Here is a 41,194-nt window from a genome sequence, read left to right on the forward strand (position 1 = left end):
CGTTAAAACGCACCAGTGGGCGAATATCCGCCGCTAGTGTGCCGTCACTGGCGCGTACTAAAACCACCTCATAGGTGCCCGACAGTGAAGCGCTTACCTGGCTAATGCTCGGGTCGGCCGCTCTAGCCACGCGGTCCGCCTCTTTTAGCATGGCCACTTTGTCTTCTGCCGAAAGACCCGCCAGTGGGTCGATACCTGCATAGTAGGACGCCGCGCTGACTGGCATTACTTTCTGCCCTGGCAACTGTTTGCCGCTGCGCACGATGCCAGAGGCGGTACGGCCTGTATCCATTAGTGCATCAGCGGTAATTTGGTTGGAGTACGCAAACCCGGTTTTCTCACCTGCCAACGAGCGCACGCCAACGCCGCCATCAATGTTATAGCTGGCCTCTTTAACTTCGCCATCTTCCAGCACCCAACCCTCTTGCCAGGTGCGCTGAAAATAGAGGTCGGCATAATCAATGCCCGCTCCCATCGCGTAGCCAAGGCCAGCATCCAGAGCGTTCAAATCGAGGCCACCTGGCGTTAGCAAAATGGAAACAGCGGACTCTATATCGCTTTTATGTGCGGTCATTGGGGGCCTTCTAAAGTCACTTGCGGCGAGGTCCAAGGGCCTCGCACGCGATAATAAATAGTGGTTGCTTGATCCAGCGCATCGCCAAAAATTTGGTCGGCAAGAAACAGTGCACCGCCCACAATGGGCGCTCCAACAGCAATGGCGGCGATGGGTAAACTTTGGCTAACCGGCAGTGTGACGCCTAGACGCTGGTCAAGTTCACGCTGTAAGAGGTTAACACTTCCCGTTAGCGTCAGCGTGGTGGCGGGTGCATCAATTTGCAGGGGGCCACGAAGCAACAGCTGCCCTTCAGCTACATCGGCAGTGCCATGCACACGGTCAAAGGCCGTTCCCTGACCGGTTAGGTCAGAAAAGTCGAACCGTAGACGGCGCAGAATGTTATCAAAGTTGAGCAACCCCACTAAGCGGGCAGGCGTCGATTCAAGCGTCACAAAACGGCCGTCGCGTATATCAGCACTCATTTCACCACCGGCCCGGCTTAAATCAAGCTGCCAGGGGGCTCCCGGCCAAGTAAGCTCAGCAGCAAGGTCGGTGGTGCGGCTACGCATGGCTACCGGTTGGTTAAGTCGCTCCAACGCCGTCCCCACATCGCCACCCTGTATGGAGATATCCGCTCGTGTACGGCTATTCACCGCATTGCCTTCCCAAACCAACTCGCCGCGTGCAGAAAGCTGTCCGAGGGTTAAACCAACTGGTGAGAGCGAAAAACGACGATCATCGGTTTGCCAGTAGGCGGTTAATGGGCCAAAGCGAGTGCCACCAACGCTAATATCCGCTAGCCGTAGCCTGCCGTTGGGCAGTTCAGCTAGCCAGTCGGGAATAGCAACGGGGGCTACATGCTGTGTTTCAATTGCGTCAACCCAAGAGTCGGGGGCTGCGACAGTGGCATCATGCTCTTTGGCGGGCAGGTCCAGTAAACGATCTAGGACTAGCATGCTAATTGCAACATCAAGCGGCCGCTCGCTGGTGGGTTGGTAATCTAGGCGCCCAGACAACATATCGCCGCTGAGCTGAAGTGCTGCGCGCTGGCCGGTGAGTGTCCCTGAGGCGTTAAAAGCGCCAAAGCACTTGTCACGAAAGCGTAAACAGCCAGCACGCAGCAGTACTTCAAGCGGCGTGCTTTCGCCACTAGAAGCAGATGCCAAGGCGCCTCCCGACAATATCGGCGACAGCACAGCGTGCCATGCCATGGGGTCTAACGTATCGAGCCCTGCTTCAAGGCGCCAGCCAGGCTGGCTGGGCCAATTCGGTCGCTGCACTGCATTGCCGAGCACCACTTCGGCCGCTAGTGCACCACTATTCAGCGTTTGGAATCTCGCGGCTGCCTTATCGGCCAGTTGCGTCGATACTCGCCCGCTTTCAAACTCCGCGCGTAGCTGCCATGGCCACGGTTGATCGCTAGTCTTGGCAAACGGCTCGGGTAGCGCGCTGGTGATGCCAAGCAGGCGGCTCTCTAAGGTTAACACTGGACGAGCCGCAAGAGAGACCTCACCCTGCCACTGGGTGCGGCCACTAATCATTTGGCGAGCCTGCTCGGCAGGCAGCCCTGCCAGCGACCACAGCGCAGACGACTCCACGCTGCCCTGCAAGGCAACACGCTGATCAGCCATCAGCTCTGCGCGAATATCACCGCCCTGCCACTGGCTGCTTAGCTCTCCTAACAGCGCATGCGCCTCACCCACCTGCTGCCAGCTGAGCCCACCATCCAGATCACGCAGGGTTATTGGTAGTGACGCGTAGTGCACAGCCGATAGCGCTGGCCGCGCATTAATCTCTAGCTGGAGCGCCTCCTCGTTATCCAGCGGCAGTACAAGGGCGATATCCCCTTCGATGGTACCATCAACGGTAATATCGCTAAGTGGTAGCGTGTCCATATCCGGCATGGCCTGAACAAAGTTCAGCAAGGATGCACCATCACTCTGAAGACTGCCTGATAGCTGAAGCAGCTGCTCTTTCTCCATACGTATCGTGCCTTGGGATACTTCAACGCCGTGGCTTTGGGCGTGCTCTACCTGGGCTTGAAGCACTCCTCCTTGCCACAGCAAGCGCCCCTCGACATCTTCCAAACGCGGCCACTCCGGCGCAATCGGCAAGTGGCCTTGAGTGACCTCCAGCGCGAGCGTTGCCGAGAGTTGATCTGATGAAGCCGCAGGTCCCAGGGGCTGACTAAGCTTCAGCGAACCTTGCGGCACTAAGCCACCAATATCGTTCTCCAACCACTCCCTCAGCTTCGGCTCAAATGCTTTCATGGGCAGCCACTGGGAGAGCGGGCGGGAGATCGCATCTACATCGACAAACGCAATATCCAACCCAAATTGACCGCTTTGCTGCCCCGCGATCAAGCCGAACCCACCACTTACCTGGGCGCCATCCCAGTCCACATTGAGGTCACGGCCGCTAATCATGGTGTTAGGACCATCATACACCCACTCCACCACCCCTTCGGCGTGACTTAGCTGCATAGGTACATCGAAGAGTTCTGGAAAATAGAGCGTACTATCGCCTGCGCTATTAAAGGTCACGCGGCCACGCAGGTCGCGAGCCTGCACCCAAGCGTCCAGCGGACCGCCTCCTGGCGCTTGCTGCCAGGGGAGTACAGCCACATTAGTAAGTGCAGCATCCACGCCCCATCGCCCCTCACGCTGCCCCAGGCGCAGCCCCTGCACCTGCCCTCGGGGCGAGAGCGTTTGCAATACCCGGGTGAGTGACTCAGGCAACAGCGCATACTCCCGCCAAGCCGCTAGCGAGGCGAGCTCAAACGCACTGGTTCGCAACTCCCACTGCCCCGGCTGGTGTGACAGATACCAGTGGCGTGGCAGCGCGGGGCCATCACTAACGCCTTCAGGCTGGGCCCACTCTACGGTTTCTGCATTGCCACTTAGCCACGCCTCACCGCCTTCGCTGTCGCGCAGCCACTGCCCACTGGCCTGAATGTTTCGCAGCACAGCGTACTCCACATCTTTACGCAGCGTCAGCTCGGGCACATCTAGTGCAAGCCGCGCATCAGCTAGCGCTCCTTCTTGCCAACGCCCCCACAGCTGCACATGACCGCCCACCTGTTCGAGAAAAGGCATGCGATCTGGCCGAAACAGTGCCGCCAGCACCACCAGATGATCCAACTGCATGTCGAGCTGAAGCGCAGCAGAAAAGTCCCTAAAGCCTTGCTGACCGGGCTGCATTTCGGCACGCATGGTAATGGCGGGCAGCTCTGATGCCAGCACATCAGGTGCCTCGACAATATTCAGGGAGCCCTCTAATCGTGTGCGGCGATGATCGCCATTCAGAAGCAGCGAAGGTGCATGAAGCATCACGGTCTGCTGCTGGCCATGCAGCATGATGCGGCTGTTATCCACCCAGAGGCGCTGGCGCAGCAGCAGTCCAGCCCAGGCATCCAAGGATTCAAGGTCCACCTCTGGTTGTGGTGCTACCCCCAGCGGCAGTTTGGCCGGTGAAGGCCAGCCCCAGGCGGTGTCAGGCTGCTGGTAGAGATGGAATTCGAGCCCAAACATACGCGCATCGCTGAAGATAGGCGCTAAGTGGCGCAGCGTGGCCCAGACATCCAAACGCAGCGACAAGCGATCAAGCCCTATCAGGGCCTGACCATCCGGCGTTTGCGCATGAAGGTCTTCAAGCTCCAGGTGCAGGACGTTGCGCTCCAGAGAGAGCGCTAGATGGTCGATGCTCACCGGCACGCCAATACGCGCCTCTAAAAGCGCCTCCAAGCGGGGGGACAATGCATCCACTTGGCTAGCAAAGAGACGCAGCGCTAGCAGCAGTACCGCCAGCGTACCCAGCACAACGGCCACCCCTACTAGACAGCCGCGAAAAAAAGAGCGTGGTGCCATCATTACATCAGTACGATGTCGTACTGCTCTTGGGAGTAGTGCTGCTCAACCTGAAAACGGATCGTTTTATTAATAAACGTTTCCAGGTCAGCGACCGCGGCAGACTCCTCATCAAGCAGCCTGTCCACTACTGGCTGGGATGCCAGCACCATATACGTTTCCGCACTATAAGCCCGCTCTTCACGCAGGATCTCACGGAAGATTTCGTAGCAGACCGTTTCAGGGGTTTTCAACGTGCCGCGACCACCACAGGTAGGACACGCTTCGCATAGTGTTTGTTCAAGGCTTTCCCGCGTGCGTTTACGGGTAAGCTGCACCAAACCAAGTTCGGTGACCCCGGTACATTTGGTTTTAGCATGGTCCCGCTCAAGCGCTTTTTCCAGCACGCGCAGCACTTGCCGCTGGTGCTCTACATCCACCATATCGATAAAGTCGATAATGATGATGCCACCTAAATTACGCAGCCTGAGCTGGCGGGCAATGGCAGTGGCGGCTTCCAGATTCGTCTTGAAAATAGTCTCTTCAAGGTTACGATGCCCCACATACCCACCGGTATTCACATCGATGGTAGTCATGGCCTCGGTGGGGTCAATTACCAAGTACCCTCCGGACTTGAGCTGCACCTTGCGACCTAGCGCTTTTTGAATCTCGTCTTCGACACTATAAAGGTCGAAGATGGGGCGCTCGCCGGGGTAGTACTCGATGCGATCAACAGCATCGGGCATAAACTCTTCAGCAAACTCGACCAGCTTGACGAAGTTCTCCCGGGAGTCAATGCGTACTTTCTCGATATCATCCCGCATCACATCCCGCAGGGTGCGCATAAACAGCGGCAAGTCATCGTAGATGACGTTGGGAGGGGCGGCGGTGATTTTGCGCTCGCTGACCTTGCGCCAAATACGTAGCAAGAAGTACATGTCGCTGGCCAGCTCTTCATCGCCTACGCCTTCGGCCGCCGTACGCACGATAAAGCCACCCGTGACCTCAATGGTTTGCTCTTCGATACTTTTATCCAGCAGCGCTTTCAAGCGCTCCCGCTCGCGCTCATCTTCAATGCGCTGCGATACCCCGTGATGAGGCGAGTCAGGCATATAGACCAGATAGCGAGAGGGAATCGAAAGATGGGTAGTCAGCCGCGCCCCTTTGGTACCGATAGGATCTTTGGTGACTTGCACCACCAGCGCCTGGCCTTCGTGCAGAAGCTGCCCGATGGTTTGCTGCTCGTCATTGGGCGTGCCGGGTGGCATGACCTCATGGGCATGAATAAACGCCGCGCGCTCTAAGCCAATATCAACAAAGGCAGCCTGCATGCCAGGCAGTACGCGCACCACTTTGCCTTTGTAGATATTGCCTACGATACCGCGCCTGCGAGAGCGCTCTATTAGCGCCTCTTGCAATACGCCGTTTTCCACCAGCGCAACGCGGGTCTCCATTGGCGTTAAATTTATGAGGACTTCACCGCTCATGCAAAATTCCTTATTGGATGTCCTATTCCTTGCCAGCGCAGCGGGCGATGAGTCGGTGGTTACGAGGGATAACGGCCCGCCCAAACGGGAACCCCTTGCTGGCGTAGCAAGCGCGTTGTTTCAAATAGTGGCAGCCCCACCACAGCAGAGTGACTGCCCTGAATTTGTTCAATAAAAATGGCGGCTAAGCCTTGAATAGCATACCCACCCGCTTTATCGGCGGGTTCGCCCGTCAACCAGTAGCAGGCGATCTCTTTTGCTGTTAACTCGCGCATGGTGACGTCCGTGACCACACAGCAGGAGAGTATACCTAGCGGCCCGCTTACCGCTACTGCCGTGAGTACCTGATGCGTGCGCCCAGAGAGCATTCTCAACATCTCAGCCGCGTGCTGTTGATCATTAGGCTTACCTAAAATGGCGCCATCAATAACCACCGCGGTATCCGACCCCAGCACGGGCAGCGCGGTTTTACCCACCGCCGCCTGCGCTTTTGCCACCGCCAGCCGTTCTACATAGGCCGCGGGAGACTCTGCCTCAAGCGGCGTTTCATCAATATCGCTTGGCATGACACTGACCGGCACACCGATAGAGGCCAACAGCGCCTGGCGGCGTGGTGATGCCGAGGCCAAACAGAGCACGGGGGTGTGGTTATCGTCACGCATTGGCCATTCGCCGCTCAATCGCTTTAAACATTGTGGAGAGCCACGGCCAGAGGAATGCGCTGACCAGCGATGGGATCAAGAAAGAGAGATGTATGGAAAAAACACCCGTCAGCGTTCTTAGCCACTGTTCTATCAGCTGAGCCAACCCTAACAGCACCAGCACCAATACCGACTGTTGTACCAGCGAATAAGCACGAAAACGGGGATACACTAGCGCGGCTAAAAACGTAAGAATCGAAAAAATCAGTGCATGCTGTCCAAGCGCTGTCCCCTCAATAAGATCCATCAAGAGGCCAAATACAAAGCCGTGAAAAACCCCAACTCGATCCGGCGCTTGCATACACCAATAAATCAACATTAGCCCAATCCACTCCGGGCGAAAAACCTGCCAACCATCGGCCAGGGGCATTACCTGCAAGCAGAGCGCAAAAATAAGGCTCAGCCAGACCACCACCAGCGGCACTACCGGCGCACGCGCCATTAGCGTTCCTCCTGCATGGCCGGGGAAGCTGGCTGCCCAAGCCGCTGGGCGGCATGGAGCGCATCGGCTGAAATATCCATGGACTCATCCCAAATAGAAGCATCCAACTCTTCGCGGGGTGGTGGAAAGAGCAGCAGGAAGTGGCGTGAACGCTGAAGCTGAGCCGAAGGTTCAGCAATAACCCGGGCAAATGGCTGGCCAGGGTCGTGATACACCTCGGTCACTCGCGCAACGGGGTAGCCCGGCGGAAAACGCCCTGCCAAACCAGAGGTGGTCAGTAAGTCACCTTCGCGAATATCCGCCGTATCCGGCACATGGAGAACGTTCACACTGCCGTAACGGCCAGTACCCTGAACAATAAAACGCAGCCCATTGCGGTTAATCTGCACTGGTAGCGCATGGCTTGCATCGGCTAACAGCAACACACGGCTAGAGTAGGCTGAAACAGCAGTCACCTGACCAACCAAACCCGATGCATCAATCACCGGTTGACCGACATAGGCACCGTTGCGGTGCCCACGATCCACCACCATTTGGTGGCTAAACGGGTCATTATCCAGCGAGAGTAGCTCCGCCGTGATATAGGGAATATCGCGCCGCTCGGCAGCGCCAAGCAAGTTGCGTAGCTCGGCGTTCTCAGCCGTCAGGTTAGCCAAGCGCTGTCCGCGGTGAGAGAGCGTCAAGATTTGCTCACGCAAGCGGCGGTTTTCATCCACCAGTGCCTGCTGGTCGGCGAGCGCTAGCGCGCCCCAATTCAGCAGATCACTAGGCACACTGACTACCCACTGGATGGGAGCGACAATAGTGGTCATTTGGGCGCGCACATCTTCCATGCGAGTAAAACGATGGTCGACAAACATCAACGCGCTTGCCGCCAGCACACAGAAGAATAGCCGGTAACCGGGTAGCGGCCCGTGTGAGAACAGCGGTTTAATAGGCAATCCCCCGCGTTAAACCGCTGCGATCAGTCGCTCGACAGCAACTCAAAGGTGTGCTGGTCGATCATTTCCAGCGCCTTGCCGCCGCCACGCGCAACGCAGGTCAGCGGATCTTCTGCCACGATAACCGGCAGGCCAGTTTCTTCGGCGATCAGCTTATCCAAGTCACGCAGCAGCGCACCGCCACCTGTGAGCACCAGGCCGCGCTCGGCGATGTCGGACGCAAGCTCAGGCGGAGACTGCTCAAGCGCACTCTTCACGGCAGCCACGATGGAGCCCAGCGTCTCTTGCAGCGCTTCGAGAATCTCGTGAGAGTTCAGCGTAAAGCTGCGCGGAATGCCTTCTGCCAAGTTGCGACCGCGCACGTCAATTTCGCGCAGCTCGCCACCGGGGTAGGCGCAGCCAATCTCTTCTTTGATGCGCTCGGCAGTGGCTTCACCAATCAAGCTGCCGTAGTGGCGGCGCACGTACGCGGTGATCGCCTCATCAAAACGGTCACCGCCTACGCGGATCGATTCTGAGTACACCACGCCATTCAGCGAAATAATCGCAATTTCAGTGGTACCACCACCGATATCCACGACCATCGAGCCCTGCGCTTCTTCTACCGGTAGCCCAGCACCTATCGCGGCTGCCATCGGCTCTTCGATCAGGAATACTTCTCGGGCACCCGCGCCTTCTGCTGACTCGCGAATTGCCCGACGCTCGACCTGAGTCGACATACAGGGCACGCACACCAGAACCCTAGGGCTTGGCGTGAGGAAAGTGCTCTGGTGCACTTTACGAATAAAGTGCTGAAGCATCTGCTCGGTAACGGTGAAATCGGCGATAACGCCGTCTTTCATCGGGCGAATAGCCGTAATATTGCCAGGCGTACGGCCGAGCATGCGTTTAGCGTCAGCACCTACCGAGGCCACGCTGCGCATATTGCCAGACTGGCGGATGGCGACTACGGACGGTTCATCAAGAACGATGCCACGACCGCGTACATAAATCAGTGTGTTGGCCGTACCCAAGTCGATCGATAGATCGCTGGAAAACAGCCCCCTCAAACGTTTGAACATGGATGTTGTTACCTAGTGCAGACCGGGAACCCTGTGCGGATGCAAACGGTATCACCGCAACCCCTTGGCAGCAAGCACGAGTCGTGCCGAACACTGCCCGTCAGGGCCATTATGTGGTACCTTTTGCGGCTATTTTCCACGTCTGCTCCGTCAGACGAATTTAAGATGACCGTATGTATACCGCTTAAAGCGAAATATGTTCCATCACGATTGCGAGGAAACCTCGATCATGGCGCTTGAAGAATCTCATGTGCGCCGGGCCGCACACTTGGCCCGACTCGCCGTTAGCGATGACCAAGCCAGTGGCTTTGTCGACGATCTCAGCCGCATTCTGGACATGGTCGACCAGCTCCAGAGCCTGGATACCGAAGGCGTCGCGCCGCTGTCGCATCCGCTAGACGCTACCCAGCGCCTGCGCGCCGATGAAGTCACGGAAACGAACCAGCGCGACACGTTCCAGCGCTGTGCCCCGGCAGTGGAAAACGGTCTTTATCTGGTGCCGCGTGTGGTCGAGTAACCCACGCCCACCGCTCGTTTCCGCTTATTCTATTCGCCCCTAAACGGAGCTTCCGGGTCATGCATGATAAAACCGTAACGCAGCTCGCCGCCGCCCTAGCCAGCGGTGAACTCTCCAGCCGAGAGCTGACTTCCCACTTTTTGCAGCGCATTGAGAAAGCCGACGGTCAGCTCAATAGCTTTATTACCGTGACCGCCGAACAGGCGCTAAGCCAGGCCGAAGCCGCCGATAAAGCGCGTGCTGACGGCAAAGCAGGCAAACTCACTGGCATTCCGCTAGCGCTAAAAGATATTTTTTGTACGCAAGGCGTCAAAACCAGCTGCGGCTCCAAAATGCTCGATAACTTTATCGCGCCTTACGACGCCACCGTGGTAGAGAAACTCAGCGCTGCGGGCACCATTAGCCTGGGTAAAACCAATATGGACGAGTTCGCCATGGGCTCCTCCAACGAAAACAGCCACTACGGCGCGGTCAAAAACCCGTGGGACCTCGCTGCCGTTCCCGGCGGTAGCTCCGGCGGCAGCGCAGCGGCAGTGGCAGCGGGGCTTGTGCCTGCGGCGATGGGCACCGACACCGGTGGTTCCATTCGCCAGCCAGCGGCGTTCTGCGGCATTACCGGCCTGAAGCCCACCTACGGGCGGGTTTCCCGTTACGGCATGATCGCCTACGCCTCCAGCCTCGACCAGGCAGGCCCCATGGCGCGCACCGCTGAAGACTGCGCGCACCTACTGAACGTGATTGCCGGTCATGATGTTCGTGATTCCACCAGCGTGGCCCGCGGCGTGCCGGACTACACCGAGACACTGAATGCTCCGCTCTCTGGCCTCAAAATCGGCCTACCTAAAGAGTATTTTGGCGACGGCTTAGACCCTGAAGTTGAAAAAGCCGTTCGTGACGCGGTGAAAGTGTATGAGTCGCTGGGCGCCACGGTGCGCGAAGTCAGCCTGCCGCATACCCACTACGCGATTCCGGCTTACTACGTCATCGCCCCTGCCGAGGCTTCTTCGAACCTATCGCGCTTCGACGGCGTACGTTTTGGCCATCGCTGCGATGCTCCTACGGACCTGATCGATCTCTACACCCGCTCGCGGGCGGAAGGGTTCGGTGAAGAGGTGAAGCGCCGCATTCTGATCGGCACCCACACGCTATCGGAGGGCTTCTTTGACGCCTACTACACCAAAGCGCAGAAGGTTCGCCGCCTGATTCGCCAGGATTTCCTCGACGCCTTTGAAGATGTCGATGTACTGATGGGCCCAGCCTCCCCCACGCCTGCCTTCGACCTGGGCGCGAATAAAGACCCGGTCTCCATGTACCTGCAAGATATCTACACCATCGCCGTTAACCTGGCGGGTATTCCTGGCATCAGCGTTCCCGCAGGCTTTGCGGGCGGTCGCCCGGTAGGCTTACAGATATTGGGCACCCACTTTGCCGAAGCGCAGTTGCTTAACGTTGCGCACCAGTTCCAGCAAGCCACTGACTGGCATCTTCAACTGCCTGCCTTTGCCGAGGAGAACGCCTAATGCAATGGGAAACCGTGATTGGGCTGGAAGTTCACGTTCAGCTCGCAACGCGCTCTAAGATTTTTTCCGGTGCCTCCACCGCGTTTGGTGCCGAGCCGAACACCCAGGCCTGCGCCGTTGATTTGGGCCTGCCGGGCGTCCTGCCAGTACTGAATGAGCAGGCCGTGGCCATGGCCGTGCAGTTTGGCCTCGCCGTCCACGCTGAGATTCCTGAAGTCTCGGTGTTTGACCGCAAAAACTACTTCTACCCGGATCTTCCCAAGGGTTACCAAACCAGCCAGATGTACCACCCCATTGTGGGTGCTGGTGACGTTGAGATTACCCTGGATGATGACACCACCAAACGGATTCGCATCCACCACGCCCACCTGGAAGAGGACGCAGGCAAGTCGCTGCACGAAGACTTCCACGGTATGACCGGCATCGACTTGAACCGGGCAGGCACGCCGCTGTTAGAGATCGTTTCAGAGCCAGATATGCGCAGTGCGAAAGAAGCGGCCGCCTATCTCAAAGCGATTCACTCCATCGTCACCTATCTGGGCATTTCCGACGGCAACATGGCCGAAGGCTCGATGCGTTGCGACGTCAACGTGTCGGTGCGCCCTAAAGGGCAAGAAGCGTTTGGGACTCGTGCAGAAATTAAAAACGTCAACTCGTTCCGCTTTGTGGAGCGCGCCATTGCGTTTGAAGTCGAACGTCAGATTGAACTGATTGAAGACGGCGGCAAAGTGGTGCAAGAGACCCGCCTGTTTGATCCAGAGCGCGACGAAACCCGCAGCATGCGCACCAAGGAAGAGGCGAACGACTACCGCTACTTCCCCTGCCCCGACCTGCTGCCGGTGGTGCTGGATCAAGCCTACCTGGATCACCTGCGCAGCCAACTGCCGGAGCTGCCCGCCGATAAGCGTGCCCGCTTCCAGAATGAGCTGGGCCTGTCGGCTTACGACGCTAACGTGCTATCAGCCAGTCGTGAAATGGCGGAGTTTTTCGAAGAAGTACACCGGGTATGCGGCGACGCCAAGCAGGCGGCCAACTGGGTACAGGGCGAGCTTTCCGGCGCGCTGAACCGCGAGAATCTGAGCATTCAAAACAGCCCAGTGTCAGCCCAACAGCTTGGCGAACTCATCAGCCGTGTGCTGGATGACACCATTAACGGTAAAGCCGCTAAGCAAGTGTTCCAAGCGCTATGGAATGGCCAGGGCGAGAGCGCGGATGCCGTCATCGAAGCCAAAGGCTTAAAGCAGGTGACCGACACCGGCGCGATTGAAGCGATGATCGATCAAGTCATTGCCGAAAGCCCGGCACAGGTGGCTCAGTACCGTGATTCCGAGCCGGAGAAGCGTGGCAAGATGATTGGCTACTTTGTGGGTCAGGTGATGAAGGCATCACGCGGTACCGCCAACCCGCAGCAGGTCAACGGCTTGCTGAAAGAGAAGCTGGATGCGCTGTTATAGAAAACGCGCATAGGTGCGGTGATAGACCACAAGCGGCTGCTTCGGCAGCCGCTTTTTTATGGCTGATTTTTATGACTCAGTTTTATGATTAGGACAGCTGGCTAGGCTGGGTAAAGCGCTTAAGCTGCGCGCAGCCCGCCGCCCAGACGTCGGCCTCTAGCTCTGCGATGGCAGCGGTGGGAAAGCCCACGCCCTGACTTGGCGTGCCTTCGACCAACAAGCCAGCCAAGTCGCCCACCAAGGGCATGTGGCTGACCAGCATAATCGGCGCGTCATCACGATGAGTGAGCAACCACTCGCTCACATCGCTCGGCGGGTCTTCCGGGGTAATAAACGACAGCGTGTTAAGCGGCGCGCCCAAGGCATCGCTAATCCGCTGGGCGGTTTGCTGAGCGCGCACATAGGGGCTTGCGTAGAGCATTGGCAGCGCCAGCTCGCCCTGCTCAACGCGCGATGCCAGCCAGCGGGCCATGGTATCTGCCTCGCGCTCGCCGCGGGGCGTGAGTGGTCGGGCGTGGTCAGGAAAGCCGGGGGCGGCTTCGCCATGGCGCATAATCAATACGCTATTCATACCGCTATTCATGGCAACCTCCGCTGTTGTGTTGGTCCTGGTGGGCCTGCTCGCGATGCGCCTGCTGAACCGCTTCCCGGGGCAGGATAAATTCCACATCGCTGCTCTGCTCTCCCATCATGAGCGTACTCGCCATTTCTTGTGCCGGCACCCCATCGAAGAGCACACGGTTTAAACCTTCGGCCAACGGCATATAAACGCCCATCTCGCGGGCTTTGGCACAAACGAGCTTCACCGTATTAACCCCTTCAGCCACTTGCCCAAGGGCTTCCACCGCTTCTTCTAAATTCCGCCCCTCCCCAAGTGCGTAGCCGACTCGGTAATTGCGCGACAGGTTAGAAGAGCAGGTAACAATCAAATCACCCACTCCCGCCAACCCCAAAAACGTCATCGGGTTCGCCCCTTGGGCAACGGCAAAACGACTCATCTCGGCCAGCGCCCGAGTCATCAGCATGCTACGGGTGTTCTCACCCATTCCTAACGCCGCTGCCATACCTGCGGCAATGGCATAAATATTTTTCAGCGCTCCGCCCAGCTCAACGCCATGGCGGTCGTTACTGGCATATACGCGAAAGTAGCGGCAGCCTAGCGCCTGCTGAACCCGTGTTCGAGTGAGCGCATCAGCACTGGCAATGACTGTGGCGGTCAGCTGCTTGTCGGCAATTTCCGAGGCTAAGTTGGGCCCGGCAATCACGCCAATATGCGGAAAGCCGGTCTCCTGCTCCAGCACCTGGCTCATTAGCATAAAGCTATCTTGCTCAATGCCTTTGGTAGTGCTGACCAAGATTTGCTCAGGCGTGAGCCAAGGCTTAGCCGCCTGCACCACGCTGCGAAAGGCTTTCGACGGGATGGCAATCAGCACCAGCTCAGCGCCGGTTAGCACCGTCTTTAAGTCAGTGGACGCTGTGACTGCCGGATTGATCGCATAGTCGGGTAGATAGCGCCCGTTGCGGTGCTCTTGGTTGATCTGCGCGACGAGCGCTTCATCACGCATCCACTGGCGCACATTGGCGCCGTTATCAGCAGCGATACTGGCCAGCGCGGTGCCAAAACTACCGCCTCCCAGCACCGCAACGTTACTTTGCTGCTCTGCCATAACCATGTCCTGAAGTTCTTATGCGTAACGGTGGACCTGCATACCACCCATTTTTATAAGCACTACCTTAGCAAAACAAGCGGCCCGCTTGGTAAACCAAGCGGGCCGCCATTAACGAGCTTAATCCATTACGCCGTTAACACATTATTGAGACGCTTCACATAAGCAGCGGGATCATCCAGATGACCGCCTTCTGCAATAATCGCCTGATCCAATAGAATGTGGGCTAGCTGGCCGAACAGGTCGCCCTCAGCACTTTCCAAACGCGCTACCAGCGCATGGTTGGGGTTAAGCTCCAGAATGGGCTTCACCTCCGGCAGCTTCTGGCCTGCGGCTTCCATAATGCGGCGCATTTGGTAGCCCATCTCGTGCTCGGGCAGTACCACACAGGCGGGTGAATCGGTCAGGCGGTGGGTGATTTTCACCTCTTGAACACCGTCGCTCAGCGCCTCTTTGACGCGCTTCACGAGATCCTCTTTCGCCTTGGCAGTCTCTTCCTGGGCTTTTTTCTCGGCTTCGTCCTCGACATCGCCCAGGTCCAGCTCGCCTTTCGCCACGTCGGCAAACGACTTATCGTCAAACTCCGTCAGATGGCTCATCAGCCACTCATCGATACGGTCAGAGAGCAGCAGCACCTCGATGCCTTTCTTACGGAAGATTTCCAGGTGCGGGCTGTTTTTCGCTGCGTTGAAGCTATCCGCTACCACGTAGTAGATCTTTTTCTGACCCTCTTTCATGCGCTCGACATAATCCGCCAGGGAGTGCTCCTGGGCGGCCGTGTCGGTATGCGTGGAGGCAAAGCGCAGTAGTCCGGCAACTTTCTCGCGGTTGGCGAAGTCTTCACCCGGCCCCTCTTTCAGCACGCTGCCGAAGGTGTTCCAGAAGGTTTGATACTGCTCGCTGTCTTTAGAGAGCTTCTTGAGCATGTCCAGCGCGCGCTTGGTCAGCGCCCCTTTGATCTTATCGACCTTGGGATCCTGCTGTAGCAGCTCACGGGAGACGTTCAGCGACAGGTCACGGGTATCCAGTACGCCTTTGATAAAGCGCAGGTAGAGCGGTAGGAACTGTTCGGCGTCGTCCATGATGAAGACGCGCTGAACATAAAGCTTCACACCACGAGAGCCGTCACGGTCAAACATATCGAACGGCGCGCGGCCAGGCACATACAGCAGGCTGGTGTACTCTAACTTTCCTTCAACCTTGTTGTGGCTCCAGGTGAGCGGGTCGCTAAAGTCATGGGCAACGTGCTTGTAGAACGCCTTGTACTCATCGTCAGACACCTCACTCTTCGGGCGTGCCCATAGCGCGGTGGCTTCGTTAACGGTTTCCCAGGTAGTCACTTCGCTACCTTCGATCTCGTTACCGTCGTCATCCTTCGCCGTTTCTACCTTCGGCATACGCACCGGCACTTCGATATGGTCGGAGTACTTACGCACCAAGCTCTGCAGGCGATAGTCGTCGGCGAACTCTTTCGCATCATCTTTGAGATGCAGGGTAATTTCGGTGCCGTGTACATCCAGCTCAATATCGGCAACGGTAAACTCACCTTCGCCTTTCGAGCGCCACTCAACGCCTTCCGAAGCCGCCGTTCCCGATTTACGCGTGCGTACCGATACTTCGTCGGCCACAATAAAGCCAGAGTAGAAACCGACACCGAACTGACCAATCAGCTTGGCATCTTTTTGCTGCTCGCCGGAAAGCTGCTTCAAGAACTCCGCCGTGCCCGAGCGCGCAATCGTCCCCAGGTTGGCGATGACGTCTTCCCGGTTCATGCCAATGCCGTTATCCCGCAGGGTAATGGTGTTGGCATCGCGATCATGTTCGATTTCGATACGCAGCTCGCTGTCACCTTCGTACAAGGCATCGTTGTCGAGTGCGGCATAGCGCAGTTTGTCGCAGGCATCCGCAGCGTTGGAAATCAACTCGCGTAAGAAAATCTCCCGGTTGGAGTACAGGGAGTGGATCATCAGGTTCAGGAGCTGCTTAACTTCCGTTTGAAAGCCAAGAGTTTCTTCGTGGGTCGCAGTCGTCATGCGCTTAGCCCTCATTGATCACGTGTGCTTAGCGCCCCTGCCCTTCGGCAGGAGCGGAAAAGGTGGTGAACTCAATATGGGGATAAGCGAAGGGATTTCAAGAAGGTGTATGCGAAGAAGCGGTGTTTGACTCAGCAGCATATTTCCAGGCGCGGTAGTCGGCCAGCTGTGCATCGACGCGATTGAGCAACCAACCCACAATCAATACATCATCAACGACGCCAAGCAGTACTAGAAAGTCTGGAATTAAATCAAACGGCATCACCAAATACGCTAAGGCCAGCGCCATAGTGCCGAACGCGGACCAAGGAATAGGCCTAAAGTCTCCCCGCAGCACATCGCGGGTCATCGGTAAAAAGAGTTTCAGCGCACGGGCAATACGTTTAATCGCCCAGGCGCGCGTTTTCAGTCGACGAAATAACCACCAAGTGGATAATCGTGCCATCGTAATTGAATCCTCCAAGTGTCACGATTGTCTGAACACTATTTATCCGCATAGTTCACTATTGCGCCTTTGACCCTACCAGCGAGCAAGAGGGAGTGCCATGCAGGCCACGCCATTTCGTTCTACCCTTCGCACCCTGTGCGCAGCGGTTATCATCGGCCTACCCACAAGTGCGTGGGCGACCTCCGATGACGCCATGCGTGATGCACTCGAAGCCGCACGCCAGCAACAGTGGCAGCAAATCGATGAGCGCGCCATTGAGGGGCACATTCTCAGCGGCTATGTAGAGTATCACCGTTTACGCAACCAGCTCCCCAACGTCGCAGCCAGCCAAGTGCTTCAATTTATTGACCAGCACGCCGACTCCCCCCTCTCAGAGTGGATGCGTGGTCAAGCGATTGCCAAATATGGTCATGCGGGACGCTACGGCGACCTGCTCACCGTCGCCGATGGCGAGCCTTCTGGCACTGCGCGCCAGTGCTACTACTACACCGCGCTACTTGACCGCGAGCCAGAACAATCACGCAGCGCGGGCTTAGCGCTGTGGCGGGCAGGCAGCTCTCAGCCTGACGCTTGCGACACACTGTTTAACCGTCTTCGTGCTGATGGCACTATCAACGCCACGGCCATCTGGGAGCGTAAGATGCTGGCCTGGCAAGCGGGTGAGGCGCGCCTAAGCAGTTATTTAGGCGGACTGCTAAGCGGCCAGTGGCAAACCGCTTTGGATACGGTAGAGAGGGTTAACGCTAACTCGAGCAACATCACCTCTGCACCAGCGTGCTTAGGCCCAGAGTGCGCGGCCACTGCCGCTTTTTATCAGGCCGCTATGCAACGTTTCACAAGAGAGGATACCCCCGCCGCCTTTGCCGCTTGGCAGCAAATAGCATCACGCTTAAACCTAATGCCTCAATACCACCAGGCTATTGAAGAGGAGCTAGCGTTCTACGCGCTAGTGCGCGATGTGCCCGACACATTGGGTTGGGTCGATAGTGTCCTGCCCTCTTTAAAGAGCGAGCGAGTGTTAGAGCTGCGGGTGCGTCGCGCCCTAGCAGACCGCCAGTGGACCGATGTTATGCACTGGGTGGCTGAAATGCCTGCCAGCCAGCAAGAGAGCAGCCGCTGGCAGTACTGGCTAGGCCGGGCCAACGAGCAGCTTGGCAACCGTGACGCGGCCATAGCGCGCTACCAACAGGCGGCCACTGACCGCAGCTTCTACGGCTTCGCCGCTGCCGATAAAATCAATCAGCCTTACCGGCTTAACCACGAGCGCAATCACTTCGATGAAGCAACCCGCGAGCAGACCGCACAACTACCCGTGGTGCAGCGTACCGAGGCGCTGCTGCGTATTGGCGAAGACGGGTTAGCGAATAGCGAGTGGCTCCATGCCGTCCAACATGGAACGCCCCAGCAAGCCCGTGCGCTTGCCGACTACGCTGCCCATCAGCAGTGGCACGCCCGCCTAGTACAAACCACTATTGCTGGCGAGATGTGGGATGCGTTGGAGTGGCGCTTTCCACCCGCTTACCGCGATGACTTTTTGGCTTGGGGTCATCAAACCGGCGTTGACCCTTATCTGCTGATGGCAATCACTCGCCGAGAAAGCGCCTATAACCCGGTTGCCCTCTCTCCCGCAGGTGCACGTGGCTTAATGCAGTTAATGCCAGGCACTGCCGCGCAGGTGAGCCGCCAGTTGGGGCTTAACGACCCCGGGCCTTATGGCGTACTGGAGCCTGAGCTGAATATTCGCCTGGGTAGCACTTACCTTCGCGACAAGTTAGAACGCTATCAGGGCAACCGCTTAGCGGCGACTGCCGCTTATAACGCTGGCCCTGGCCGAGTTGATCAATGGTTAGGCACTAATAGCATGGAGTCGTTTGATCTGTTCGTGGAAAGCATCCCGTTTCGCGAAACCCGTGACTATGTTCAAGCAGTACTGAGCTATCGAGTCATTTTTGAAAGCTTGGCAAACGGCGGTAGTAGTGAAGGCGTATCGCTGCTCAACGAAACCGAGCAGGCGGTACGTTATGACCGCGCGTTAGTGCAACGCTGATACTCAACGCCAGTCAATCACGCCCGGTTACACCGGGCGTTGTTCTAACGCGAGACGCACGCCAAACACCACCAAAACCGCGCCAGTGGCGGCATTCAAGGTTTGTGCAAAGCGTGCGCTGGCAAGCCACTTACTGGCGCCTCCCACCATCAGCACCACGCTGATCTGCCAGATATTAGCAATGACAAAATGTACGCCTGCCAGCCAGAGTGATTTCAGCAGTGCAGGGTCGGTGGGTGCGATAAATTGCGGCAAAAACGCCATATAGAAAATCACGGTTTTAGGATTCAGCACATTCGAAAGAAGCCCCTCTTTGATCGGCTGCCAAAACGGCACTGGCGTGGACTCTTTCATAACACCTTTCACCGGCAGCGGTGTTCCCTGGCGAGCTGCCAGCAGACTAGTGATACCCAGCCAAATCAGATATGCCGCCCCTGCCAGCTTCAGCATATTAAACGCCCAAGCCGACTGCAGCAGAATGAACGAAATCCCTAACGCAGAAACGGTGGCATGCACAAACAAGCCGCAGCAAATCGCTACGCTAGTGGCCACCCCATCCCGAATCCCGCCTCGCGCTGTATTACGGATCACCAAGAGCGTGTCTACCCCTGGGCTTATCGATAGCAGCGTAATTGCCACAACGAAAGGGATAAACTGCGCATCAATAAGATTGAGTTCCATCATGGGCCAGGCTCGCTGAGTGATAAAAAATCTTAACCACGTCACTACTGGACGTGCTGATTATTTGCTTCTAAAGTGGATTTGGTAGGTAGGCAATGAGCCACCTGCTCAATCATTAAGCACGTTAAGGATATGAACGATGGCAACTGGCACTGTCAAGTGGTTCAACGACACCAAAGGTTACGGCTTCATCTCTCCCGATGACGGCGGTGACGATCTCTTTGCCCACTTCTCCGAAATTCAAGCTGAAGGTTTTAAGACCCTGCAAGATGGTCAAAAAGTCAGCTTCGAGGTGACTCAGGGTAAAAAAGGCCTTCAGGCTTCCAACATTCGCGTTGCCTAAACAGCGCTGAATGGATAAAGGCCCGCCATCGCGGGCCTTTTTTATGGTGACTGTTCAATGCTTTCATCAGTATTTTCTTCCGTGCCTCCCTCAGCTCTCTCTTCGATGCTTAGCCTCTCGTCGCCCTCCAACGTAGCACCATTGGCTGGGCGCTCGCTCTCTAACGCTTGGAACTGCTCTTCAAGGCGTTGCTGGGCCTCTTCAAACTGGCGCTCGGTATCTTCGATCAATGCATCAACGTCCGAGGCCTCTAGCTCTCCCTCTAACTGAGAACTATCAGGCAAGCGGCTCTCGCGCTCCCAGCTTGGCTCAATTGGGTCGCTTTCCATGGGAGCCAGTTCAGGAGTCTGCTGCTCAATTTCTTGGAACTGCTGCTCTAACTGGCGCTGAGCCTCTTCAAAGCGACGCTCGGTTTCTGCAATCACGTCATCCACATCTGAGCGGGTCGTTTCACCCGGCATCGCACTGGATTCGTCTAATGCTTCGTCCGGGTCAGCTGCCAGGGTTTCCTCATCGGCTTGCAGGGATTCGCTAGGCGTTGAAGCACTGGCCTCTGGCGCTTCTTCACGCATCGCGTCGGCTTGCTCTAACTCTTCCGCCGCCTGACGCGCCTCAATCTCATCCTCTACTTGAGTGGGCGAAGGCACCTCTTCCTCATCGCGGCTATCAGACTCATTCTCTGCGGACTCAGCAGCAGGCGCCTCATTGGCAGCCGTGGTGTCGCTTGGCTGGCTCGTTGTTGCCGGACGCTCCTCAGGAGCGACCTCTGACTCCTCTTCGCTATCTCCACACGCACTGAGTAATAGCGCCATGCTGGCCAGTGCGGGCATCCAAAATCGGCTAGTCATCGAATGATGCTCCTTAGCGGGTATATAAGTGTTCAGTGGCGGTCATTAGCAGACAGCAGCGCACAACCTTCCGGCAGCAACACCTTCAGCGCCAGCGGAACGACCTCTACACTAAACCGCTCGTAGCGCTTGGCTTCACCATCCAGGGTCAGTGGCCAGGGTTCATCATCGGGCTGAGTCGTCACGGTTAGCTGACTGGCAGTGAAGTAACGCACATAGCGCCCTTCCGCCGGGAACTGCTGCAGCTCACCTAGCAGCGCAGGAAGCTCAGTGACCGAATGGAAGTCTTTCACCAGAAGCACATCCAACCGCCCGTCATCCAGCTTGGCGCGGGGTGCCAGCACCTGACCACCGCCAGATTGGCGCCCATTGCCCAGGGCAAGCAGCAGTAGCGAAGCCGCCTGCTCATGGTCACCCCAGTGAAGAGTGCCGCGATAACTGCGATGCCGCCACGCCTTTAGCGCTCCCATGAGTGAGTAAGCCCCCCCGCCCAACATGCGCTTCAGCGTTTTAGGGGTAGAAGAGGTAATTTCCGCCCCAAAGCCGCCGGTCGTCATATTGACGTAGTAACTCACCGCCTGCTCACCATCAGCTTCAGCAGTCATTCTCACCACATCAATAGGTACAGCCGTCAGGCTAACCGCGGCGGCTAGCGCAGGCTCTGGCTCAAGTGGTAGCCCTACCGACGTGGCAAAATCATTGGCGCTGCCCAGCGGCACCACGCCCAACGGTGGCCGTTGGTCATGGGGGATGCGCATTAGCCCGTTAACCACTTCGTTTACCGTGCCATCGCCGCCACAGGCGATCACACTGGTAGCTCCTAGTTCAACGGCTTGGGCCGCAAACTCGGCGGCATCGCCACCTTCCCAAGTAGCGCGAACAATCATCGGCGTCCCTGCCTTGCGCTGCGCTTCAACGGCCTCGCGTAGCGCCGGATTTCCGGCAGACTTACCGTTAATAATCAGTAAATAACACTGCTGTGAATCTGTCACCGGCGCTTTCCCTCTCCATGGTTAATTCGCTGGCTTCACCTTATGCCAGCGCTTTCTCGACGACCTCAAATACATTAGACGACAGCGGTTCTTGTTTGATCCGCTCTAGCTCCGCACGCATTAACTGCTGACGCGCTTCATCAAAACGCTGCCAGCGGGTTAAGGGGGTGATTAACCGCGCGGCAATCTCTGGATTCAGGCGGTTTAGCTCAATCACCACATCTGCCAACAGCGCGTACCCTTTGCCATCCAAGCGATGGAAATTGACCCGATTTTGCGCAAAGGCGCCTACTAACGCACGCACCTTGTTGGGATTCTTGATGGAGAACGCTGGGTGCTGCATTAGGTACTGTACGCGCTCCAATACGTCCGGCTGAGGGCGCGATACCTGAATCGTAAACCACTGATCCATCACAAGCGGGTCGTGTGCCCACTTTTCACCAAACGCTTTCAGCGCGGGGGTAGCCAAATCAGCACGGTCGCTGTGTACTAACAGTGTCAACGCATGGCGCACATCCGTCATATTATGATCAGCGGCAAACTGCGCTTCACAAAGTGCCACACTCTCGTCGTCCTCAATGGACATTAAGTAAGATAGCGCTATGTTTTTGAGACTGCGCTGGGCAATTTGTTCAGGCGTCGGCGCATAAGCTTCATCAGTGCCATTCTCTTTATACACGGCGATAAATTCATCACGCAGCGCCTGGGCCAAGGATTGGCGCACAAACTCACGCGCGGCGTGAATCGCATCCACATCGACAATCGGCTGCTGCTCGGCGATGTAGGCTTCCGATGGCAGCGTTAGCATCTCAGCCAGTACCGCCTTGTCATCCATGGAGGAAGTCAGGAGCGTTCTAAAGGCTTCTACCACCCGGCTATCCATGACCTTCTCTACCCCGTTGCGGTGGGCGGCGATCAAGTCATCCAGCGCCAACAGTGCGAGCCTTTGCCCCGCGTCCCAACGGTTAAAACCATCGCTGTCGTGGGTCAGTAAGAAGGCCAAATCTTCGCGAGAGTATGGGAAGTGCAGTTTTACTGGGGCGGAGAAGTCGCGCAGCAGCGATGGAACCGGCGCCTCTGCCACATCGGTGAAAATAAAGGTTTGCTCATCGTCGGTCAGGTGAATGACCGCGTCCTTACCCAGCTTTTCACCTTCAAGCGTCAGAGTAAGATCCTGACCGGACTTTGTGCCCACTAAGCCCATGCGCACAGGAATATGCAGCGGCTGCTTGTCGGGCTGGCCGGGAGTGGCGGGGGTACGCTGGCGCAGCGTCAAATGGTACTCTGCGTGGGCATAATCGTATTCGCCGTGGGCATCAATCTCCGGCGTACCTGCCTGGGAGTACCAGTGCATAAATTGGTCTAAATCAATGCCCGACACCTCGGCCATACAGCCGACAAAGTCTTCAATCGTGACGGCTTGGCCGTCAAAGCGTTCGAAATAGAGATCTGAGCCACGACGAAACGCTTCCCAGCCCAGCAAATTGCGCAGCATGCGCACCACTTCTGCCCCTTTTTCATAAATCGTCAGGGTGTAGAAGTTAGTAATTTCAATGAAGTGATCTGGACGGATGGGGTGTGCTGTAGGACCCGCATCTTCGGCAAACTGGGCGGTGCGGAAAAACGAGACGTCTTGGATGCGCTTGACCGGGGCTGAGTTGGTATCTGCCGAGAAACACTGATCGCGGAAAACCGTAAAGCCCTCTTTTAGCGAAAGCTGGAACCAGTCGCGGCAGGTAACGCGATTCCCCGACCAGTTGTGGAAGTATTCGTGGGCCACAATGCCTTCGACATTCTGAAACGCCGCATCGGTGGCGGTATTGGGGTGGGTCAGCACGGCAGCGGAGTTAAAGATGTTTAATCCTTTGTTCTCCATCGCCCCCATATTGAAGTCATTCACCGCCACGATCATAAACAGATCTAAGTCATACTCGCGGCCGTAGGTCTCTTCATCCCAAGTCATTGCCCGCTTTAGCGAGGCCATGGCGTGGTCGGTCTTATCGAGATTCTCTTGCTCCACCCAGAGCTGTAACGTCACGTTACGGCCACTCATGGTGGTGAAGTGATCTTCGACCTTGGTTAAATCGCCTGCCACCAGCGCAAAAAGATAGCAGGGCTTGGGGTGCGGATCTTCCCAGGTCACAAAGTGTCGGCCGCTCTCTAAGGTGCCCTGATCAACTGGGTTACCGTTCGCTAACAGAACCGGCTCCCGCTGCGCATCACCTATCACGGTGACCTTAAACGTGGCCATGACATCCGGGCGGTCAGGGTAATAGGTGATGCGGCGAAAGCCTTCCGCTTCACACTGGGTGCAGTACATGCCGTTCGATTGATAAAGCCCTTCTAGGGCAGTGTTACTGCTGGGGGAAATCTCTACTTCGCTCTCCAGCGTAAAGGCTGCCGGAACATTGGGAATAGTGAGCGTCTCATCGGTGAGCTGGTAATCGGCCTCAGCGAGCGCTTGGCCGTTGATCGCGAGCGCGTGTAGCGTCAGATGCTCGCCGTTCAGCACCAGCGGCGCGGTTTGTTCGGCACTGACGTGGCGCTCTAAGGTAAGGCGTGCTTTAACACGGGTCGCGGTGGGGTCAAGATCAAACGTCAGCTCGGTATGGGTTACTTGATAGGCGGGCGGCTGATAGTCGCTTAAATAAACCGGCTGCGGATCAGACATAATGCGAAACTCCTGTAAGCTTTGAGTAGTCGAGTAGCGCAAACGCTGCGCTACTCAATGAATATTTCTTATAATCGTTAATCGCGGAAATTATCAAACTGCAGCGGCAAATCAGGCCCCTCTTCACCGCGCAGTAGTGCCATCACACTCTGCAAATCATCGCGCTTTTTACCCGTTACGCGCACCTTCTCGCCCTGAATCTGAGCCTGTACTTTCAACTTACTGCCTTTGATACGCTTTACCACATCTTTGGCTTCTGCTTGGTCGAGGCCCTGCTTGAGCTCTACTTCCTGACGCGCCTTCACACCAGACAGCACCGCGTCTTTAACGTCCATGCAGCGGGCATCAATGCCGCGAGCAATCAGACGATTACGCAGCACGTCCAGCATTTGCTTGAGCTGGAAATCTACCTCGGCCTCTAGCTGTACCTTATCGCCTTCTAGAGCGAAGCTGGCATCAACGCCTTTAAAGTCAAACCGTGACTGTACTTCACGGTTTGCTTGGTCAACCGCATTGGCGGCTTCGTGCTGATCGAACTCTGACACAATATCAAATGAGGGCATGACAACGTTCCTGACAAGACATGACCCCCCATTCTAGAGCAGCAAGCACCCAACCGGCCAATTCTCTTAGCAAAAGCCGAACAAGAATTCTGCAAAACAGTTACAAAAATGCAGTAAAAATTGTACAAGCACGTTTTTCAGCGATGTTAAATTGCGCCCAGCTGGCGTAACCTGCTGACAGATCAACCAAAGGCCTATGAACGAGGAGAGACAATGAGCGATCGCGATGCCCGACACAAAGCGTCAATGGAAAAGCTAAAGGCACGGGTGGATGAAAAAGTGGCCAACGCTACCGAACAGCGCGGACTACTGCTTGTTAACACCGGCAACGGAAAAGGTAAAACCACTGCTGCCTGGGGAACCGTGACGCGTGCACTGGGATACGGATACAAAGTGGGCGTGGTGCAATTTATTAAAGGCTTATGGGAGTGCGGTGAGCGTAACCGGCTAGAGAAAGACCCCAACCTTAGCGTTGCGATTATGGCGACCGGTTTTACCTGGGACACCCAGAACCGTGAAGCAGACACCGCCGCCTGCCAAGAGGTATGGCGAGAGGCTGAGAAAATGCTGGCCGATCCAGACACCTATTTGGTGGTGCTGGATGAAATCACTTACATGCTGAAATTTGGCTATTTAGATATCGAGACCGTTAAACACGCGCTGCTTAATCGTCCTCGGGAGCAAACGGTCATTATCACCGGGCGCAATGCTCATCGCGAGTTGGTCGCCATGGCAGACACAGTGACCGAAATGCAGGAGGTACGCCACGCCTTCAACAACGGCCTGCAGGCACGTCGCGGCATCGATTTTTAACGCTTAGCTACCCACTCAATGCAACCATGCAAAAGGGGCGTCGGAACGCCCCTTTCATGCCAGCTACAACTGCTTGCGCTATGGCGGCTACACCGCCACGGTATTATTTACTGTCGAACGGATTGCGCAGCACGATGGTTTCCACTCGGTCCGGACCGGTAGAAATAATATCAATGCTGGTGCCTACCTGCTCTTCCAGGAAGCTGATGTAGGCGCGGGCGTTAGCAGGCAGATCTTCTACCTTCTTGGCACCCAGGGTGGATTCTTTCCAGCCCGGCAGATCGTGGTAAAGCGGCTCAACCGCTTCGTAGCCCTCGGAATCCACCGGGTTATCCAGCACGTCGCCATCTTTGCTGCGGTAGCCGACACACACGCGGATATTTTCCAAGCCATCCAGTACGTCCAGCTTGGTCAGGCAGATACCCGATACCGAGTTGATCTGTACCGCGTGACGCAAGGCAACGGCATCAAACCAGCCACAGCGACGCGGGCGGCCCGTAGTAGCACCAAACTCATGGCCACGCTCAGCTAGGTGACGGCCGTGATCGTCAAACAGCTCGGTGGGGAACGGGCCGGAGCCGACACGAGTGGTATAGGCTTTGGTAATACCCAGCACGTAGTCCAGGTAGAGCGGACCGACACCAGAACCAGTCGCCGTACCACCCGCGGTGGTGTTCGAACTGGTCACATAGGGGTAGGTACCGTGGTCGATATCCAGCAGCGAGCCTTGAGCACCTTCAAACAGGATATTCTCACCGGCTTTACGCAGGTCATGAACCATACTGACCGTATCGCTGACCATCGGACGCAGCTCTTCGGCCATTTGCATGGCGCTATCCAGCACTTCCTGGAAGTCTACCGCCGGCTCACCGTGGTAATTCACCAGTACAAAGTTGTGATAGTCGAGCACTTCACCCAGCTTGGAGGCAAACCGCTCGCGGTGCAGCATATCGCCCAAGCGCAAGCCACGACGAGCCACTTTGTCTTCGTACGCCGGGCCAATACCACGGCCAGTAGTACCGATTTTGGCAACGCCGCGAGCTTTCTCACGCGCTTGGTCTAGGCGCACGTGGTAAGGCAGGATCAGCGGGCACGCTGGTGAGAGACGCAGGCGCTCACGCACGGGTACGCCCTTCGCTTCCAGCTCGCGGATCTCTTTGATCAGCGCTTCCGGCGAGAGCACTACCCCGTTACCAATCACGCAGGTTTTGCCAGGGCGCAGTACGCCGGAAGGGATCAGGTGAAGAACGGTTTTCTCACCGTCGATCACTAGTGTGTGGCCCGCATTGTGACCGCCTTGAAAGCGCACCACGGCTGAGGCTGATTCGGTGAGCAGGTCAACAATTTTGCCTTTGCCTTCATCACCCCACTGGGTACCCAGGACTACGACATTCTTACCCATTATGCACTCGTCTCTTGTGTCAGGGTCGTTGTCTGCCAACGACCATCGATAAACTCAAGACGGCGGTCACAGCTGTGCTCCGCCGGCCCAGTACGCTGCCCAGGCAGCGCTTGAATTACGCGTTCACCCTGCTCACGCAGCGCCACAATGGCAGCGTTAAGCGACTCTTCTTCTTGGGCAGGCGCCCAAATTGCACCCCGGCTGGGTGAAGCCAGCGCCAGCGATGCCAGTTGTTTCAGGTCCATCGAGAAGCCGGTGGCAGGCCGTGCACGGCCAAACGCGCGCCCGGTATCATCATAGCGCCCGCCTTTGGCCAGCGCATGGCCATAACCCGGCACGTAAGCCGCGAACATCATACCGGTGTGGTATTGATAGCCGCGCAGCTCTGCCAGATCAAAATAGAGCGAGACATCAAAGCGCGCCAGAACGCCTTTATAAAGCGCTTCTAGCTGGTCGAGGGCTGCAGTTACAGGCGCAGGCGCACCTGCAAAGCGCTCGCGGGCCTCTGCCAGCACGCTGGCATCACCGTGCAACTCGCCCAGCGCCATCAGCATATCCGCCAATACGGGATCGCTGACGCTAGCATTCACTTGCTCTGCCAACTGCCCCGGCGATTTTAACGCCAGTGCTTCAAACAGCGCGCGCTCTTGCTCATCGCTAAGCGCAGCGGCCTCGACTAGGCTGCGATAAATGCCAATATGCCCCAACGCCAAGTGAATCTCGTCAGCCCCTGCCGCGTGAAGGCTGGCCAGTGCTAAATGGATAATTTCACTGTCAGCTTCTAAGCCTGCATGACCAAACAGCTCCACACCAACCTGTACGGGGCTTCGGCCGCCCTGATGCTGGTCGGCCTTTGCGCGCAGCACATTGGTGCAGTAACACAGACGCACCGGGCCTTGGCGTTTTAGGGAGTGAGCGTCCATACGCGCAACTTGAGGCGTCACATCGGCAGATGCGCCCATCATGCGGCCCGTCAGTTGGTCGGTAAGCTTGAACGTTTGAAGGTCGAGGTCTGTGCCGGTACCTGTCAGCAAGGAGTCCAAAAACTCCACCGGCGGCGGCATTACTTGGTCGTAGCCCCAGCAATGGTAAAGATCAAGCAGCGCACGGCGCAGCTCTTCCATGCGGCTTGCCTGAGGCGGCAGCACCTCATCCATGCCGTCGGGCAATAGCCAGCGGTCAGCGATGGTCATGTGAACAATCCTGCGAGACGATGAAGGCCCCTTCTGACGACACCACCAACAGCCTCACAAGGCGCTGCGTGGAAACGTTCACGAAACGAGGGCCACAAAAAAACCGGGCGACGCCCGGTAGATAAAGTCTATCACGTTTATGCGCTAGATGAACCCCGCCAAGTACACCGCTTGACGGGGTTCCGCGCCATTACTCAGCGCTATTAGGCACTGCGCTACGCAGGTAGCGGAAGAAGTCGCTATCCGGCTCAAGCACCAGCAGGTTGCCATCGCCAGAGAAGCTTTCACGATAGGCGTTTAGACTGCGCCAGAAAGCGAAAAACTCCTGATCCTGGCCGTAAGCCTGGGAGAAGATCGCAGCTGCCTCGGCGTCACCTTCACCACGCAGGGTTTCGGAGCGCTCGTTAGCTTGAGCAAGCAGAACCTGACGGCGGCGATCGGCGTTAGCACGAATACGCTCAGCTTCTTCTTGACCCTGGGCGCGCCACTCACGGGCTTCACGCTCCCGCTCTGAACGCATACGCTCGAACACAGCGGCAGAGACATCTTCCGGCAGGTCGATACGCTTGATACGGATATCGCGAATCGCCACGCCGAGCTCTTCACGCATCAGCTCGTCAAGCTCTGCTGTCGGGCCTGTCATTAGGTCATCACGGCGCTCGGCAATGATTTCCTGAAGGTTCAAGCGACCAAACTCGTTACGCAGACTCTCATCGACCCGTGGCTGAATCAGGCGAATCGCCATCATCTCATCACCTGCGGTCGCTTCGTAGTAGCGAGTAGGGTTAATCACTTGCCACTTCACGTAGGAGTCTACGATTACCGCTTTCTGCTCAAGGGTCAGGTAACGGCTGGTATCGGTATCCAGTGTCAGCAAACGCGTGTCAAATTTACGAATTGTCTGAGCAATCGGAATTTTGGCATGCAGGCCCGGCTGAATATTCTCTTCGATGACTTCACCAAAACGCAGCTTCACCGCACGTTCGGTTTCATCCACTACGTATAGGCTGTTACTTGCTAGCCACGCCACGGCGGCCAAGCCACCTACGATAAGCAGGGATCGATTATTAATCATTTAGCGGCCCTCCCTGCGGATAGGGTTGTTACTAGACGACGATGAGGAGCTGCTTTGGCTGCCCCGCAGCGACTCCAGCACGCGCGGATCAATCGCATCGCTGCTGCTATCGCCACTGCTATCAGTCGTTGAACTGCTGTTACTACCACTGTTACCGCGCATCTGGTCTAGCGGCAGGTACATCAGCGGAGCATTTTCGCTCACATCCAACAGCACCTTGGGCGTGCTACCAAACACTTCTTCAATTGCATCCAGATACATACGTTCACGCATGATCTCTGGCGCATTACGGTACTCAGTTAACAGCGCATTGAAACGGTTAGCTTGACCTTGCGCTTCAGCGACTACCGACTCCCGGTAACCCTGGCCCTGCTCTACAACACGCTGGGCTTGGCCCTGTGCAGCCGGGATGATCGCGTTGGCATAAGCCATACCTTCGTTGATGGTCCGCTGGCGATCTTCGCGAGCACGAATAACGTCATCAAAGGCATCAATAACCGGTGCAGGTGCAGATGTTGATTCGATGTTGATGGTTTGCAGACGAATACCGGCACCATAGGCATCTAAGTATGTTTGCAGACGGCTCGCCACCGAGCTACCCAAAATCTCACGACCAGAGGTCAGGATATCAATCATATCCGTACCACCGACCACATGACGCAGTGCAGAATCCAGCGCATTCTCAATAGAGAGAGCGGGATCACGTACGTTAAGTACAAAGTCACGCGGGTTGGCGACTTGGTACTGCGCAGAGATTTCCACTTCGACGATGTTCTCGTCGCGAGTCAGCATGGACTGGGTCTGAGAGACGGAACGAACGCGTGTTACGTTTACCATGCGCACATCATCAATCAGCGGTGGATTCCACTGCAGGCCTGGCTCAACAATGCCTTGGTACTCACCAAAGCGCAGTACAACCCCACGCTCAGACTGGTCAACCAAGTAGAAGCCTGAGGCACCCCAAATGGCCAGCGCAACAATAATCAAGAGGCCCGGCAACGCAAAGGAATTGCGAGGTTTACCGCCCCCGCTTTTACCATTACCGCCCCCGCCACTTTTCTTACTGCCGCCGCCAAGCATGCCGTTCAGCTTGTCTTGGAATTTTTTCAGCGCTTCGTCAAGATCGGGTGGCCCTTGATTGTTGCCACCTTTATTGCCGTTATTGCCACCACCATTGCTCCCACCGCGATCGCCGCCGCTGTTACCGCGTCGACCACCACCGCTCCAGGGGTCGTGCTGGTTGCCACCACCGGGCTCATTCCAGGCCATACTTCGTCTCCACTAAGGTGTTCACCTGCACTTTGCCTTGTGCTTATGCAAGGCCGGGTGCTTTTGATATTGTTGCTATATCAATCTTGTACCACAACTCCACAGTCAATGACTGTGGAGTAGGTACTTGATGGGCTACCATTCGTCAGATTCGCGTAATGCTTCTGGTAAATAGGTATTGGCACGCTCACCCAGATGAGCCATCAACTGGTTAAAGTCGCGCCTGGGCAAGCGCACATCCAACACGGAGCGCCCTTGCTCATCAAAACTCTCTTCGCGTACGGCGTTAAGCTCATGCAAGCCAGCGCGTAACTTGCCCTGCTCTGGTGACAGTGTAAGCGAAAAACCAATCACGTCATTGGCAAGGCGCTCGGTCAAAGCTTCATGCAATAGATCAAGCCCTTGGCCCTGCTGAGCAGACAGCCAAACTACCTCTGGCACGCCATGGCCGTCACGCTCAATGCGCGGGGCGCTGTCTAGCTTGTCGATCTTATTCATGACTTTAAGCACCGGTACGCTGTCAGCACCGATCTCTTGGAGTACATTATCGACTTGCTCAACGTTGAGCTCACGATCAGGGTCGGCTGCATCGATGACATGCACTAGCAGCGTTGCCTCTGCCGCTTCCTGCAGAGTGGCCTGAAATGCCTCAACCAGTTTGTGAGGCAAGTGGCGAATAAAACCAACAGTATCGGCCATCACCACCGGGCCAACGTCTTCGATTTCAAGGCGGCGAAGTGTTGGATCCAGGGTAGCAAACAGTTGATCAGCCGCATAAACCTCAGCGCTGGTCAACGCGTTAAACAGCGTCGACTTACCCGCGTTGGTATAACCCACCAGCGAAACACTGTGGATCTCTGCCCGAGCCCGAGCACGCCGGTTCTGCTCGCGCTGGCTGCGTACTTTATCGAGCCGTTTATGAATCGATTTAATGCGGCCGCGCAGCAGCCGTCGGTCAGTCTCTAGCTGGGTTTCGCCAGGACCGCGCAGGCCAATGCCGCCTTTTTGGCGCTCAAGGTGTGTCCAGCCGCGAATTAGGCGTGTGGACATATACTCGAGCTGGGCAAGCTCTACCTGCAGCTTACCTTCATGGGTTCGTGCCCGCTGCGCAAAAATATCGAGTATCAGACCGGTACGGTCCAACACACGGCACTTGAGTTCTTGCTCAAGATTACGCTGCTGGGAGGGGCTTAAACTATGGTTGAAGATGACCAGTTCAGCGTGATGAGCTGCGAGCATTGCCCGCAGCTCCTCCAGCTTTCCTGACCCGATAAACGTACGGGAATCAGGGCGCTGTCGGCTGGCTGTGAGCAATGTCGCGGGCTCTGCGCCAGCAGAGCGCACGAGCTCCAAGAACTCACCCGGGTCTTCACGCGCCTGCTCATCATAGAAATCTACGTGAACAAGTACTGCCGTTTCACCGGCATCTGGGCGTTCAAAAAACAATCAATACCTCGTGGACTCTCTTGCTATCCAGCGGTGTTAGAGTTCAGCATCAGGTGCTGAAGGGTCTTGTGCCGGCAAACGCACATTGCGTGAAGGCACCACCGTGGAAATAGCGTGTTTATAAACCATCTGACTGACGGTATTGCGCAACAAGATGACAAACTGGTCAAACGATTCAATCTGGCCCTGCAGCTTAATGCCGTTTACCAGGAAAATAGAGACCGGAATGCGCTCCTTGCGCAAAATGTTCAGGTACGGGTCTTGAAGGGACTGCCCTTTGGACATGTTGCTCTCCCTAAAACTGTCGTTGGGGTTGGTTATCAAATGGCGTGCCCTACTGGTGCTACGCCGCAATCTTGTTGCCCGAAAGGCCTAGTGTGTCAAAGCGCTAGCCGGCCACTCGAAAACACTTGCTTACGAAATCACTATCTTACGCTAAGCACCGCTTTCACGCACGAATTTCAGAAGCTTATCCAATGCGTCTGGCTGCTGCGAGTCTATCCAGTTAAGTGACGGCCAGCTACGCAACCAAGTGAGCTGACGCTTCGCTAGCTGCCGAGTGGCAATGACACCTCTGGAGACTAGCTCGCCCTGATCGTAAGCGCCGTCTAAATACTCCCATACTTGACGGTAGCCAACACTCTTCATCGATGGCAAGCCAAGATGAATATCATTACGCTTTCTGAGGGCGGCCACCTCATCTATCAAGCCCTCACCCAACATTGTTTCAAAACGTTGGGCAATACGTTGATGAAGTATCTTACGATCATTAGGCGCTAGCGCTATCGACAACACCCGCCACGGAAAGGTTTCCGGCTGCTGCTCGGCCCATAGTTCGCTCATGGGTCGACCGCTGGCGTAAAACACTTCCAAAGCCCGCATTAACCGTTGGGGGTCATTAGGATGAATACGCGCCGCCGAAGCCGGGTCCACCTCAGCCAGAGCGCGATGCAAGCCCGCTAAGCCTTCAGCTTGGCGCTTCGCTTCAAGCTGTTCGCGGATAGCGGCGTCCGCAGCGGGCAGGTTCGCCACGCCTTCCACTAGGCGTTTGAAGTAAAGCATTGTGCCGCCTACTAGCAGCGGCACTTTCCCAGCCGCGCTGATTTGCCGCATCTCCCGCAGGGCGTCTTCACGAAAATCTGCCGCGGAGTAAGGGTCGGCAGGGTCGCGAATATCAATCAGTCGATGGGGTGCCCGCGCAAGCTCCTCAGCGCTTGGCTTGGCGCTGCCCACATCCATACCCCGGTAGACCATGGCGGAATCAACGCTGATGAGTTCATGACCTAACTGCTCGTGGAGCGCTATCGCCGCATCAGTTTTTCCAGCGGCAGTAGGCCCCATCAAAAAAATCGCCCAGGGGCGTGTATCAGCCATCTGCTTACCGCACTCCGTTAATTGTCTGCATCATTACTGGCCGCGTAAAAAAAGTCGGTCGAGCGCTTTCATGCTCATTTGCGTCCAGGTGGGGCGACCGTGATTGCACTGATCGCTGCGTTCGGTGCGTTCCATATCGCGCAACAGGGCATTCATTTCATCAAGCGTTAAACGACGATTGGCACGCACGCTGCCATGGCACGCCATGGTAGACAGCAACTCATGAATACGCGCTTCTACCTGATGCGTACGGCCAAATCGAGCTAGCTCTTCAAGCATTTCACGCACCAGCGCTTCAGGGTCGGCCTGAGCCAGCAGAGCGGGCAGTTGGCGCACCAGCAGCGTCTCGGGGCCTGCCACATCCAACTCGACACCTAGCTGAGCAATAGCGTCACGTTCGCTCTCTGCAGTGGCCACTTCGCTGCGACTCGCCGCCAGCGATACGGGCACTAACAGGGGCTGCGTATCGATCCCTTTAGCCGCCGCCAGTTGGTTTTTCATGCGTTCATATACGATCCGCTCATGAGCCGCATGCATATCGACCAACACCAACCCCTGGGCGTTTTGAGCCAGGATATACACGCCGTGCAGCTGGCCTAGTGCAAAGCCTAACGGCGGTGCGGCGGTGGCATCGTGGGCAGGCATAGCAAGCGGCGCTTCGCGCACTTCGTTAGCAGCTGGGCGCTGGCCGGGCGGGCTTGGTTGAGGCGTTAACAGCGTCTCTTCGTGATCAGGATGAAGAGCCTGATACCCCTGCATAAAACGGCGCACGCGCTCAGCGCCGGGGTGCCGCTCCGGCCCTTCCGATAACGGCATGCCCTGCTGTTGCCAGCGCGGCTCAGGCTGCTCTACCTCGGTGGACACCGTGGGCTCAACCACTTCATTGGCTTGAGTGTCTGACGCCGCCGGCTCTTCCTCGGCGGGCTTGGAGGCCGCCAGGCAGTGGTGCAGGCTGGAGTAGAGGAAATCGTGCACCATGCGCCCATCGCGGAAGCGCACTTCATGTTTGGTGGGGTGAACGTTGACATCAACCACGTCGGGGTCAAGCTCAAGATAAAGCACAAAGACCGGATGACGGCCGTTATACAACACGTCCCGGTAGGCTTGACGCACCGCATGCGCCACTAAGCGGTCACGCACGACCCGGCCATTCACGAAAAAGTACTGTTGGTCTGCTTGAGAGCGGGAGTGGGTTGGAAGACCTACCCAGCCGCTTAGACGCAGGCCGCCTGCTTCGCGCTCGATATAGCGGGCGTGTTCGATAAAATTCTTGCCCAGCAGCGAGGCAATACGTCGCTCGCGCGCAGCGGGCGTATTGCCCGGCGGCAGCTGGTGCACCACTTTTTGATTGTGGCGCAGCACCCAGGCAATGTCATAACGCGACAGCGCTTGACGACGAAAAGCCTCTTCCACATGGGCAAACTCGGTCTTTTCAGTGCGCAAGAACTTGCGCCGCGCTGGCGTATTAAAAAACAGATCGCGCACAGAAACACTGGTGCCTCGGGGGTGCGGCGCGGGCGTTACCCTGGCCTCCATACCACGGCCTTCCGCCACTACCCGCCACCCCTGCCGGGGGTCTTCGTCAGCATTAGAGACTAGCTCTAGGCGCGAGACGGAGCTGATAGATGCTAGTGCCTCGCCGCGGAAACCCAGCGAACTAACGCCTTCGAGATCCTCCAGGCTGCTGATTTTGCTGGTGGCATGGCGGGCCAGCGCCAGCGGCAAATCCTGCTCACCAATGCCGATGCCATCATCGCGCACTTTAATCAGCCGGGCACCGCCCTGCTCGATCTCAACTTCAATACGCTGGCTGCCCGCATCAATGGCGTTCTCAATCAGCTCTTTTGTCACTGACGAGGGGCGCTCGACCACCTCGCCCGCCGCGATTTGGTTCGCTAAGCGGGGGTCGAGCACATGAATACGGCCAGACAGCGAGTTTAATTCAGTCAACCAACACCTCAGAAGCTAATCATCAAAACGATTTCTTAAGCACCCTTTTCTAGCCCAGACGCTTAAACAACGGCTTAAGAATTGGGGATACGCAGCACTTGGCCCACACGGATAACATCGCCATTCAGGTCGTTCGCTTGCTTTAGCTGGTTCACCGGTACGCCGTGGCGAATCGCAATCGCCGATAGCGTATCGCCGGACTGAATGCGGTACTCGTTTCCGGTAGGGCTACGCTGATTATCGCGCTGCCACGCCAGCAGGCTCGCTGGGGGCGGGTTACGCTGAAAATGATCGCGCAAGCCACTGAAAATGGCCGTTGCTAGCCCTTGCTGATGCACCGGGTCGCGCAGGCGGCGCTCTTCATCTGGGTTTGAGATAAAGCCCACTTCAATCAGTAGCGAGGGAATATCCGGCGATTTCAGCACCATGAAGCCCGCCTGCTCTACCCGCGATTTATGCAACCGGTTCACGCGCCCAAGCTGTTCAAGCACCTGCCCGCCAATCGAGAGCGAGTCGTTGAGCGTAGCCGTCATGGTGAGATCCAGCAGCACCCCTCGCAATACTTGGTCTTTATCACGCAGCGACAAACTGCCATCGACGCCGCCAATCAAGTCGGAGCGGTTCTCGCTATCCGCCAGCCACTGAGCCGTTTCTGACGTTGCCCCCCGCTGAGAAAGCGCATAAACCGAGCTACCCTGGGGCCTTGGGCTGGTAAACGCATCGGCATGTACCGATACAAAGAAGTCAGCCTTCTGCTCGCGGGCAAGCTGAGTACGCTGGCGTAACCCCAAATAATAGTCGCCGTCACGAATCAACACAGCCTTGAAGCCTTGGGTTCGATTCACCTCAGCAGCCAGCCGTCGGGCGATATCCAACACCACATCCTTTTCACGAGAACCCGATGGGCCAATCGCACCGGGATCTTCGCCGCCGTGCCCCGCATCAACAGCAATAATTATGTCACGCTGCGGGTGAGGCTGAGCGGGCTGAACCTCGACGGGAGGCTGCGCGGGCGTAGGTGTAGAAACGTCAGCTTCCACACCGGGCAACTGGGCCTGAGCCGAGCGCTGCGCCAGCATCTCCTGGTCACGAATCATCGCCTCAATAGGGTCGATAGGGTTCTCCACAGCGCTTTCGCCAGGGTACTCCAAATCCACCACGAGACGGTGGCCATACTGATCATTAGGCGGTAGCGTAAAGTGGCGCGGCTCAATATCACGATTCAACTCAAGCACGACCCGCAGGCCACCACCATCCCGCACGCCGGTTCGCACTTCCGCAATCGCACTGCCATCTAGCGGCAGTGTTGATACGTCGGTATTCAGCTGGCTCTCATCAAGATCAATTACTAGGCGCGACGGATTTTCTAATGAAAACACATTGGCCTCTGCGGCAGCGGTAAGATCAAACACCAAGCGAGCATGATCGGGTGCTGCCCAAAGTCGCATGCTCTCAACGGTGGCCGCCTGCAGAGTGGCGGTACCTACCAATAAAACCGCGCAGCCAGTTGCTAACTGACCTATTAAACGAGCCAGTGGGTTTTTCATATCCATTGAATCACACCACACTCCTGTTGCATCCCGACACACTGACGCGCCAGTTGCTCTATGACATCTTCGCCAAGAGAACTACCGGCGTTTAATAGCGCGACGCGTCCAGTTTCAGCAACGCTCAGTTGAATACGCAGATCCGGGGCGGGTAAGCAGCCCTCCCCTCGGCTCGGCCACTCAATCAGACATAGCGCATCGTCGGCCAGCACATCGCGTCCACCGATGAACTCCAGCTCTTCCGGGTCTGCTAGGCGATACAAATCAAGATGATAAATACGCTGCTCTCCCAACTCATAGGGCTCTACCAGCGTGTAGGTGGGGCTTTTCACCGCACCTTGATAGCCGTAGGCGCGTAGGATACCGCGCGTTAAGGTCGTTTTACCTGCCCCTAAGTCGCCTTCTAAATAAACAAGCCCGTGACCTTTTAGCGCTTGGCCCAGCGCTTCGCCAAAGGCTACGTGGGCCACTTCATCGTTCAGTTGCACCTGCATGTTGGCCGCCTTCACGGGTTAATTAACACTCGTGCATAGGATGCCAGATCACTTGCTAACAGGCCACGCTCTCCCGCTGCTTTAGCGGCTTCATCCCCCGCTAAAGCGTGTGCCATCACGCCCAGCCATGCGCTCTGCTCCAGGCTATCAAACTGCCCCACCAAAGCGCCTAACATACCGCTTAATACATCTCCCATACCGCCACTTGCCATGCCTGGATTCCCGTAAGGACAAACCACCAACCCACTTGGCCCGGCAATCAGGCTGCCTGCTCCTTTCAAAATCACTATACCGCCACGAGCACGTTGCAATGCACGGGCAGCCTCAGGCCGGTCGGCTTGGATATCAGACACAGAGCACCCCAGCAGCCTTGCTGCTTCACCAGGATGAGGCGTGAGTATCCAGTTATCCCGGCGGAGGTCTGGCCAGCGACTTGCCAACAGATTGAGCGCATCGGCATCCACCACCAGCGGAGAGGAAGCCTGAAGCGCGCTTTGCAACATCGCCTGCCCCCAGGACTCTTGCCCAAGCCCAGGCCCTATCACCACCACATCCGCTGAGGCAGGCAAATCTGCCGCATCAGCACCACCACGCACCGCCCGCGCCATGACTTCTGGGCAGCGCACTAGGCTTGCGGTGATATGTTCGTGTGCCGTGGCCAACGTTACCTTACCGGCACCCAAGCGTGCAGCCGCCTGGGAAGCCAGTAGCGCTGCGCCACCAAAGCCCGGCGCACCACCCATCACCAGCACATGCCCCAAGCTGCCCTTATGGCTAGTACGAGAACGTGGAGTGAAAGCCTCGCCTAGCAGCGCATCATCCAGCCGCCAAGCGGTAGGCGGAATATCAAAAAATGCCTGGGCTTTGACGCCCAGGGGGCGAAAATCGATATCGCCGGTATACGCCGGGGCATCACCGGTATGCAGACCAATTTTGTCGCCAATAAAGGTTACTGTGCAGGTGGCTTCCACTGCTGTGCCTAACATCGCGCCGGTATCTGCCGAAATGCCCGACGGAATATCCAGCGCCAGCACTGGCTGAGATGCCGTATTTATCACTTTAATGGCCTGCTTAATGCTGCCTTCGACCTCGCCGGAAAGCCCGGTACCCAGCAACGCATCGACAATGACCTCGCCGACAAGCGTAGTGTGCGGGTGCCACTCTTCAAACCCTACCCCGGCGGCCGTTGCCAGCTCCGCGGCACGGGCAACGTCGCCAGAAAGCGCGTCTCGCGGCTTGAGGGAAAGGCGCTGCACCTTAAGCCCCGACTGCATGGCCAGCGCCGCCAATACATGCCCATCGCCGCCGTTATTACCGCCGCCGCAAAGCACCGTAACACTGCGCGCCTGAGGCCAGCGGGAGCGAAAGCTGTGCCAGGCGCTAGAGGCGGCTCGCTGCATCAGGGCAAAGCTCTCTATACCGCCTGCAATGGTGCGCCGATCCAGCTCGCGCACTTGAGACGCCTTATAAAGGGGGCGTAGCGAAGAGGTACTCAACGTAGACACGATTACTCCTTAATAGGGTGCTAAATCAACGCTTAAACACAGCCAGTGTCAGCTTAGTCACGCACGGCATGTTGTGGCAGCGGCTAATGCGTTAGCATAGCGCGCTTAACGCACCACCGTTGACTGACCATGCCAAGTTCCACGACTTTTTCACCATCTCGTGAACACCTTACTCACGAATATCTCCATCACCTTGCCGGACTCATTAAGCAGTGGGGTCGAGAGCTGGGCTTTCAGCAGGTCGGTATTACCGACACGGACTTAGCGGCCCATGAGACCCACCTAAACCGCTGGCTGGATAAAGGCTACCACGGTGAGATGGGCTTTATGGCGAAGCACGGCACCAAACGCACGCGTCCTGAAGAGCTAGAACCCGGCACTCAGCGGGTCATCAGCGTACGTATGGACTATTTACCCGCTGAAGTAGAGAGTGCCAAGGTGCTTGGTCAACCCAACCGTGCCTATGTCTCCCGCTACGCTCTGGGCCGTGATTATCATAAATTAATGCGCAAACGCTTGGCGCAGTTAGCAAAGCACATAGAGCAAGAAGTAGGAAAATTTGGTTTTCGCGCCTTCGTCGACTCCGCCCCGGTAATGGAGCGTGCGCTTGCCCAAAAAGCAGGCTTAGGGTGGTTCGGTAAAAACGCCATGCTGCTGAATCCCAAAGCGGGCTCGCTGTTCTTTCTTGGGGAGCTGTATACCGACCTACCGCTGCCTGTCGATGCTCCTTTTGAGCAAGAGCATTGCGGCAGCTGTAGCGCTTGCCGCACCGCTTGCCCCACGGGCGCTATCGTAGACGATAAGGTCGTCGATTCGCGCAAGTGCATCTCTTATCTCACCATTGAGCTGCACGGCGCGATTCCCGTAGAGTACCGTCGCGCCATGGGCAATCGCGTGTATGGCTGCGACGACTGTCAGCTTGTCTGCCCGTTCACACGCTTCACAAAAATCACCCAAGAAGAGGACTTCTCCCCGCGCCACGACCTTGACCGCGCATCGCTTATTGCGCTGTTTAGCTGGGGCGAAGAGGAGTTTTTGGACAAAACCGCAGGCAGCCCCATTCGCCGCATTGGCTATGAGCGCTGGTTGCGTAATCTTGCCGTTGGGCTGGGCAACGCCCCGTGGAGCGATGACGTCGAGGCAGCGTTGTGGGCGCGCCGAGCTTACCCTAGCGCCCTGGTGCGAGAGCACGTTGCCTGGGCGCTCGACGAGCAGCGCCACAAGCGCGATGCGCGCATCGCAACGCAGGCGTGAGGGCTACTCCTCTTCGTCGCCACCACCTTCAATACGCAAAAACGTGCTGCGGTAATGGGCAAGCTCCGCAATCGACTCCTTGATATCATCCATCGCCAAGTGGGCATTCTGCTTTTTGAAGCCCACCAGCGCACCGGGGTTCCAGCGCTTCGCCAACTCTTTGACGGTCGAGACATCCAAGTTGCGATAGTGAAAGAACGCCCACAAGTCGGGCATTTCCCGCTCCAAGAAGCGGCGGTCTTGATGAATACTGTTGCCGCACATCGGCGAGGAGCCCGCCACCACGTACTGGCGTAAAAAGTCGAGAGTTTGGCGCTCGGCTTCTTGCGTCTCGATGGTGCTTGCCTTCACCCGCGCCACTAGACCAGATTCACCGTGGGTTTTCTGGTTCCAATCGTCCATTCCGGCCAAGAGGCTATCGGGCTGTTTGACGGCGATCACGGGGCCCTCTGCCACGATATTCAACTGCGCGTCGGTGATGAGTGTCGCCACCTCGATAATGCGCTCTTTGTCCGGTTCAAGACCGGTCATTTCCAAATCAATCCACACCAATAGGTCGCTACGCGGTGCGCCGTTTTGCTCGCTCATTGCATTCATTCCTTGGTCAGGGTCGCCCTTGTATCGGCGCATCAAACAAAAGTGTCGCTTATATTGCGCTAACCCGCACCCCACACAGGACATTGGACCGTCCAGGTAGGTACAATGCCCTCTATTGTAACGATCATCAGGTGGTCATGAGCAAACGTAAATTAAGCCGTCAGCAGCAGTGGCGAGTCGAGAAGATACAAGCCGAACGCGCCCAGCGTGCCGAAAAACGTGATGCCAAAGATGCCGAAAAGCTCTCTGCAGGCGAATACGGCCCCGAACAGCCAGGGCGAGTGATGGCCCACTTCGGTCGCACCCTGGAGGTGCGCGACGCCGACGGCACGCCCGTGCGCTGCCATCTACGCGCCAATCTAGATGGCTTGGTGACCGGCGACCGCGTGATTTGGCGGGCGGGCCAGGATGGCTCGGGCGTGGTCGTGGCCCGTGAAGAGCGCGACAGCATTTTAAAG

General features: G+C 56.9%; 35 protein-coding genes and 1 pseudogene. 8 read left to right on the plus strand and 28 right to left on the minus strand.

Annotation, left to right across the window (positions count from 1 at the left end; translation table 11 throughout):
- From BIS10_RS03685 to BIS10_RS03715, 7 genes are all read right to left on the minus strand, one after another.
- Window positions 1-574: PmbA/TldA family metallopeptidase (locus tag BIS10_RS03685; RefSeq protein ID WP_301281953.1), on the minus strand; the 574-nt coding region annotated here is incomplete at its 3' end.
- The gene (locus tag BIS10_RS03690) at window positions 571-4,422 is read right to left on the minus strand and encodes a YhdP family protein (RefSeq protein ID WP_392567147.1); all 3,852 of its coding nucleotides are present in this window, start codon (window positions 4,420-4,422) and stop codon (window positions 571-573) included. The genes BIS10_RS03690 and BIS10_RS03685, both read right to left, overlap by 4 nt.
- A 2-nt stretch (window positions 4,423-4,424) precedes the next feature.
- Entirely contained in the window at window positions 4,425-5,888 is a 1,464-nt protein-coding gene (gene rng / locus BIS10_RS03695; protein ID WP_044629938.1) for a ribonuclease G, read from the minus strand.
- Between the two features lie 59 nt (window positions 5,889-5,947).
- A complete protein-coding gene (locus tag BIS10_RS03700) occupies window positions 5,948-6,550 on the minus strand; it encodes a nucleoside triphosphate pyrophosphatase (protein WP_253502615.1) in 603 nt (200 codons plus the stop codon).
- The gene (mreD, locus tag BIS10_RS03705) at window positions 6,543-7,031 is read right to left on the minus strand and encodes a rod shape-determining protein MreD (RefSeq protein ID WP_044629936.1); all 489 of its coding nucleotides are present in this window, start codon (window positions 7,029-7,031) and stop codon (window positions 6,543-6,545) included. The genes BIS10_RS03700 and mreD overlap by 8 nt, the downstream gene beginning before the upstream one ends.
- The gene (gene mreC / locus BIS10_RS03710; RefSeq protein WP_253502618.1) at window positions 7,031-7,972 is read right to left on the minus strand and encodes a rod shape-determining protein MreC; all 942 of its coding nucleotides are present in this window, start codon (window positions 7,970-7,972) and stop codon (window positions 7,031-7,033) included. The genes mreD and mreC overlap by 1 nt, the downstream gene beginning before the upstream one ends.
- Before the next feature lie 23 nt (window positions 7,973-7,995).
- On the minus strand, window positions 7,996-9,033 hold the full coding sequence (locus tag BIS10_RS03715; protein WP_018915723.1) for a rod shape-determining protein: 1,038 nt from the start codon (window positions 9,031-9,033) through the stop codon (window positions 7,996-7,998).
- A 229-nt stretch (window positions 9,034-9,262) separates the two neighbouring features.
- On the opposite strand from BIS10_RS03715, the gene gatC reads away from it, so the two are divergent.
- The 3 genes from gatC to gatB are packed head-to-tail and all read left to right on the plus strand — an operon-like array spanning window position 9,263 to window position 12,524.
- Window positions 9,263-9,550, plus strand: coding sequence for an Asp-tRNA(Asn)/Glu-tRNA(Gln) amidotransferase subunit GatC (gene gatC / locus BIS10_RS03720; RefSeq protein ID WP_054641298.1), 288 nt, complete (start codon window positions 9,263-9,265; stop codon window positions 9,548-9,550).
- Window positions 9,551-9,609: 59 nt separating this feature from the next.
- The gene (gene gatA / locus BIS10_RS03725; protein ID WP_253502622.1) at window positions 9,610-11,070 is read left to right on the plus strand and encodes an Asp-tRNA(Asn)/Glu-tRNA(Gln) amidotransferase subunit GatA; all 1,461 of its coding nucleotides are present in this window, start codon (window positions 9,610-9,612) and stop codon (window positions 11,068-11,070) included.
- Complete coding sequence (gatB, locus tag BIS10_RS03730; RefSeq protein WP_253502625.1) at window positions 11,070-12,524, plus strand: Asp-tRNA(Asn)/Glu-tRNA(Gln) amidotransferase subunit GatB; 1,455 nt, start codon at window positions 11,070-11,072, stop codon at window positions 12,522-12,524. Before gatA ends, gatB begins: the two co-directional genes overlap by 1 nt.
- A gap of 88 nt (window positions 12,525-12,612) precedes the next feature.
- Here gatB and sixA read toward each other — a convergent pair whose 3' ends face one another.
- The 4 genes from sixA to BIS10_RS03750 all read right to left on the minus strand — a co-directional run bounded on the left by sixA (window position 12,613) and on the right by BIS10_RS03750 (window position 16,669).
- Complete coding sequence (gene sixA / locus BIS10_RS03735) at window positions 12,613-13,107, minus strand: phosphohistidine phosphatase SixA (protein ID WP_253502627.1); 495 nt, start codon at window positions 13,105-13,107, stop codon at window positions 12,613-12,615.
- On the minus strand, window positions 13,100-14,191 hold the full coding sequence (locus BIS10_RS03740; protein WP_253502631.1) for an NAD(P)H-dependent glycerol-3-phosphate dehydrogenase: 1,092 nt from the start codon (window positions 14,189-14,191) through the stop codon (window positions 13,100-13,102). The genes sixA and BIS10_RS03740 overlap by 8 nt, the downstream gene beginning before the upstream one ends.
- Before the next feature lie 128 nt (window positions 14,192-14,319).
- Window positions 14,320-16,224: a molecular chaperone HtpG gene (gene htpG / locus BIS10_RS03745; RefSeq protein ID WP_253502633.1), complete on the minus strand. Its 1,905-nt coding sequence runs from the start codon at window positions 16,222-16,224 to the stop codon at window positions 14,320-14,322.
- A 97-nt stretch (window positions 16,225-16,321) separates the two neighbouring features.
- Entirely contained in the window at window positions 16,322-16,669 is a 348-nt protein-coding gene (locus tag BIS10_RS03750; RefSeq protein WP_253502636.1) for a YkvA family protein, read from the minus strand.
- A gap of 100 nt (window positions 16,670-16,769) precedes the next feature.
- On the opposite strand from BIS10_RS03750, the gene BIS10_RS03755 reads away from it, so the two are divergent.
- Window positions 16,770-18,719 (plus strand): transglycosylase SLT domain-containing protein, encoded by a 1,950-nt coding sequence (locus BIS10_RS03755; RefSeq protein WP_253502639.1) that lies wholly within the window; start codon window positions 16,770-16,772, stop codon window positions 18,717-18,719.
- 27 nt (window positions 18,720-18,746) lie between these two features.
- Here the strand turns inward: BIS10_RS03755 and BIS10_RS03760 are convergent, their stop codons facing one another.
- Window positions 18,747-19,403: a LysE family translocator gene (locus tag BIS10_RS03760; protein WP_253502642.1), complete on the minus strand. Its 657-nt coding sequence runs from the start codon at window positions 19,401-19,403 to the stop codon at window positions 18,747-18,749.
- Between the two features lie 136 nt (window positions 19,404-19,539).
- Here BIS10_RS03760 and BIS10_RS03765 point away from each other — a divergent pair, with 136 nt between their 5' ends.
- On the plus strand, window positions 19,540-19,743 hold the full coding sequence (locus BIS10_RS03765) for a cold-shock protein (RefSeq protein ID WP_044630763.1): 204 nt from the start codon (window positions 19,540-19,542) through the stop codon (window positions 19,741-19,743).
- A gap of 41 nt (window positions 19,744-19,784) precedes the next feature.
- Here the strand turns inward: BIS10_RS03765 and BIS10_RS03770 are convergent, their stop codons facing one another.
- The 4 genes from BIS10_RS03770 to BIS10_RS03785 all read right to left on the minus strand — a co-directional run bounded on the left by BIS10_RS03770 (window position 19,785) and on the right by BIS10_RS03785 (window position 24,817).
- The gene (locus tag BIS10_RS03770; RefSeq protein ID WP_253502645.1) at window positions 19,785-20,591 is read right to left on the minus strand and encodes a hypothetical protein; all 807 of its coding nucleotides are present in this window, start codon (window positions 20,589-20,591) and stop codon (window positions 19,785-19,787) included.
- Between the two features lie 32 nt (window positions 20,592-20,623).
- Window positions 20,624-21,583, minus strand: a complete 960-nt coding sequence (gene yegS, locus BIS10_RS03775) for a lipid kinase YegS (RefSeq protein ID WP_253502648.1) — start codon at window positions 21,581-21,583, stop codon at window positions 20,624-20,626.
- Between the two features lie 40 nt (window positions 21,584-21,623).
- On the minus strand, window positions 21,624-24,254 hold the full coding sequence (gene pepN / locus BIS10_RS03780) for an aminopeptidase N (protein ID WP_253502651.1): 2,631 nt from the start codon (window positions 24,252-24,254) through the stop codon (window positions 21,624-21,626).
- A 77-nt stretch (window positions 24,255-24,331) separates the two neighbouring features.
- Window positions 24,332-24,817 (minus strand): YajQ family cyclic di-GMP-binding protein, encoded by a 486-nt coding sequence (locus BIS10_RS03785; protein WP_253502654.1) that lies wholly within the window; start codon window positions 24,815-24,817, stop codon window positions 24,332-24,334.
- 213 nt (window positions 24,818-25,030) lie between these two features.
- Here BIS10_RS03785 and cobO point away from each other — a divergent pair, with 213 nt between their 5' ends.
- Complete coding sequence (gene cobO, locus BIS10_RS03790; RefSeq protein ID WP_253502657.1) at window positions 25,031-25,630, plus strand: cob(I)yrinic acid a,c-diamide adenosyltransferase; 600 nt, start codon at window positions 25,031-25,033, stop codon at window positions 25,628-25,630.
- Between the two features lie 103 nt (window positions 25,631-25,733).
- Here cobO and BIS10_RS03795 read toward each other — a convergent pair whose 3' ends face one another.
- The 11 genes from BIS10_RS03795 to BIS10_RS03845 all read right to left on the minus strand — a co-directional run bounded on the left by BIS10_RS03795 (window position 25,734) and on the right by BIS10_RS03845 (window position 38,885).
- Window positions 25,734-27,032 (minus strand): adenylosuccinate synthase, encoded by a 1,299-nt coding sequence (locus tag BIS10_RS03795; RefSeq protein WP_253502661.1) that lies wholly within the window; start codon window positions 27,030-27,032, stop codon window positions 25,734-25,736.
- Window positions 27,032-28,225 (minus strand): ATP phosphoribosyltransferase regulatory subunit, encoded by a 1,194-nt coding sequence (locus BIS10_RS03800; RefSeq protein WP_253502664.1) that lies wholly within the window; start codon window positions 28,223-28,225, stop codon window positions 27,032-27,034. Before BIS10_RS03800 ends, BIS10_RS03795 begins: the two co-directional genes overlap by 1 nt.
- Before the next feature lie 190 nt (window positions 28,226-28,415).
- Window positions 28,416-29,300, minus strand: a complete 885-nt coding sequence (gene hflC / locus BIS10_RS03805) for a protease modulator HflC (RefSeq protein WP_253502667.1) — start codon at window positions 29,298-29,300, stop codon at window positions 28,416-28,418.
- Window positions 29,301-30,569, minus strand: coding sequence for an FtsH protease activity modulator HflK (gene hflK, locus BIS10_RS03810; RefSeq protein ID WP_253502670.1), 1,269 nt, complete (start codon window positions 30,567-30,569; stop codon window positions 29,301-29,303). It abuts the gene before it with no gap.
- Window positions 30,570-30,704: 135 nt separating this feature from the next.
- A complete protein-coding gene (gene hflX, locus BIS10_RS03815; RefSeq protein ID WP_253502672.1) occupies window positions 30,705-32,015 on the minus strand; it encodes a ribosome rescue GTPase HflX in 1,311 nt (436 codons plus the stop codon).
- A 36-nt stretch (window positions 32,016-32,051) separates the two neighbouring features.
- Window positions 32,052-32,300: an RNA chaperone Hfq gene (gene hfq / locus BIS10_RS03820; protein ID WP_253502675.1), complete on the minus strand. Its 249-nt coding sequence runs from the start codon at window positions 32,298-32,300 to the stop codon at window positions 32,052-32,054.
- A 150-nt stretch (window positions 32,301-32,450) separates the two neighbouring features.
- Window positions 32,451-33,389, minus strand: coding sequence for a tRNA (adenosine(37)-N6)-dimethylallyltransferase MiaA (gene miaA / locus BIS10_RS03825; protein WP_253502678.1), 939 nt, complete (start codon window positions 33,387-33,389; stop codon window positions 32,451-32,453).
- 33 nt (window positions 33,390-33,422) lie between these two features.
- Window positions 33,423-35,339, minus strand: a complete 1,917-nt coding sequence (gene mutL / locus BIS10_RS03830) for a DNA mismatch repair endonuclease MutL (protein WP_253502681.1) — start codon at window positions 35,337-35,339, stop codon at window positions 33,423-33,425.
- 74 nt (window positions 35,340-35,413) lie between these two features.
- A complete protein-coding gene (locus tag BIS10_RS03835) occupies window positions 35,414-36,892 on the minus strand; it encodes an N-acetylmuramoyl-L-alanine amidase (protein ID WP_392567148.1) in 1,479 nt (492 codons plus the stop codon).
- Window positions 36,883-37,380 carry a tRNA (adenosine(37)-N6)-threonylcarbamoyltransferase complex ATPase subunit type 1 TsaE gene (gene tsaE / locus BIS10_RS03840; protein WP_253502685.1) on the minus strand — a complete coding sequence of 166 codons (498 nt, stop codon included), beginning with the start codon at window positions 37,378-37,380 and terminating at the stop codon, window positions 36,883-36,885. Before tsaE ends, BIS10_RS03835 begins: the two co-directional genes overlap by 10 nt.
- 11 nt (window positions 37,381-37,391) lie before the next feature.
- Window positions 37,392-38,885 carry an NAD(P)H-hydrate dehydratase gene (locus BIS10_RS03845; RefSeq protein WP_253502688.1) on the minus strand — a complete coding sequence of 498 codons (1,494 nt, stop codon included), beginning with the start codon at window positions 38,883-38,885 and terminating at the stop codon, window positions 37,392-37,394.
- 129 nt (window positions 38,886-39,014) lie between these two features.
- Here BIS10_RS03845 and queG point away from each other — a divergent pair, with 129 nt between their 5' ends.
- Entirely contained in the window at window positions 39,015-40,139 is a 1,125-nt protein-coding gene (queG, locus tag BIS10_RS03850) for a tRNA epoxyqueuosine(34) reductase QueG (protein WP_253502691.1), read from the plus strand.
- Window positions 40,140-40,142: 3 nt separating this feature from the next.
- Here the strand turns inward: queG and orn are convergent, their stop codons facing one another.
- Window positions 40,143-40,727, minus strand: coding sequence for an oligoribonuclease (orn, locus tag BIS10_RS03855; protein ID WP_253502694.1), 585 nt, complete (start codon window positions 40,725-40,727; stop codon window positions 40,143-40,145).
- A 146-nt stretch (window positions 40,728-40,873) separates the two neighbouring features.
- Between orn and BIS10_RS03860 the strand changes: the two are divergent.
- A pseudogene (locus tag BIS10_RS03860) lies at window positions 40,874-41,194 on the plus strand (ribosome biogenesis GTPase RsgA); the annotation flags it as partial.

This window comes from Halomonas sp. 707B3 (assembly GCF_024158645.1).
Classification (GTDB): Bacteria; Pseudomonadota; Gammaproteobacteria; order Pseudomonadales; family Halomonadaceae; genus Vreelandella; species Vreelandella lionensis.

Coding starts and splice junctions, on each gene's coding strand:
- BIS10_RS03690 (WP_392567147.1), bottom strand. CDS start 4,422: ATGGCACCACGCTCTTTTTTTCGCGGCTGTCTAGTAGGGGTGGCCGTT.
- rng (WP_044629938.1), bottom strand. CDS start 5,888: ATGAGCGGTGAAGTCCTCATAAATTTAACGCCAATGGAGACCCGCGTT.
- BIS10_RS03700 (WP_253502615.1), bottom strand. CDS start 6,550: ATGCGTGACGATAACCACACCCCCGTGCTCTGTTTGGCCTCGGCATCA.
- mreD (WP_044629936.1), bottom strand. CDS start 7,031: ATGGCGCGTGCGCCGGTAGTGCCGCTGGTGGTGGTCTGGCTGAGCCTT.
- BIS10_RS03715 (WP_018915723.1), bottom strand. CDS start 9,033: ATGTTCAAACGTTTGAGGGGGCTGTTTTCCAGCGATCTATCGATCGAC.
- gatC (WP_054641298.1), top strand. CDS start 9,263: ATGGCGCTTGAAGAATCTCATGTGCGCCGGGCCGCACACTTGGCCCGA.
- gatA (WP_253502622.1), top strand. CDS start 9,610: ATGCATGATAAAACCGTAACGCAGCTCGCCGCCGCCCTAGCCAGCGGT.
- gatB (WP_253502625.1), top strand. CDS start 11,070: ATGCAATGGGAAACCGTGATTGGGCTGGAAGTTCACGTTCAGCTCGCA.
- sixA (WP_253502627.1), bottom strand. CDS start 13,107: ATGAATAGCGGTATGAATAGCGTATTGATTATGCGCCATGGCGAAGCC.
- BIS10_RS03740 (WP_253502631.1), bottom strand. CDS start 14,191: ATGGCAGAGCAGCAAAGTAACGTTGCGGTGCTGGGAGGCGGTAGTTTT.
- htpG (WP_253502633.1), bottom strand. CDS start 16,224: ATGACGACTGCGACCCACGAAGAAACTCTTGGCTTTCAAACGGAAGTT.
- BIS10_RS03750 (WP_253502636.1), bottom strand. CDS start 16,669: ATGGCACGATTATCCACTTGGTGGTTATTTCGTCGACTGAAAACGCGC.
- BIS10_RS03755 (WP_253502639.1), top strand. CDS start 16,770: ATGCAGGCCACGCCATTTCGTTCTACCCTTCGCACCCTGTGCGCAGCG.
- BIS10_RS03760 (WP_253502642.1), bottom strand. CDS start 19,403: ATGATGGAACTCAATCTTATTGATGCGCAGTTTATCCCTTTCGTTGTG.
- BIS10_RS03765 (WP_044630763.1), top strand. CDS start 19,540: ATGGCAACTGGCACTGTCAAGTGGTTCAACGACACCAAAGGTTACGGC.
- BIS10_RS03770 (WP_253502645.1), bottom strand. CDS start 20,591: ATGACTAGCCGATTTTGGATGCCCGCACTGGCCAGCATGGCGCTATTA.
- pepN (WP_253502651.1), bottom strand. CDS start 24,254: ATGTCTGATCCGCAGCCGGTTTATTTAAGCGACTATCAGCCGCCCGCC.
- BIS10_RS03785 (WP_253502654.1), bottom strand. CDS start 24,817: ATGCCCTCATTTGATATTGTGTCAGAGTTCGATCAGCACGAAGCCGCC.
- cobO (WP_253502657.1), top strand. CDS start 25,031: ATGAGCGATCGCGATGCCCGACACAAAGCGTCAATGGAAAAGCTAAAG.
- BIS10_RS03795 (WP_253502661.1), bottom strand. CDS start 27,032: ATGGGTAAGAATGTCGTAGTCCTGGGTACCCAGTGGGGTGATGAAGGC.
- BIS10_RS03800 (WP_253502664.1), bottom strand. CDS start 28,225: ATGACCATCGCTGACCGCTGGCTATTGCCCGACGGCATGGATGAGGTG.
- hflC (WP_253502667.1), bottom strand. CDS start 29,300: ATGATTAATAATCGATCCCTGCTTATCGTAGGTGGCTTGGCCGCCGTG.
- hflK (WP_253502670.1), bottom strand. CDS start 30,569: ATGGCCTGGAATGAGCCCGGTGGTGGCAACCAGCACGACCCCTGGAGC.
- hfq (WP_253502675.1), bottom strand. CDS start 32,300: ATGTCCAAAGGGCAGTCCCTTCAAGACCCGTACCTGAACATTTTGCGC.
- miaA (WP_253502678.1), bottom strand. CDS start 33,389: ATGGCTGATACACGCCCCTGGGCGATTTTTTTGATGGGGCCTACTGCC.
- BIS10_RS03835 (WP_392567148.1), bottom strand. CDS start 36,892: ATGGATATGAAAAACCCACTGGCTCGTTTAATAGGTCAGTTAGCAACT.
- tsaE (WP_253502685.1), bottom strand. CDS start 37,380: ATGCAGGTGCAACTGAACGATGAAGTGGCCCACGTAGCCTTTGGCGAA.
- queG (WP_253502691.1), top strand. CDS start 39,015: ATGCCAAGTTCCACGACTTTTTCACCATCTCGTGAACACCTTACTCAC.
- orn (WP_253502694.1), bottom strand. CDS start 40,727: ATGAGCGAGCAAAACGGCGCACCGCGTAGCGACCTATTGGTGTGGATT.